This window comes from Acidobacteriota bacterium (assembly GCA_039030395.1).
In the GTDB taxonomy this organism is placed as follows: domain Bacteria; phylum Acidobacteriota; class Thermoanaerobaculia; order Multivoradales; family JBCCEF01; genus JBCCEF01.
Map to the genome: position 1 here is coordinate 1 of JBCCEF010000003.1, position 57,671 is coordinate 57,671.

A 57,671-nucleotide genomic window follows, 5' to 3' on the forward strand; every position below is an offset into this window, starting at 1 on the left:
AGTTTGCCTCGTGTTCGACAGGCGGCAGGTAGCCGATGGGTTCGAGAAGTCTCTTGTGGTTGTACCAGTGGACCCACTCGAGCGTTGCGTATTCGACGTCCTCGAGCCCCCGCCAGGGTCCGCGTTTCCGGATGAGTTCGGGTTTTATAGAGTCCGATGATGGACTCGGCCAGGGCGTTGTCGTAGGAGTCCCCTCGGCTTCCGACGGAGGGTTCGATGCTGGCCTCGGCAAGCCGATCGGTGTAGCGCATCGAGAGGTACTGGACGCCGCGATCACTGTGATGGATGAGGGGTTCCGAGGCGGCTTTGTCGCGGTCGTAGAGGGCTTGCTCGAGGGCAAAATCTACGGATTCAAACCCCCTACTGCCGATTCCGAAGAAGGAACCTGACGAAGGTATCCAAGTCTTTCGATGACGACATATCGCTCGTGGGTCGGGCGGTTCGCAGTGTCTCGCTCGATGAGCGCTTCTCGTGCCTGGATGACTTCGATTCTTTGGGACGGGTGAGCTAGGCTTTGGGGATGCGCCTCTCCGGTACGTCTTGGCTGGCTTTGGCTGGGGCTTTTTTGCTCTGCGTGGGTTGTTCTAATTTCTTACGTGGCTATGCGGGGGGCCGGGCCGGTGAATTGGAGCGGCTTGAGCTGGCCGGGCGGGAGGTCGGGGGGCTGCACCTTTTTCTGTTCGGCGATTTCGGTGGGCTGAGTACCGACACGATGGAGACTCATGCCGTGCCTTGGAAGGTGATGGTCGCGGCGTTGGCGTTGGGGGAGGATGAGGTTTCGCGGCAGGCAGCCTTCGCGCGGCTGGAGAGCTTCGGCTTTCTTCGGCCTCGAAGGATCGCGAACTGGCCGGGACCGCAGCCGGAACTGGATCGGCCGCTCGGAATTGTCGCCGGAGACGTCACGCGGAGCTTGCCGCCGCTGCGGGTCGAGACGGCGAATCTCGGCTGTGCCGCTTGTCATGCCGGAGTGACCTATGACGCCGAGGGCTTGCCGCGCCCGGAGGAGGTTTGGCTTGGGCTCCCGAACACCTCGATCGATCTCGAGGCCTACACCTGGACGGTGTACCGGTCGCTCCAACGTGCGATGGAGGATCCCGACCACCTTCTCGCCACCGTCGAGCGCCTGTTTCCGGACATTTCACTGCGCGAGCGCAAGACCCTCAGGCGTTTCGTATTGCCGCGTATTGCCGCCCGCCTCGCTGAACTCGAAGCCGGTCTCGATGCACCGACGGTGTTCAGCAATGGCTCACCGGGGCTGACCAACGGTGTTGCCGCGCTCAAACTGAAGTTGGGCCTGCTGTCGGAAGGTGTGCCGGCAGAGGAGTTCGGCTTCACTTCGATTCCCGATCTCGGGGACCGCCCGCTGCGGTCGGCGCTTCTGTGGGACAGTGCTTATGTCCGGCCGGGGGTTGATCGCGAGGCGGTGGGCGAGCGCGGCGAACCGGTCGCCGAGGGCCGGGCGGAGCAAGCCCATATCGTGGCGTTTTTCACCGTGCCGACCATGGGCATGGAGCCCGGCGCCGTCGTCGGTGCGGTGCCCGGGGTGGCCGCGGTTCTCGAGTCCCTGGCCGACTATCGGCCGCCCCCCTTTCCGGGACCGATCGAGGAGATGGCCGCGGTGCGGGGCGGGGAGGTCTACGCGGGGCACTGTGCGTCCTGCCACGGCGAATACACCGTAGAGGCGGGCCGGCCGGTCCTCGATCGCTTCCCGAACCGGTTGGTCGTCCAGGGGGAGATGGGGTCCGACCCGCTGCGCTGGCAGGCGATGGATGCCGAGTTGGTGGCGGCGATTCGCCGCTCGGGCTACGGGCGCGAGATCGATGCGGCCACCACCGGCGGCTATGTGGCGACTCCGCTGACCGGTTTGTGGGCTACGGCGCCGTACCTGCACAACGGTTCGGTGCCGACTCTCTGGCACCTGATGCATCCGGCCGAACGCCCGCGGCGATTCGCCGTGGGAGGGCATCGGCTCGATTTTGAGCGGGTGGGGATCGCCCTGCACGAGGCGGCGGACGGTGAGTGGGTTTACCCCGGCGGCTGGCAGCCGTTTTCGACGCCGCGGATCTACGACACCCGCGAGCCGGGCCGATCGAATACCGGCCATGAGCGCGAGTTCGAGGCGCTACCCGAGACGGACAAGGCGGCGCTGCTCGAGTTTCTCAAGCTGCTCTGAGCCACCGGCCGAGCGCGCCGGTGCTCACACCAGGAGGTCGGTCGTCGGTAGGCGGCGGCTCGCCGCGACCCGCTCCCCGTCCTTCAACGGCCCTACCCGCAGCAACTTGATCACCCTCGTTCCCGGTGGGTGGTGCGCTGCCAGGTATTCGACGCCCGGCGCGCATTCGAGGACGGAACTCATCGGACAGGCGAGAAAGCCGATTGCCGTGAGTTCGAGCCAGGCGCGGTAGAGGCGTCGGCCGTGGTCGAGGGGGTTGGCTTCGGCGTCACCGTGGAGGAGCACGAGGGCGGTGGCCGAGCGCACCTGGGACCTCTCGGCGGCGACCGCCGGCCCGAGACCCAGCCGCTTCACCCAACGGAAGCCTCTAGGTGAGAGCAGGAGCCTGACGAATCGCTGCTCGATGGGGGAGATCCCTAGACAGTCGACGCTCAGCCCGTCGCGATTCCAGGCAGGGTCTTTCGAGGAGTAGCGCATCCAGCGGTGAAGTTCGGCGTGGTAATCGGGCTGGCGCAGGAACTCCCAGGTGCAGTGGTCGTGCAGGCGGCCGATCTCGGCGATCGTCTGGGTGTCGAAGATGCCTGTGAGGTCTGGAGCGGCGTCGATCGCCGAGCGGAGTCGGGCCACTTCACCGGCTTCGGCACGGCGAAAGCGGCCCCGGTAGGTGCGCCGGTGGGGCACCCAGTGAGCCAGGGGATCGGTGGCGGCGCCCTTTGACAAGGTCGCTTCGGCGATGCGGGCGAGGTTCCGTCGGCCGGCGACTTCGCGTCCCTCGGCCGGCACCGGGCGCGGCGCCGAGAGGCCGAGGTCCGCTTCCGCGGCAGCGATCGCCAGTCCCTCGAAAGCGGTACCGAGACTCAGCCGGGCGTCCCAGCCCTCGGGATCTCCTACGATGAGTCGAGTGTCGAGGTCCTCGAACAAGGTCACTGCGCCGTCCGCCTCGAGTCGCCAGCGTGCCGGCTGGGCGTTGTGTGCCGAGGGCGCCCGAGCGGCTTCGTCCACCAGGTAGCGGCGCAGCTCCCGGTCGAGTTGCATCAGGTGAGCTCCTTTACGAAGAGATGCAGCCGGTGCAACCGCTCGGCGCCGAGCTTTTCCATCTGCCGCAGGCTGGCTGGATTACCGTCGGCGATCCAGGTGGTACCGAGGCGGGTGTAGCCGGCGGAGCGCAGTGCGCTCGTCACCCGGAAGAGCATGGCGCCGGCGAGGCCGCGGCCGTGCCAGGCGCGCGCCACGGAGTAGAAGAGGATGACGGCCCGCCTTCGTCGCAGCCGGTGGCGCAGGAAGTGCCAGGGGGTGGCGATGGACAGGCGCGAGCCGGTGGCGCGCAGGAAGGGGTTGAGGTCGGGTATGCAGACGACGACCCCGACCGGCTCGCTGCCGGCGTAGGCGAGGCAAGAGAGCCTCGAATCGACGATCCACATCAGCCCGCCGGCCTGGAAGGCGAACTCTTCGGAGGAGAGTGGCACGAACATCGGATTGTCGGCAAACCCGTCGTTGAGCACCTCGCGGACATCCTCCATCTGGTGCCCAAATCGCCGCCGGGTGAGCAGGGTCCAGCGCAATTCGTCACCGTCCATGAGCTGGCGCTGTGCCGGGCCGCGGAGAGTCTCCGGATCGAAGGTGGTGAGATCCGTTTCGAAGGTGGACATGGGGAACCGCGGTCGATAGCCGTGGTCCCTGAGCAGGCGCGGCAGGTGCTCCGGGTTGTGCTGCATGTCGATGTAGGGAGTGCGGTCGAAACCCTCGGTGAGAATGCCGATCTGCTGCATCGCCGTCAGATCGAAGCTGCCGATGATTTCATCGCAGCGGCGCGAGCGCGCCCAGTCCTCGGCGGCGGTCAGCAGGGCTTCCGCCGCTGTCGGGTCGTCGGCGCAGGCGAAGTAGCCGAAATAGGCACGGTGGATTCGGTAGTGCTCGTTCGAGGCGCGGTGGAGATGGGCGGTGATCCGCCCGCGCGGCACGCCTTGGTCGTACCAGGTGAAGTAAGCGAAGTCGTCGTCGCCCTCGAAGAGCGGGTTTTCACGGCTCAGGAGGCGCGCGAGGTCGGCGCGCATCGGTGAGACGTAGAGGGAACGCGGGCCGTAGGCGTGGGTGGGGGCGGAAAAGAATCCGTCGAGATCGCCGGCCACCAGGCCGTGGCGCTCAGCCATTCGCGGTCTCCGCAGGTAGCGACTCGGCGATTTTGCGCACGATCGCCAGGTCGCCCAGCCAGTCCTGCGCCGGTGCCACGTCCGGGAGGGCGACCAGGAACAGCACCGGCGGTTGTCGCGACAGGAGCGTGAGGTGGGACATGCCGTGCGATTCGAGCAGATCCACGAGCTGCTCGGCGGCCTCCGGCGAAGCGTGCTCCCGGCGCAGCTCGGCCAAGGTGCGGACCGGCGGTCCCGCGGCCAGGTTCCCGACCAGTCCGTCGACGGAGTAGTCCCGGAGGTCGGCTGCGCGCAATACCAGGTGATTCTCGGCCAGTTTCAGGCGTTCGAGGGAGTCGACGAGGGTGTCGAGGGAGCGGGTGTCGGCGGTGAGCAACCAGTGGCGGAACGAGTCGGTCTCCTCATCGCGCGCCATCGTTCTCAGTTTGTCGACCACGGCGAGCAGAAGCACCAGCGCCAGACAGACGAAGAACGCCGGCACTGCGAAGCTCACGCTCCAATCGCCCCACAGGACGATGACGGCGGCGGCGACGGTAGCGGCCTTGGCGAGGGTCCAGGCCGTGCCGACGACCGCTGAGCGCACCGTCGGCCGCCGTCGGCCCGCTGCCACCGATGCATAGACCACGAGGAGTCCACCGATCCCCCCCAGCCGCAGGTCGAGCCAGGAGGGGCGGAGGCGAAAGTCGGTCAAGGCCACCATGATGGCGACGGCGGTGGCGACGGTCATCGCGTCGACCAGGGCATTCTCGGCGGCCGCCAAATCGCCGCGATCCCGGCGCAGGAGCAGCCAGAACAGGAGCAGCAGGGTCAGTACGAGGTACCCCTGGAGGGATCGGAAAGCGAGCTGTGAACCCGGCTTCGAGACCACCGCGGTCACGACCATCACGACGCTGCCGATCGCTACGAGGAGCTTGAGCGCCAGCGGACCATGGCGGCGCAGTAGACCTTCGACGAAGAGCGTCGCGGCGAGCGGCAGGAGGGCCGCGGGCACCAGGGTGAGGGTGCGCAGGCGAGGGTCGCCGTCGAGCCAGAACCAACCGCGCACCCAGAGCAGCGCCGCCAGGCCATAGAGCAGGAGCATCATCCGCGACTCGAGGAAACTGCGGGTGCGTCGGCGGTGAATGTAGACGAGGCAGGCGGTCACGCCGGCGGCTCCCGCCCAGGTCACGATGACGTCCGGGTGCATCCTGGCCTCAATCCGCGTCGATGAGACGATCGAGGAAGCGCCGGACGACGAATCCCATCAACGCGGCGCCCAGCGGATGGCGGGGTCGCTCGACCCGCACCGTCCACGGATTGAAGAAGTAGCCTCGGCAGTCGGTCCCCGATGGCCGTTCGAGCAGTAGGTTCACCGCCTCGAAAGCCATCAGGCTGCCGGCGGTGATCACCATGGGGGCGAAGGACATCCGCGGTCGGTCGCCGCGCACCATTTCGGCGGCGACGTCGAGATCTACGTGGTGACGGGACGAGGAGTGGGTCATCACGTATTCGAGTTCGCGCCGCATGGATCCGGCGATGTCGTCCTCGTCGAGGGCTCGCCAGTCCTTTCCGTCCGACGGAAACCCCAGCCGCTCCTCGGGACGCGGATCGCCCGGCGCCACGACCGTCACCGAGGGTAGCGGCGAGGTATATGCGTCAATAACCGTCGCTCCGCCCGCCCGCGCTCGGCGGTACAGGTGGATACCGCACGGGATGTCGTCCATACCGTTGATCACCACCGGCGCGCGGCCGAGGATGCCGTCGAGGTGGTCCACCCAGTCACCGCCGTGGGTCTCGATCTCCATCTCCGGATTGATGAGGCGGAGTTGACGAACCGTGGCGTCGACCTTCGGCTGATCGACGGAGTCGAGGTCCGCGAAAAGCTGTCGGTTGAGGTTGGAGAGTTCGAAGGTGTCCAGGTCGGCGACGATCACCCGCCCGAGGCCGGCGCGCGCCAACGACATCAAGCACGCGCCGCCCATGCCGCCGACTCCGCAGACGAAGACGCTGCCGTCGCGCAGCCGCTCCTGTTCCTCGGCGGTGACGAAGCCGAGATTGCGACCGACCATCTCGGAGTATCGGAAACGTCGCTCCCCGATGGTCATCGGGACCCTTCCCGCCGCCCGGGGCGAGGTCGCAGCTCGCCCATCGGACGGCGCGGGCTGAGCCAGTGGATCAGCGGGAGCACGATCGTACCCAGGCCGGCGAATGCCAAGTGTCCCAGCAGCGCCGGCAGTGAGTCGCGCGGCACCGTTTTGAGTAGGTAGCGCCGAAGCATCTGCAAGTTGAACTGCCCGAGCTGCAAAAAGTCGTCGCCCCGCTCGTAGTCGAGTTCGCGTCGGCACATTTCGTTGTACACCGGGTCACGGTGCTTCTGGGCCTCTTCGAAGGTCTTCTTGAGGTCGTCGGAGCCGCCGGTGTAGGCGTTGGTGATGACGAATCGCTCGGTGTCGAATCCAGCCTCCTCGCCGACCCCGAAGGCCGACCGGTGGTGGCGTAGGATCTCCCGCCCCAAGACCAGATGATCGTGGCTGCGTCGCTCCCGGCCTGCGGCGGTGGGGAACACCCGCGCAAAGCTCTCGGCCACCATCCCGACGATGGCGGGTACCTGCGTGACGTTGCTGATCCACAGTGGCCGGAGCTGCCGGCGCAGGAAGAGCAGCACACAGGTGAGGCCATAAAGCACCCACGAGAGTCTCCGACCGCGATGCTCCGGATTCACCATCACCAAACCGAGATGGAGCACGTCCTCATCGCGTCCGCGCAGTCGGCAAGGGAGGATCGCCAGGGCGTTGAATGCGATGGGCTGGCCGCTATCGCGATCGTAAAGCACCGTCACCACGAGTCGGCTCAACCTCTCCGGATCGCCGGTCAGCACGCCATAGGTGAGTTCGCCGTCGCTGAGCACCGACCGTGCCACGGTGCGCAGGTCCGCCACTAGCCGGGCGCATTCCTTCGCTTCGAGGCTGCGGCTCGGCCGTTCGACGATCCGGGTACGAACCCCCGCTCCGGTGTTGAGCTGCACGTCGAGGTATTGGCCGACCAGGCTTCGCAGGCCGCTCACGATTCTCCTTTCGAGTCTGGTGCGGCTTTGGGACGAACCTTCCGCATGACGGCATCTTAGCCCGGAAAGAGTCGCTGGCCTTCTGCCGCGGGGCGGCGGACATCGAAGGACTAAACCCTCCGCCGATCAAGTCCTACCTCTTTGAGGATGGTGCTCTCGGTACCCGACGACGGTTGTCGTGGTCGGTGCTGGAGTCTGCCGCTATGACCCCCTCTCGGAGGATCCACCAGGATGCGACATCAAAGGGTTTGGTTTCTAGTTGTCTGTTTGGCACTGGCGGGAGCGTTTCCCGCTCTCGGACAGATTCAGTTTCGTGACGGCTCGACGGTGATTCCCGACGGGAGCGTGCACGATTTTGGTACGACTCTGGTCGGTGTCGACCTGACCCAGCGAATCACTTTGGTCAACGTGGGTTCGACCCCAATCACCGTCGGTCAGGCGGTGGTGTCCAGCAATGCCAATGATCCGGGGAGTTTCAGCACCTCGAATCTCGATCTCGGAACGTTGAATCCTGGCGATACCGGCGGTTTTGACGCCATCTATGGTTCGACCGGTCCGGGCACGGTGACGAATGAGATTGCGGTGACGGTCAACGGAGTCCGGGCCTATCGATTTGACGCGCGGGCGACCGCCACGGAACCCGTGGGCCCGGTGATCCAACTCAAGCAAGGCAGCGCCACGGTTCACCGCAACGATCTAGTGAATTTCGGTACTACGACGCAGGGCTTACCGGTGAACAAGATCTTTACGGTGACGAACGTAGGGGACCAGAGTCTCACCCTCGGGACGATCGGTTTCGGAGGGGGCGCGAGCAATCCGATTCTCTTCACTGCCCCTAGCAACAACGTGCAGAACCTGGCTCCGAACGCCAGCGCGACCTTTACTTTGCGTTTCACCGCCTCGCAGGTAGCGACGGTGACCAACCGCGTGCGTCTGTTCGTCAACGGCTCCTCGAATTTCGAATTCGACGTTCGCGGTACGGCGAATCCTCCGCCGGCTGCGGATCTGGTGGTGATGCGCAGTGGCGTGACGATTCAACCGGGCAGCAGCACCCACCTGGGGACGACGGATTTTGGCGAGGAGATCCTCGAAACCATTACCCTGCTCAACATGGGCAACGCGACGCTGACGGTCCAAAGCGTGACCTGGACCGGCACGGAGGTGAGCTTTGCGACCAGCGCACCGACGTCGGTGCCAGCCGGCCAGAACCGGACTTTTACATTGCGCTTCTCCGGCGCCACCGAAGGGCCCCGCTCGAGCGTGCTCTCGATCGCGACGAATGACCCCACCCCTGATCCCTACAGCTTCACCGCCAACTGGACAGTGACCGATGCCGTCGGAGCGATCATCGAGCTGCGCCACAACGGCGTGCTGGTGCCGCGCACCTCGACCTTTGATTTCGGTGACACGGGAGTGGGCCAGGAGATCGTCAGGACCTTTACGGCCACCAATACCGGAGATCAGCCCTTGACCATCGGGTCGATTTCGATCTCCAGCAACACCAACGATCCGGCGGCGTTCCACGCCCAGAACAACCAGGTGGTGGATGTAGCGCCGGGAGGCTCGGGGACCTTCCAGATCCGCTTCGATGCGGCTGCACTGGGCTCGGTGACCCGTGCAGTCCGACTGTTCGAGGGAGGTACCCCGCGACATACGTTCTTCGCCTTGGCGGAGACCAAAGCGCCGACCTACGCATTGGACGTGTCGCCGTCTTCACACTCGGTGCAGGTGGGCGAATCGGCGATCTACACGGTGTCGGTGAATGGTCAGTTCGGTTTCGACTCGAACGTAGCTTTGAGCCTTTCCGGCCTGCCTTCGAACACGACCCATTCCTTCACGCCGGTCACGGTGCCGGCCGGTGGCACAGCGGCGCTGCAGGTGAACACCACCGCCTCGACGCCGCTGGCAACCAGTACCTTGACCATTACCGGTAGCGGCGGTGGCTTGTCCAAGACCGCCACGGCACAGCTCCAAGTGTCGGACACAGAGGACTTCGTTCTTGATATCACGCCGTTCTCCCGGACGACCCAGCAGGGCGGCGCGGTCCACTACACGATCTCGGTGGATCCGGTGGATGGGTTCGACTCGGACGTCTCTCTCTCCTTGACCGGCTTGCCCGAGGGCACCACTCACACCTTCGATCCGGTGACGGTGACCCCCGGGGATACCTCGCTTCTGGTGCTGCGCACCACCAGTTCGACGCCCTTGGGCGACCACCGGATGGTGGTGCGGGGCGCCGGAGGCGGTATCACGCGGGCACATTCGGCGCGGCTGATCGTGAATGACGATCCCGCGGCGGGTCCGCCGGTGATCGACGACGTGGCTCCGAACACCATCGTTCACGGAGGGATTCGCACGATCACCCTGACCGGCGCCAACTTCCAGGGAGCGACCGTTTCGGTGCCCGATGAGGCACCGGATCCGGACGAGCCGATGACCCGCTGGTTCCCCACCGTGTCGGTGGAGAGCATCAACGCCGCCGGCACCCGGATGGTGGTGCGGGTCGATGCTCGGGATACGCGCATTCTCGACTTCTACAACCTCCTGGTCGATAACGGCCAGGGAGAAGAGGCGGCCTTCTTCCGGGTGCTGCCGGCGGGTCCACTAGTCGATACCTGGACCCCGGCGGAGCCGGAGCGCGACAAGACCTACGTGCTGTCGCTGGTAGGCCACAACCTGCGCAACGCAACGGTGTCCCCCAGCCGCTCCGGCCGGGTGCGCATCTTCGGGGTGGACAACGGTCGCGATGATCGCCTCAACGCCATCATGCAGGTGGAGCCGGGAGCACCTCTCGGTCCCCTCGATCTGGTGGTCCGGGACCCTTCGGGGCACTCCGTATCGCTGCCGATCACCATTCAGCCGGCCGGAGTCAGTCGCTTGCTGTCCCGCGACTTGGTGGCGCAACAGCAGGATCCGCAAGGTCCGCAAGGTGGTCTGACCGGCAGCGGAAGGCCGAGGGGCGGTCAGGGCGCGGGTGAGGCACCGCGGCCGGAGCTGTTCTTCCAGGACTTCGTGATGCGCCGGACCCAAGGGACGGTGATGGATCGAGAGGATGTCGTGGTGCAGCACCCGGCTCTGGTTCCGTCCGGCGAGGATCATGCTCGGGGGGCGCTGGCATCGGACGAGACGGCCGACATGATCAATTTCGACTTCTTCATCCGAGTCCGTGTCAATCTTGTGAACTTCCATTGGCAAGTCGGTTTGATCTTCGATCCGGAGACCGGCCAGGTGGGCGACGCGATCCTGCAGGGCTTGGATCTCGGGGATCGGATCAACATCGGCGCGTTCGTGCTGTCCTTCTATTTGAGAGTGGACATGAACGTGTACTTCCGGATCGGAAGCCAGGGTTGGAGCTTTCCGCTGTTCTGTTTGGAGATCACTACGGGCCTGGAGATCCCGGGCCTTGGCGGTCTTGCATACTTCTACGATTTCTGCCGCGGAGGAGGCTCGGGCAACGCCACCAACGGCAGTACCAACACCCTCGAGGTGACGGGAGGGCCGTGTGCCGAAGTGACCTCGACGGGACCTCCGTCCGAGGGTGTGGTCTACGCCGAGGTGGAGCAGGATGAGTGCTGCGAGCAACCGATCGGAGTTGCCGGTACGGGCTCGACCTTTACCGGATTACCCTTTGCGCGGCCCAATTGGAGCGTGAACAACCCCAATGCAGGAACGTCCACGCCGGGGGGGACTTGTGGGCAGCCAAGCTGCGCGGTGGAGATCACCGATCCGCCTGCGTGCATCTCTCAGTCCCGTCGGCGAACGTTCTCGGCGAGTGGCAATCCCAGTGGGGGAACCTATGAGTGGCGCATTGCCCAGGCTGCGTCGAAAGCTTCCATCCAAGGCGCTCCCAACCAGTCGGACGTTTCTGTGAGAGGCGACGTGACCAGCGATATGGCCGACGATGTGGAGTTGGAGGTCACCTATTCGGTGGGAGGTATTAGCTGTACCGAGTCGGTGGATCTTTCGGTGATCGAAGTCGATCTCACCTGGAGAGGGTCGGGCATGCAGGATCCCCGCAACGATCCGCCAGGGATTCGTGCGACGGCCGTTGGATTGCCGACCCTCGGGGCCGTGTCGCTGGGCAACCCTTCCGGGGCCCAGGGCTGGTTCAAGAATATGGAAATCAAGGGCAGGGTCACCCCATGCGACCCTACCCTGCGGTGCAAATTTGATTTCAAGAGGAATCGCGAAGGTACGGTGGGCTATCGCCAGGTGGTCAACGAGGTGCCGATTTTTTCACCTATTCCCAGTCACGACTGTCCTTTAGGAGGTTGCGACGACGATCGTACGAACGACGACGAAGATTTGATACTGGACCCTGGCCCGAGTTGTGGGATTTTCGCGCTCGATACGCCGGGTTTCTTCAATACTCGTTGCTCGTCTGCCCAAGCGTCCAGAGTGCTCATCAATTGTCTTTCCTTTGACGAGTGGCTCAATGTCGATGATGAGCGAGCTTCGGAAACTGTGAAGTGGTACGCCAGCACTCGACTTTTTTGTGACGGCAGCAGTTGGTCAGAGAGTGTTCTGGGCCAGGGCAATCGCCTCAGCACAGGAATCCTGGACTGCAGTCGCCAAGCAGCGTTGCCGCTCGGTCCTCCTCTTCCAAGCGTCGACGGGCCGATCCATAGCGTCGGTGCCATCTACAACGGCCTCACCTCGAGCGATGAGTCTCTGAGGATGGTTGCTGGGGTGAATGCTCTGGCCTGGGACGCCTCGGGGACCTTGGAGGGCCATTCTCGAGACGAGCTGATCGGAACACTCGTGCAGATCGCCGGTTGGCGAAGCGGCTTCGACGGCGACCATGTCGCGCTCTCGCCTCCTTTGCAGGCCATTCGCTTGCTCGGTGCCCTGCGGGCAACGGAGGGAATCTCGGTCCTCATCAGCCGAATTGAAGACGATTTTCCAAGGATCGATGTCGGGCCACTCGATGACGTCACTCCCGCGGTTGTCGCGCTGTCGAAGATCGGTCCGGCTGCGATCGATCCAATCCTCGACCGCGCTTCTGTCGCCTCTGAGTCGGAGTGGGTGAAGCTCACCGCTGCGTTGCGACGCATGGAAGATCCGGCGGATCTCGAGAAAGCCCTGGAGGGCCGCATGATGACCGCCTCGGGCCCCGAGATGAAACGTTTGGAGGAGCTGATGAGCGAGTAGTGTCGCTTCGTCGCCTCGGCGTTCCTTCGCCCCGGTTGGGATTGTCCGGCCGGGGCGTTTTTCGTGCTCAGCCGGTACGGATCTGCAGGAGGCCCGGCGTACGTCAGTGGACTTTTCCCATGTTCTGCGGGTGGAGGAGTGGAGGTCTCCGAAAGGAGGATCTCCCGGTTCTCTAAACCCCTCGTGGACGGCGAAGCACTCTCCTAACGGGCGACGGGGGTTCACTTGGGTTCTGAATCCTCAATGCGTGCAAGATTCTTATGAATGGTTCGCTGGCTTGCTGAACCGGCCTTCGAGTTGAGGCGTACCTATTCCTGAGACCTACTTGCTTGACTGGCGGCCCGTCGCGGGTGTCGCGGCTGCGGCCGTGCCTTTCTCCACGAACCCACTAGGAGGAGTTCACCAGGATGCGACATCACAGGGTTTGGTTGCTGGTCTTTTGCTTGGCTTGGGCGGGAGCCCTTCCCGCTTTGGGTCAGATTCAATTTCGCGATGGCTCGACGGTCATCCCGGACGGCAGTGTCTACGACTTCGGAACGACCCCGGTCGGGGTAGACCTCACCAAGCGCATCACTCTCGTCAACGTCGGTTCGACGACCATCACGATCGGTCACACCCGGGTGTCGAGCAACGCCTTCGATCCGGGGCGCTTCATCACCTCGAATCTCGATCTCGGGACGCTGAATCCGGGGGACACCGGCGGCTTCGACGCCACCTACACCTCGACCGACGCGGGAACGGTGACCAATGAGATCGGAATTCTCGTCAACGGTGTCGTGGCCTACCGCTTCAACGCCCGGGCGACCGCCACGGCGCCTCTGGGACCGGTCATCGAACTCCGGCAGGGCACGACGCCGATCCAGCGCAATGACCTGGTGAACTTCGGTACCACGACCCTGAATGTGCCCGTCACCAAGACCTTCACGGTGACCAACGTCGGTGACCAGAACCTGACCATTGGCACCATCGGCTTCGGCGGCGACGCCGGCAATCCCATCCTGTTCACGGCGCCGACGAACCATGTGCAAAATGTGGCGCCCAACGGCAGCGCCACGTTCACGCTGCGATTCACGGCGTCCCAAATCGGTACCGTGACGAACCGGGTGCGCCTGTTTTTGAACGGTTCCTCGAATTTCGAGTACGACGTCCGCGGTACCGCCAGCCCGCCACCGGCGCCCAATCTAATCGTCCAGCGCAACGGCACCACCATCGCCCACAACGGCAGCATCCACTTGGGCGCGACGGGTTTCGGGGACGAAATTCTCGAAGACTTCACGCTGCTCAACATCGGCAACGCCGCTCTGACGGTGAACAGCGTGACCTGGAGCGGCAGCGAGGTCAGCTTCGCCACCAGCGCGCCGGGGTCGGTGCCGGCGGGACAGAGCCGGACCTTCACCCTGCGTTTCGCCGGCGACAACGAGGGGCCGCGGTCGAGTCTGATCTCGGTCAATACCAATGATCCGACTCCCAATCCCTATCGCTTCACCGTGAATTGGACGGTTGACGACGCCATCGGGCCGATCATTCAACTGCGCCACAACGGCGCGACGGTGCCGCGCAACTCGACCTTCGATTTCGGCGATACGGGGGTGGGGCAACCGATTGTGCGCACCTTCACGGTGACCAACGCCGGCGATCAGCCGCTGACCGTGGCGCCGATCTCGATCTCCAGCACGGCAGGCGATCCGGCCCATTTCCATTCCCAGAACAACAACGTGGTGAACGTGCAGCCGGGCCAGTCGCGCACTTTCCAGCTTCGCTTCGACGCCGCCGGCCTGGGTCCGGTCACCAGCGAAATTCGGCTGTTCGAGGGCGGCTCATCGCGCTACAACTTCTTCGCCCATGCGGAGACCAAAGCGCCGACCTACACGCTGAACGTGTCGCCTTCGTCGCGCACCGTACAGCGTGGAGACTCGGCCTTCTACACGGTCACCGTCAACGGTCAGTTCGGGTTCAATTCGAACGTTACCCTGAGCCTGTCGGGGCAGCCGTCGAACACCACCCACTCCTTCAATCCGGTGAGCGTGTCGCCGGGCGGCAGCTCTACCCTGCGAGTGAACACCACCGCTTCCACGCCGTTGGTGTCGCGCACCCTCACCGTCACCGGCACCGGTGGTGGCCTGACCCGCACCGACACGGCGCAGCTCGTGGTGCAGGACAATCAGGATTTCACCCTCAACGTGTCGCCCTCGTCGCGCACCGTCGAGCAGGGCGGCGCGGCGACGTACACGGTCGCCGTCGATCCGGTGAACGGTTTCGACTCGGCCGTCGCGCTGTCGCTCTCTGGCCTGCCGGCAGGCAGCGGCCACACCTTCACACCGGTGAACGTGCAGCCGGGCAATACTTCGACGCTACGGGTGACCACCACCGGCTCGACGCCCCTGGGCGCACGCACCTTGACGGTGACCGGCACCGGCGGTGGCAAGACCCGCACGGACACGGCACAGCTGGTGGTGGACAACAATCCGCCGGCCGGGCCGCCGGTGATCGACGACGTCTCACCGGACACCTTCGTGCACGGGGCGATTCGTACCCTGACCCTGACCGGGGCCAACCTCCAAGGGGCGACGGTGTCGGTGCCGCAGGATCCGCCGGATCCCGGCCAGCCGATCACCCGCTGGTTCCCCACCGTGACGGTGGAGAGCATCAACGCGGCCGGCACCCAGATGGTGGTGCAGGTGGATGCTCGGGACACTCGCATCCTCGACTTCTACAACCTGCTCATCGACAACGGGCAGGGTGAGGAGGCGGCGTTCTTCCGGGTGTTGCCGGCGGGTCCGCTGGTGGACACCTGGACGCCCACCGAGCCGGAGCGCGGCAAGAGTTACGTGCTCTCCCTCGTCGGCCACAACCTGCGCAACGCCACGGTCTCTCCGAGCCACAGCGGCCGGGTGCGGATCTTCGGAGTGGACAACGGCCGGGACGATCGCCTGAACGCCATTCTGCAGGTGCTCCCCGGAGCTCCCCTCGGGCCGATCGATTTGGTGGTGCGCGATCCGTCCGGCCACAGCGTCACCCTGCCGATCACCATCCGCGCTGCCGGTACCAGCTCACTGCTGAGCCGCAATGTACTGGCCCAACAGCAGCCGACCGGCGGCCCCGCCGGGGGGGCTCAGGAGGGTCCGGAAGATGGCGGTCCGCGGGCCGAGCGTCAGCAGCCGAAGCTGTTCTTCCAGGAATTCGTGATGCGCGAGACGCAGGCGACGGTGATGAGCCAGGAGAACGCCATCGTGCTGCACCCGGCGATGGCGCCTGCCGGCGAATCCCGGGCGCGCGCCAGCCTGGCTCCGGAAGAGGAGAACATGATCGGATTCGAGTTCTACTTCCGGGTCCGTTTCAACCTGGTGAACTTCCACTGGCAGGTGGGGCTGACCTTCGACCCGGACACCGGCCAGATCGGCGATGCGATCCTCCAGGGGCTCAACGTCGGCGATCGGGTGAACATCGGCGCCTTCGTCCTGTCCTTCTACCTGAAGGTGGACTTGACGGTGTACTTCCGGTTCGGCAGTCAGGGCTGGAGCTTCCCGCTGTTCTGCCTGGAGATCACGTCCGGCCTGGAGATTCCCGGCCGGTCCGGTTTCGCCTACTCCCTCGACTTCTGCCGCGGCGGAGGTGGCGGCAACTTCACCTCCGGCAATACCAGTAGCTTGCAGGTGACCGGCGGCCCGTGCGCCGAGGTCACCCAGCAGGGACCGCCGGTGGAGGGGTTGGTCTTTGCCGAGGTCGAGCAGGATGACTGCTGCGAGCAGCCCATCGGAATGACCGGCAACGGTTCGACCTTCACCGGGTTCCCCTTCGGGTTACCCAACTGGAACGTCAACAACCCCAATGCCGCCACCTCGACACCGGGGCCCAACTGTTCGGCGCCGAACTGCAACGTCAGCATCAGCAATCCACCGGCGTGCATTTCAAAGACCCGCATGCGGACCTACACCGCCAGCGGTTCGCCGGGTGGCGGCAACTATCAGTGGCGGATCGCCCAGGGAGGTTCGAAGGCTTCCATCCAGGGGGCCGCAAACCAGTCCGACGTGTCCGTCAAGGGCAACGCCAACAGTAGCTCCGCGGACGATGTGGAACTGGAGGTGACCTACACCGTGAACGGCGCTAGCTGCACCGAATCGGTGGATCTATCGGTGATCGAGGTCGACCTCACCTGGCGAGGCTCCGGGAGCCTCGATCCGCTGTTCAACGCCCCGGCGGTGAACGACGGAAATTTCGGATTGCCGACCCTCGGGCCGGTCACGCCGAACAATCCTCCGGGCACCATCGGCTGGTTCAAGAACATGGAGATCAAGGGCCGCGTGACCCCGTGCGACCCCAACCTGAGGTGCGATTTCGACTTCAAGCGGGACCGCCAGGGAACCGTCGGCTTCTTGCAGATCCAGGCGCCGGGTGTGCCGGTGTTCCAGCCGGAACCGAGCCTCGACTGTCCACAGGGCGGTTGTGACGACGATCCCAACGAGCTGGACGAGGACCATGTGCTCGATCCGGCACCGGGATGCGGCGTCTTCGTGCTCGATGTTCCGGGAGCCGCGGCGGGTCCCTGCAACAGCCAAAACGCCAACCTCTTCATCATCAATTGCTTGACCTTCGATGAGTGGTTGAACGTCGATGGCGAACGCGGTTCGGAGATCCAGAAATGGTCGGCGGCAACGACCCTTCACTGCAACGGCCAGACCTGGTCGCAGGCCACCGGCGGCCAGGGCAACCGGCTCCTCTCCGGCGTCCTCGACTGCAGTCGCAACGCGGCGATTCCGGGCGGTGCGCCGCTCCAGGGAGGAGGGCTCGAGCCGAGTACCTCTGACGAGACCGGCTACAACGTGGCTCAGGTGCTGCGAAAGCTTCGGTCGGGCGAACGCATGGTGCGCATGCAGGGCGCCGCCGAGGTGACGGCGTGGCACGCCAGCGGCAAGCTGGTCGGTTCGGAGCGCGATGCGATTCTCGCCAAGCTGCGTGCCTTCGCGGCGCGCACCGGAGGCACCGGAGGGTACTTCTCAAAGCAGCTCCTGGGGATTCAGCTCCTCGGTACGCTGGGTGATGAGGAGTCCGTCGATCTCTTGATTTCGCGCGTCGAGACTCTGTTCCCGCTCACCAACTTCGGAGATCTCGAAGGGGTGTCGCCAGCGGCCATTGCGCTGGCCGAGATCGGTCCGGCCTGCATCGGCCCCATCCTGGATCGCGCGGCGGTGGCGTCCGAGGCCGAGTGGAAGCAGCTCACCGCGGCCCTCCGTCGAATGGAGGATCCGGCCGATGTCGAGGATGCCCTGGAAGGTCGCATGATGACCGCCTCGGGCATCGAGATGAAGCGGCTGGAGGAATTGATGGACGAGTAGGTCGTTCGTTCATCAGAAGCATGACGCCCCGGTCGGGTTCTCCCGGCCGGGGCGTTTGTCGTGCTCGGATCCGCCGGGCGCGAATCCCTCGGCGTTTTCGTCCTGTCCTTCCATCTCGACTTCGGATGAGCTGTCCGGGCTAAAGCCCTCCGGGGGTGGCGGGCATTTTCCGTATGCGGACCCGGGCTTTTGGCGGCTGGGTCGATGGAGCGGCTGGAGTAGCCCTTCTTTGACCTAGGTCGTTCCTAGTGAACTCGAGGCCTGCTCGCTTTGAGGGTCGTCCGCCGCGGCCGTCGCGGCGGGGGTGATACCCGCTCTTTACGAACCCAACACGAGGAGTTCTTCAGGATGCGACATCACAGGGTTTGGTTGTCGGTCGCCTGTCTCGCCTGGGTGAGGAGGCCGCTGTGCACCAGGCGGCGCGCCAGGGCAAGGCGGCCGCTGGGCTGAACCTTGGTTGGACCTTATACGTACAAGATTCTGGACACTCAATCAATGTGTAGGACCGGCCGCGGTTGTCGCGGTGGGAGGGGCATTCTTCATGAACCCAAATCGAGGAGTTCAACAGAATGCGACGTCAATGGGTTTGGTGGTTGGTTTTCTGTTTCGCCTGGCTGGGAGCCCTTCCCGTGTTCGGACAGATTCAGTTTCGCGATGGCTCGACGGTGATTCCAGACGGCAGTGTCTATGACTTTGGAACGACCCCGGTCGGGGTAGATCTGACGAAGCACATCACGTTGGTCAACGTCGGCTCGCAGCCGATCACCATCAGTCAGGCGCGGGTGGTGACCAACATTTTCGATCCGGGCCGTTTCAGCATTTCGAATCAAGATCTCGGCACGTTGAATCCTGGGGATTCAGGTGGTTTCGATGCCACCTACAGCTCGACCGATGCCGGCACCGTGACGAACGAGATCGGTCTGCTCGTCAACGGTGTCGTGGCCTATCGCTTCGATGCGCGGGCAACGGGCGAGGCGCCCGTCGGCCCGGTGATTCAGCTCAAGCTGGGCAACACGACGATTCACCGCGACGATCTGGTGCACTTCGGCACCACGGCTTTGAACGTGCCGGTGAACCGTACCTTCACGGTGACCAACGTCGGTGACCAGAACCTCACCATCGGCAGCATCAGTTTCGTCGGCGACGCCGGCAATCCGGTCCTCTTCACCGCGCCGACCAACAACGTTCAGAACGTGGCGCCCAACCACAGCGCGACCTTCTCATTGCGCTTCTCGGCGTCGCAGATCGGGACGGTGACCAACCGGGTGCGCCTTTTTGTCAACGGCTCGTCGAACTTCGAGTTCGATGTCCGCGGCACCGCCAACCCGCCGCCGGCGCCCAACCTGGAGGTACGGCGCAGCGGGGCGACCCTCGGTCACACCGGTAGCGTGAACCTCGGGACGACGGATTTCGGGGGCGAGATCCTCGAAGACTTCACCTTGGTCAACAACGGCAACGCCACCCTGACGGTGAACAGCGTGACCTGGAGCGGCGGCGAGGTGAGCTTCGCCACCAGCGCGCCGGGGTCGGTGCCGGCGGGCCAGAGCCGGAGCTTCACGCTGCGCTTTTCCGGCGACCACGAGGGACCGCGGTCGAGCTTGATCTCGGTCAACACTGACGATCCCTCGCCCAATCCCTACCACTTCACCGTCCACTGGACGGTGGACGACGCGGCCGGGCCGATCATCCAGGTGCGCCACAACGGCTCGACGGTGCCGCAGGCCTCGGCCTTCGATTTCGGCGATACGGGAGTGGGGCAGCAGATCGTGCGCACCTTCACGGTGACCAACGCCGGGGATCAGCCGCTAACCGTTTCGCATATCTCGATTTCCCGCACGATCAACGACCCGGCTCGCTTCCACGTCCAGAACAACACGGTAGCGAATGTGCAGCCGGGTCAATCGGGTACCTTCGAGCTTCGCTTCGATGCGGCGGCAGTGGGGCCGGTGACCAGCGAGATCCGGCTGCTCGAAGGCGGTGTTCCGCGCTACAGCTTCTTCGCCCATGGGGAGACCAAGGTGCCGACCTACACGCTCAACGTGTCGCCTTCGTCGCGCACCGTACAGCCCGGAGGCTCGGCCGTCTACACGGTCACCGTCAACGGCCAGTTCGGCTTCGATTCGAACGTGTCCTTGAGTCTCTCCGGACAGCCTTCGCATACGACTCACTCCTTCACCCCGGTGACCGTGTCGCCGGGCGGCAGCTCGACGCTGCGGGTGAACACCACCGCCTCGACGCCGTTGGTGTCTCGGACATTGACCATCACCGGCAACGGTGGCGGCCTGACCCGCACCGACACGGCGCAGCTGGTGGTGCAGGACGGCCAGGACTTCATGGTGAACGTGTCGCCCTCGTCGCGCACTGTCGAGCCGGGCGGTGCGGCGACGTACACGGTTTCGGTCTATCCGGTGAACGGCTTCGACTCGGCGGTGGCGCTGTCGCTCTCCGGCCTGCCGGCCGGCAGCAGTCACACCTTCACCCCGGTGAACGTGCAGCCGGGCCACACCTCGACGCTGCGGGTGACCACCTCCGGCTCGACGCCCCTGGGTGCCCGCACCCTGACGGTGACCGGCACCGGCGGCGGCAGGACCCGCACGGACACGGCGCAACTGGTGGTGGACGACGATCCGCCGGCCGGTGCGCCGGTGATCGACAGCGTGTCACCGGACACCTTTGTCCACGGGGCGATTCGCACCCTGACGCTGACCGGAGCCAACTTCCAAGGGGCGACGGTGACGGTGCCGCAGGATCCGCCGGATCCGGACCAGCCGATCAACCGCTGGTTCCCCACCGTGACGGTGGAGAGCATCAACGCCGCCGGCACCCAGATGGTGGTGCAGGTGGATGCCCGGGACACGCGCATTCTCGACTTCTACAACCTGCTGGTCGCCAACGGCCAGGGCGAAGAAGCGGCGTTCTTCCGGGTGCTGCCGGCGGGTCCGCTGGTGGACACCTGGACGCCTGCCGAGCCGGAGCGCGGAGAGTCCTACGTGCTGTCGCTGGTCGGTCACAACCTGCGCCATGCGACGGTGTCGCCGAGCCATAGCGGCCGGGTGCACATCTTCGGGGTGGACAACGGCCGGGACGACCGCCTGAACGCCATCCTGCAGGTGCTGCCGGGGGCTCCCTTGGGGCCCATCGACCTGGTGGTGCGCGATCCCTCGGGGCACAGCGTCACCCTGCCGATCACCATTCACGCCGCCGGTGGCAGCGCCTTGTTGAGGCGCGACGTGATCGCCGAGCAGGATCCCGACGTCCGCAGCGAAACGAGTGCCGGTCCGAAGCCGAAGCTGTTCTTCCAGGACTTCGTGATGCGCGAGACGCAGGCGACGGTGATGAGCCAGGAGAACGCGATCGTGCTGCACCCGGCGATGGCGCCCACCGGGGAGTCCCACGCGCGGACCCATCTGGCTCCGGAAGAAGAGAGCATGATCAACTTCGAGATCTACTTCCGGGTCCGTTTCAACCTGGTGAACTTCCACTGGCAGGTGGGGCTGACCTTCGACCCGGACACCGGCCAGATCGGTGACGCGGTTCTCCAGGGTCTCAATGTCGGCGACCGGGTCGACATCGGCGCTTTCGTTTTGTCCTTCTACCTGAAGGTGGACTTGACGGTGTACTTCCGGTTCGGCACCCAGGGCTGGAGCTTCCCGCTGTTCTGCCTGGAGATCACCACCGGCCTGGAGATTCCCGGACGGGCCGGCTTCGCCTACTCCATCGACTTCTGCCGCGGCGGAAGTGGCGGCAACTTCACCTCCGGCAACACCGGCTCTCTCGAGGTGACCGGCGGGCCGTGTGCCGAGGTCACCCAGCAGGGACCGCCGGCGGAGGGATTGGTCTTCGCCGAGGTCGAACAGGACGACTGCTGCGACCAGCCCATCGGGTTGAGCGGCAGCGGTTCGACCTTCACCGGATTCCCCTTCGGGTTACCCAACTGGAACGTCGAAAACCCCAATGCCGCCTCCACCACGGCGGGGCCCGTTTGCTCACCGCCGATCTGCAACGTGAGTATCAGCAACCCGCCGGCGTGCATCTCGAAGAACCGCATGCGGACCTACACCGCCAGCGGTGCGCCGGGCGGCGGCAGTTATCGATGGCGCATCACCCAAGGGGGGTCGAAGGCCTCCATTGAGGGGGCCACTAACCAGAACAATGTATCGGTCAAGGGCAACGCCAACAGCAGCGCCGCGGACGACGTGGAACTGGAGGTCACCTACACGGTCAACGGCGCAAGCTGCACCAAGTCGGTGGACCTGTCGGTGATCGAGGTGAATCAAGTCTGGCGGGGCTCGGGCATGCTCGATCCGATGTTCAATGTACCCGGCGACGCAACGCAGTTCGGTTTGCCTACCCTGGGGCCGGTCACGCCGAACAACCCTCCGGGCACCAACGGCTGGTATAAGAACATGCAGATCAAGGGCACAGTCACACCGTGCGACCCGAATCTACGCTGTGATTTCAACTTCAAACGGAACCGCGTAGGGACCGTTGGAACGCGCCGAATGGTGAACGGCGTGCCAATCTTCCAACCGCTGAGCGTCGATTGCCCTCAAGGCGGTTGCGACGACGATGCGCACGACACGGACGAAGATCTGGTGCTCGACGGACCTCGTGGCTGCGGTCTGTTCGTTCTCGACGTGCCGGGCGTACAGCGTCCTACTTGCTCGCCCGCCCGAAACACCCTCGAAGTCATCCACTGCTTGAGTTTCGATGAGTGGCTGAATGTCGATGGCGAGCGAGGCTCGGACATCCAGTTGTGGTACGCCAGCACCCGAATCCGCTGCGACGGCACGAGTTGGTCGCTGAACAGTCAGGGTCAAGGCAACCGGCTGTCCACGGGAGTCCTCGACTGTAGCCGCGAGGCAGCGCTGCCGATCATTCCTTCGCCGGTCCTCGTCGGGGAGGAGGGCGTGTTCAGCGTAGATGAAGTGATCGCCGGCTTGAAGTCCAGAGCCGAAGGCGACCGGATGGCTGCCGCCGCCGATGCCGTCGCCTGGGAGGCTTCCGGCACGTTGACCGGTGGTGATCGCGACAAGCTGATCCGCAAGCTCTATCGGATGGCGAACAGGGAGGCCGAAAACGGCGTTGAGTTCTCATCGCCCCTGCAGGCGATCCGACTGCTCGGTGCCTTGAAAGCGACGCGGGCGATCGTGATCCATCGGCTGATCAGCCGAGTCGAGGACGAGTTCCCGCGGCCGATGGTGGATTCGCTGAGCGACATCACTCCCGCGGCGACGGCTTTGGGACAGATCGGCGCACCTACGGTCGGCCCGATTCTGGACCGCGCCGCGGTGGCGTCGGAGTCCGAGTGGAGACAGCTCACCGCCGCTTTGCGTTTGATGGAGGATCCAGCGGATCTCGAAGACGCCCTCCAAGGTCGCATGATGACCGCCGAGGGACTCGAGATGAAGCGGTTGGAGGAGTTGATGAGCGAGTAGCTTCCTCGCTCGCCAGAGGTACCGCGCCCCGGTCGGGTTTTTCCGGCCGGGGCGTTTTTCTTGCTTCAGCCGGTGTGGATTTGAAGCAGGCCGCTGCGCACCAGACGGCGCGCTAGGGCGAGGCGGCCGGTGTCTGAGAGGCCGGGCAGGTCGCCGACCCGGAAGGACGAGTTGGCGCGCACAAACTCGAACACCGGCACCAGGACCGCCGGACCCTGTACCCGGCTCGCTCCCTGGCGGATCGTCGCCTTGGCGCCGTTTTCTTCGACGATGTAGTCGCCGCCGGTGGTGTGGTTCAGAGAGTCGTCGTCGGACAGGTCACCGAGGCGAGCGACCTGGGTGAACTGGCCGCCGACCTCGGTGCGCAGATCGCGGTTCAGGCTGCGGGATGCTCCGCGCAGGGCCGAGTCGAAGGATGCCTCGGAGACCTTGGCGAGACACTCGGCGAAGATCGCTTCCATCTCGCTTCGAATCTCCGGACGGTTGAGAAAGCCGGGGGGTAGAGAGCGCTGCATGGGAAGGTGCTCGACGGCGACGCTTTCTACCGCCGCCTTGACGAAGTCCGTCCAGTAGAGCGGGTGAAAACTGACCGTCAGATGGAGGGAGGTCTCCTCGATGGCGGCCGCGTAGTGCGGCATGCCGCGGGGCACGTAGAGCATGTCGCCCTGCTTCAGGTAGACCTCCGCCAGCGGCTCGGTGCCCCGGGCGGTGCCTTCCTTGAAGGCCTTGAACGGTCCGTATTCGAGGCCCGCCATCGGCAGGTACGGCGTTTCGAACAGGTACCAGTGCTTGCTGCCGTAGACCTGAAAGATGAAGAAGTCGTGGTAATCGATGTGGCGGTCGAAGCCCTTCGAGCCGGGGGGCGAAAGGTAGCTGTTGACCTTGGTCTCGGCGCTCAGCGCCTGATCGAGCTTGGCCGCCACCGTTTGCAGCGGCGGCCACGACTCTTGCACCGCTTGAAGAATCAGGGTGTTGCCTTCGGCGACGTCGGCACAGATCACCGCCGGATTGAACTTTCCCGGCGCCGACCTGCGCACCACCTGGGAGTCTGAAGTACGCACGATCAACCGCTCGCGCCCTTCGGCCGGCGCCGCGGCGATCCAGCGGTCGACATCGTCGAGGGAGAAGATCTCGCGGTAGAACTCCGGATCGTCGCGTTCGAGATGGAAGAAATCCTTCTCCCAATAGCGGTCGAAGAACTCTTCGCGGGTGATCGGGGCGAGCAACTCGTCGAGGCCGGGCAGGCCCTCGGAATTTGAAGATATGGTCATCGGCTCATCATAACCGACTCTTCAGGAAGCAGATGCTGCGGTTGCAACGACTACCGGGCTTCCTGGGGCGGAAGGTGAACCCTGATCCAGGCGGCGAAGTCCGCTTCGGTGGTCTGGCTCGCGGCCAGGTCGAGGAAGGCCCGGTACTTCTCCTCTTGAGTGGTGATCAGGTCGCTGCCGTTGAGCTTCAGGAAGGTGCGACAAACGACGAGGGCGGTTCGCTTGTTGCCGTCGATGAAGGGGTGGTTTCGCGCGATGCCGTAGCCGTAGGCAGCGGCGAGGGCAGCCAGATCCGGTGGCGGTTCGGTGCAGGCCAGGAGATGCTTGGGTTTGGCCAGGGTGGAGGCCAGGAGTCCTTCGTCGCGAATTCTCTGGGTGCCACCATGCTCCGTGAGCTGACGCTGGTGGATGGCGAGTACGACGTCCGTTCGCACCCAAACCGGCTCGTCCACGCTCGCTACTTGCTGAGCAGGCGCAGGACGTCGCGGTCTTCGCGCATGACCTCTTCGGCGGCCTCCATCTGAGCGGCGAAATCTGGGTCGTAGGCCGTGAGTTCGATGCCGTCGGGAGTCTCTATGACCGAAAGAACGTCGCCGCGCTCGACCCGCAGGCGGTCCAGCAGCTCCCGCGGTAGCACCACACCGGTGGAGTTTCCGATTTGAGTGAGCTTCAAGGTCTTGGTCGCCATGTTCGGATTTCTCCCCTAGCCCGACCTTCGGCAATGCTTCGGTCGGGCTACTTTCGGGAATTATAACCCGTGTTCGAACGCCCCCGAAGCTGACGAGGCGGCGCCGCAGGCGCCAGAATGGGGTGAGCCCGAAAACACGGGTGTTTTCGGGTGAGGGGCGGACCGCGTGCGGGCGCCTAGCCCCCTGGCAAGGAAAGCTAGTAGGGCAGCTGAAATCATAGGCCGAAGGCCTTTTCAGCAACCTGCTAGTCGTTCTTCAAGGTTTCGAGCAGCGGGATCTTGAGGCTCCCCCAGGCCGCCGCCAGGCCGGCGAGGGTGCCGACGGCGAAGACCGTGGCGAGGAGTGCCAGGAGGGAGAACCAGGGTGCCTGGCCGCGGCCGGCCAATAGGTGCGGCGCGACGGCGGCGAGGCCGGCGACGGCACCCAAGGCGATGCCGACGACCAGCAGGAAGGCGTTCTCGAGCACCACCAGGCGGGCCAGCTTGCCACGCCGGAAGCCGAAGGCGCGCAGCGCCGCCAGTTCGCCGCGCCGCTCGACCACGTTCTTCACCATCACCACCCCCAGGCCGAGGGTGCCGAGGAGGAGACCCAGGCCGCCGAGGGCCTGGAAGGTGGTCAGGTACATGTTCTCGACCGCCAGGTAGGCGGCGATCTTCTCAGCCGTTCCCTGTCCGTCGAAGCCGTAGTCCTCGAAGCCCTCTTCGAGAGCCTCGATCACCTCCGGCGCACCTTCCTCGACCAGGAAGTAGCCGTAGCCGTCGTGGCTCGCGAAGTGTTCGAGGAAGCGATCTTCGGCCACGATCAGCTCGCTTTGGAACAGGCTGCCTTCAAGCAGGCCGACGATGCGCAGGCGCACCGGCTCGCCGGAGTCGCTGGTCAGTTCCAGCTCGCCTCCTAGGCCGAGATGCAGGATCCAGCGCACCGAGGCGTAGTCGCCGATCGCCGGGATAACGCCGGGGCCGAGGTCCCGTTCGAGCAGGCTCCACGGGTTGTCGACCTCCGAGGATGCGGCGCGAAAGTGGAAGCCGCCGCGCTCGATGAACTCCGCCGGCGCGCCCAGCACCCGCGGTTCTTCCGGCTGGTAGAGATTGAGGCAGCTCGCATCTTCGCCGGGCAGCAGGCGGAAGGGAACCACTCCCGCCGCCGCCACCCGCGCGGCTTTCGGGGCTTCGAAGCCCATCTCCTCCAGACTCTCGAAGCGGGCGGGATCGCGCCGCACGGGCACGTCCGTTTCCCCCACCAGGGCGTAGCCGCCGGTGCCGCTCGCGCGATCGGCGGCATCCTGTGGCCCGGTCTTGCGGTTGGCGGTGACGCTGACCAGCACAAAGCAGGCGCAGGCGACCAGGATGACCGACAGCAGGCTGCGGCCCGGCTGGCTGGTGCTGTTGCGGGCGGCGAGGGCCGCGGCGCTGCCGCGGATCGGCACCTCGGCGGTGCGGCCGCGGGCTCCGGCGGCGCGGCACCAGGCGGCGAAGGCGGCGAAGCCGGTGGCGCAGAGGGTGGCGCCGAGGGCGAAGAACAGCCCCGGCGCGGCCTCGCCGCCCCCGGTACTGAGAAGTAGCGAAGCGGCCAGTAGGAGGGCGGCCGTAGCGCCCAGGATCCAGGCGGCGCGGCGGGCCTTTCCTCCGGCCACGCGGCTTCCGTCCGCACCGCTCGCGGACCAGGTGCCGGCGAGCAGTCCAAGGGTCGTCTGGCGGCCCAGGCGGCGGACCGCCAGGACGAGAACCCCAGCGACCAGCGCCACCGCCGCGACGGCGCCGATCAGCAGGGTGGTCGGTTCGACCGCCAGTTCGAGAAAGGGCGCATCGATCAGCGGCGACCACCAAACTGCCAGGGCGCGCAGCAGGAGGCGGCCGTAGAGCACCGCCAGGGCGGTGCCGGCGAGGGCGCCGGCGGCGGCGAGCACGAGCCCTTCGGTCAGTACTTGCCGGCGCACCGCCGCCAGCGGGAAGCCCATCGCCAGGCGCAGGCCCCACTCCGGCGCTCGCCGTTCAACGGCGAGGCGGAAGAGAAGCGCCACCAGTAGCGCCGCCGAGGCGATCAGGAACATGCTGAAGCCGAGGAACAGGCCGGTGAAGTCTGTCGCTCCGGAGGCCCCTTCGAGGCCCCGCTCCTTGACCGCGAGGAAGGTCAGGCCGGTGGCGTCAAGGGGTAGCCGCCCCGGTAGCTCTGAGCGCAGGGATGGCTCCAGCGCAGCGAGACCGTCGCTCCCTTCGAAGTCAGCGGCGGGGGCCAGGCGAAGCGATGTCAGTTCGCCGAAGCGGTTGCTCCACAGGCGGGCCCCGGCAGCCGGCGCAACAAAGCCTTTGGGGGCTGCCCGGTAGCGGTCCCAGTAGTCCTCGTCGCGCTCCGTCACGGCGTCCAGATCCACCGGGAAGGGCGGATCCCAGGAGGAGATATCGCCCGCCTCGGCGATGCCGGGAAACTCCGGGGTCAACCGGGGATCGACGGCCAGGCCGTCCAGGGCGACGATGCCGGCGACGCGGAAATCCGCCCGGCGGGTGATCAGTTCATCCCGCGGGCCGACGGCGTAGTACGTCAAGGTCAGGGCATCGCCGGAGGAGGCCTCCAGATCCTCGGCGGTCCAGGTGTCGAGCAGGATGTCGCCGTCGGCGAGGGGCGGCGCCGGTGTGCCGTCGATCAGGGTCAACTCGCCGAAGGCCTCCGGCACCGGTGTTTCGAAAGCGGCGATGGTGGCATAGGCCGTCGACCGGTCGCCGACCGCCATCTCGTTGGCCAGGTAGGAGAGCACCGGCTGGACGGTGGCGCCGGCCTCCGTCGCCACCGCGGTGATCGCCTCGGCCACCGGCGGGCGCAGCACGAAGTCGCGACTCTCGACGATCAAACGGCCGTCCGCCCGATGCAGGTCGAGACCGAGATCGGCGAGCGGAAAGGCCTGGCGCACAGCCGCATCGAGATCGACCGGCGACTCGCCGTCGCTCACCAATAGGGCGTTGATCCAGCGCCGCCGGTCGTCTCGCGGGTTGCGGTTGGCGGCTCGCTGAATATCGCGCAGCGGCACGTAGAGGGTGCGCGGCAGCTCCTGGGAGGGGGCCAGGCCGAAGCGCCCGGGACCGGTGTCGGGGATGACCGCCGCCACCGTTGCCCGCAGGGCCTCGATGGTTTCCTGGGAATCGGCGCCGCCGGCGAGGGTGGCGCGGGGAATCTCGTCCTGCCCTTCGAAGGAGAGGAGAAGTCCATCCCCGGGGGCGACGCCGAGGTCCGCCGCCAGGGCCTGGTTCAACACCGCCGGCGGAAAGATCTGGCCGCTCTGGCGGGTGAGACCTTCGGCGAGCGGGGTACCATCCTCGAACAGGTCGGCGAAGCTTTCCTCGATGCCGTAGATGCCCACCCGGGTGGCCCGCCGGCGGCTGTCCGCGGCGACGGCGCTGCCCCGAAGGACGATCGCCGGCACCACTCGCGAACCACCTTGGGAGGGATCGCCGAGTTGCTCTTGCAGCCGCTCGGCGGATTCCCGGGCGATCTGGCTGGGCACCACCAGGGCGTGGTCGATCTCCCCCAGCCGGTCGAGGGTCAGGCCGCGCAGGCTGGCGCGCATCGAGTCCCCCACCAGCAGCGCGCCGGTCAGCACCGCCGTGGCGACGGCGGCGCCGGCCGCCACCGCCAGATTGGGGCGCCAGTGGTGGATCAGTCCGCGGAGCATCTTCCTTCCGACAGCCGACAGCGGCGCGCGAAGCGGCTGGCGAGGTCTTCGCTGTGGGTGACGACGATCATCACCTGGGAGCCCTCGCCGGAGCGCGAGCCTTGTTCGTGCAGCTCGAACAGCAGATCCGCGACGGCGCGCGAGGTGGCGGCGTCGAGGCTGCCGGTGGGTTCGTCGCACAGCAGGAGTTGCGGCTGGCGGATCAAGGCCCGGGCCACCGCCACCCGCTGCCGCTCACCGCCGGAAAGTTCCGCCGGCCGGTGGTTGCGCCGGTGGCCGAGGCCGACCCGCTCGATCAAGTCCTGGGCGCGCCGGCGGTCGGCGGCGCGGTCCGAAGGAAAAGCGAAGGTGGGGAGCAGGACGTTTTCGATCACCGAAAATTGCGGCAGCAGGCGATGCTCCTGGAAGACAAAGCCGATGTGCTCGTTGCGGAAGCGGGCCAGCTCCGGCTCCGACAAGGCGGCTGGATCCCGGCCGTCGAGGCGGTAGGAGCCGGAAGTCGGGTGGTCGAGGGTGCCGAGGAGGTGCAGCAGGGTGCTCTTGCCGGAACCGGAGGGTCCGGTGACGGCCATCGCCTCCCCCGCCGCCAGGCAAAAGGTGATGTCGCGCAGTACCTCGACCTCGGTGTCGCCGAGGGTGAAGTTCTTCTGGAGCTTCGAGACTTCGAGCATCAGGCCTTCCTTTGCACCGGGCTCAGGCCATCGTCGGCTGCAGATCCTCGGCCGCCCGCCGCGCCTCCTCCGCCCCTTCCTGGTCGCCCGAGAGCTCGCGATGGCGGGCGATAAGGCGCAGGTCCGTCGCCTTGAAATGGCCCTTGCGGGCGCCGTAGATCAGCCCGAGGAGCTGGTCCGCGCGTGCGAGGTTCGGAGGCTCTTGGTCCAGGTAGAGGCGGGCCAGGGCGCGGGTGGACGGTAGGTGGAGGGGCGGCTTGGAGCAGTTGCCGGAAGCACAGCTCGGCGCGATGGCCGTCTCCAGACACGCGACCGCCTGGTCCTTGAGTTCCAGCGCTTCGAGGGCGCGGGCCAGCAAATAGGGAAAGGCCGGTGTGCGCGGATACTGCTGGGCCGCCGCAGCGAGGAAGTCGCGCGCCTCGTCGAGGCGCTCGAGGTTCAACAGGGCGACGCCGAAGAGTTCCGCCAGTTCCGGGCCGCTGTTGGCGGGGTTCTCCAGCAGCGGGTCCGCCAACCGTTCCACCACCGCCTCGGAGTCGCCCGCCTCGAGGGCGGCCTCGGTCCACAGGCGGGGTACCGAGAGGTCACCGGCGCGGTCCAGTGGGGTGTCACCGAAGGTTTCCCAGGCGATATCGAAGTCCTCCCGGGCGCCGGCCGCCTCGCCCGTTGCCAGGCGGCAGCGTCCGCGCTCCAGGCGCAGCACCGGATCGCCCGGGTCGGCGGCGACCAGATCTTCGAAGCCCGCCGAGGCCTCGGCGAATCGGCCCTCGTTGAGGTGGACCAAAGCCCTCCGGAAGGGCCGCGGCCGGTCGTCGTATCGGCCGGCGACGGCCGGGCTGAGCATGTCGATGAAGGTGGCGTAAAGGGTCTCGTCGTCGGCCGAGCCATCGAATTCTCCGCCCTCGAACACTTCGGCGTGGTCTTCGGGATCGAAGGACCGGGGTTTGGGCGTCCTCCCGCCGGATCCGCCGAAGGGGTCCGAGCCGCCGCTGCCGCGGGCGGCGCTAGACGCGTAGGCCTCATGGGTATTGGCCGAGGCTTGCCGCCGGGCGATGGAGGCCAGCCGCTGCCGGACCTCCTCCTCGCGCGCCGAACCGACGGCGTGTTCGAGGGCAGAGCGCAGCCAGTCGCCGGCTTCCACCAGGTCGCCGTTCTTTTCGGCTTCCGCCGCCCGGTCGAGAGTTCCCTCGAGCATTGCCATGCGCGCCCGCCGCGCCAGATCCGTCGCCCGCTCGCGCAGGTAGGGGTCCGATCCGGCTTGAATGCCCTCTGCGATCTGCCGGGCGCGCAGCAGATTCCCTCGGCTGAGCAGTTCTTCGGCGTTAGCCAGGGCGGCGGCTGGGTCTTTGCGGAACAGGCGGTTTAGGAATCCCATCGGGGTGGCCTCCTGGGGTTCGCGGTCGGGATCAGACCTGGCGGTTTTTCCAGCGCCCGCGCCGGAACACGAGCACTCCGGTGACTGTCAACACGATTTCGGCGACGAGTATTGCCAGAAACACGCCCCGTTCTTCAAGGCCCGCCATTTGCGCCAGGCCGTAGGCGAGGGGAATCTGCAGCAACCAGTAGCAGAAGAAGTTGATCACCGTCGGGGTGTTGGTGTCGCCGGCGCCATTGAAGGCCTGCACGATCACCATGCCGATGGCGTAGAAAGCGTAGCCGTAGGCCATCACCCGCAGGCAGTCGGCGGCGATCGGCAGCACCGCCGGATCGTGGGTGAAGATGCCCACGACCGCTTCGGCGAAGAAGATGAAGACGATGCCGACCATGCCGAGGAAGGCCATGTTGTACCAGCTCGTCAACCACACCGAGCGTTCCGCCCGGTCCGCCTTGCCGGCGCCGAGGTTCTGGCCCACCAGGGTCGCCGCGGCGTTGCCCATGCCCCAGGAGGGCAGCAGCGCGAAGATCGCGATGCGGATGGCGATGGTGTAGCCGGCCAGGGCCGAACTGCCGAAGATCGCCAGGATACGCACCAGGCCGATCCAGCTCGATGTGGCGATCAAGAACTGCATGATGCCGCCGGCGGAAACCTTGAGCAGCCGTAAGGTGACGGAGGGGTTGAAGCGCAGGTGCCGGCCGGCGATGGTGATGCGGCCGTGGCCCTTGAACATGCAGTAGAACTGGTAGAGCACGCCGATGCCCCGGCCGGTGTTGGTGGCGACGGCCGCCCCGAGCAGGCCCAACTCCGGGAACGGTCCGAGGCCGAAGATCAGGCAGGGATCGAGAACGATGTTGATGCCGTTCGCTAGCCAGAGGGAGCGCATGGCGACACTCGCATCGCCGGCGCCGCGGAAGATCGCGTTGTTCAAGAACAGCAGAACGATGGTCACACTGCCGCCGGTCATCAGCGTGGTGTAGGGCGTACCGACGGCGATGACCTCTGGGGTGGCGCCCATCAGGGCGAGGATCTTCGGCGCCGCCCAAACGCCGGTGACGCCGATGGCGGCGCTCACCGCCAGGCCGAGGAGAATCGCCTGCACCGCCGTGACGGAGGCCTGTTCGCGGTTCTTTTCGCCTATGCGCCGGGCGACCACCGCGGTGGTCGCCATCGACAGGCCGATGGCGATGGCGAAGACCAGCGTCAAGACCGATTCCGTCAGACCGACGGTGGCGACGGCGTCGGCGCCGAGGCGGGCGACGAAGAAAACGTCGACCACCGCGAAGATCGACTCCATCGACATTTCGAGCACCATCGGAATGGCCAGCAAACCGATCGCCCGCCCGAGGCTGCCCTGGGTAAAGTCCTCCTCGGTTCCGGCCAGGGCCTGGCGGAGGAATCGCCAGCTTCGGCGGACGGCGCCGGCGGGCGGTTGGGGAGAGATTGTGGGTTCGGGCATGGGAGAAGTACCTGGATCGAAAACTGAGACGGGGCCGCCAGCATAGACGATCTGCCGCAACGACGTGAGGGCCGAGGAATCGTTGGCGTCTTTCGAGAGGAGGTTCGGCTCGCTTTCGGCCCCTTGACGGCACTCTAGGAGTGGCTTGCAAATAGATGGGTGTCGATAAGATGGGTTTTGTATCAGAAGATCTCAGGAGAAGACTTGATGAGTTTGAAGACCGACCGAACGCAGGTGCGCCGTGTCCGGGAACGAGGAGTCTACGATCGGCAGGAGATCCACTCCATCCTCGACGAAGGTCTGGTGTGCCACGTCGGCTTCGTTCACCGGCATCAGCCCTACGTGATCCCCACCGCCTACGCCCGCCGCGGCGACGAAGTGTTGATCCACGGTTCGGTGCTGAGCCGCATGATGAAGACCTTGGGCGAGGGCATGCCGGCGTGCCTGACGGTGACCCTGCTCGACGGCCTGGTGCTGGCGCGGTCGACCTTTCATCACTCGATGAATTATCGCTCGGTGGTGGTGCTGGGGAAGCTGCGTCCGATCGAGGGCGACGAAGCTCGCCTCGCTGCCCTCGATGCGCTGGTGGAGCACTTGGTTCCGGGCCGCTCCCGCGACGCGCGCCTGCCGTCGGACAAAGAGCTGGCCGCCACCGAGGTGCTCTCCATGGCGATCGACGAGGCCTCCGCCAAGGTCCGCAAGGGCGACCCGGGCGATGCCAAGGCGGACCTCGACCTCGACTATTGGTCGGGGGTGGTGCCCCTGATCCGTCAATTCGGCGAGCCGGAGCCCGCCCCGAATTTGAAGGAAGGCATTGCTCTGCCGGAGTACCTCAAGCCCTACCGCCGGCCGACCGGCTGAATGCGCAAACGAAGAAGCCGGCGCACCCTGGAGGGCCACGCCGGCCTTGAACTACAGCCGGGTACTAGGCTCAACCCGCGACCGAGCCCGAGAGGGCTGGGCGCCCCCGCCGAGGACGGGGCGGCCCGCGTAGGGGTGAGGCCAGGAACTGGCCGAGGGGGGCGCCTTTAGCCCCCCTCAGAACCCATTAGAAGGCCTGCTGAAAAATGCGCGAAGCGCATCTTCAGCAGAGACTTCTAATAAAGATCGCGGATGGCGGCCTCATCGTCCGACGCGGTGGTGCGCGGCGAGTCGTTGCAGGGGCCGGTGGAGGCGAACATCGTCGCGTTGCCCACCGGCGAGTGGCCGAGGCCGAGGAGATGACCGACCTCGTGCACCATCACCGCTTCCACGTAGAACTCCTGACCGGCGCAGGTCTCGCCGCGGGAGCCCCAGTTGAAGCGGGTGTTGGTGACGATGTCCGCGTCGAAGATCCGGTAGGTGCCGTTCGACCGCCGGGTGTAGTACCCGGTGAAGGTGGCCGCCAAGCAGCCTCCCGTGCAGACCCCGATCGGGTCGCGGAAGTTGAGCATCGGCCGGCCGTCTCCGAGCCGGAAGGAGCCGACAGAGCCGATGTTCGCCCACACCACCCGGCCGGCGCCGGAACCGTTCCAGCCGGCGTTCGAGCGGATGGCGTTGCGGGTGCGGGTACGGCCGCCGTCACCGTCGATGACGCTCGACAAGCCGCGGTTGTCGACGATGATCGTCGGGGCGCTGTTCCAGGTGCGGCGCGGACTGAGCAGCACGTAGGCGGACAGGCTGCCGGCGAACAGCAAGGTGAGAAGGGCGAAGGTGACGAGGGTTGCGAAACGGTGCTTGTTCATCAGAAATCGTCTCCTATTCGCCTAGCGGTGGATCAGGCCGGCATCCGCCGCGTCGTCGAGGATCGAGGTCTTGAGCTCGTCCAGGTTCTGAGCCGCCGGCAGCGACGCCTTCAGCCCGTCGAGGGTCACGAGGTTGGTTTCCAGCTCAACGGCAGGAATCGCCATTGCAACGCCTGCGTCGTTCTCGACGACGCGGTAGAGGCCTTGCTGGTAGCCGGTGACTTTGTGGGTGCCGTGGTCGTCCGGCTGGAGGAACATCAGCACCTTCTGATCCGGCTCGAAGGTGGGAAAGCCGTGAGCTTCCACCCGGAAGCCATCGACCTCGCCGCCATAGGTGCGCACGGTGACGATGGAGTCGGCCTTGCCGAGAATTTCATCGTCGATCTGCACCTGAGCTTCGGTGACAATGATCTGGTTGGTTTCGTTCCAAAAGGAGTCCACCGTCAAGACGGTGCCTTCGACGACGGCGGTGGATTCGCGGAGCAGGTCGTCCTGCGACTGCGCCACGAAGGTGGACGCCGAAGCGGATAGGGCGAGGGCGACGGCGAGTACCAATCCAAGCGAGAGAAACCTTTTCATGCAACCTCCTTGTTGCAAAAAAGATTGGAAAATGTGCGGGCGCCCGGACGTTTCCGGGGCTCCGCACCTTCACGCGCTCGGGAGGCCTCCTAAGCTGTCGCGGAGAATATTCTATTAACCGAATAATTGCAAATTCTGATTATTGGAGTAGCGGCATCGAAACTCGCAGGCTCCGGAGTGCCGAGAATCCCGGGAGCCCGGGTGGGCGTAAGGGCGGCCCGCCGGCTTGATCTACTCCGAGCCGCCGGCGGGCCGAAGGTCGCCTCAGGCAACAACGTGGTGAACCGTGGCGTCGCCCTGGCGGTAGAAAGCCAGGGCGCCCTCTTCCAGTTCGATCTCCACCACGTCACCGGCGGCGAGCTGCCGCGAAGCGATCAGCCGGGACAGCGGATCCACCAGCAGCCGCTCCACCGCCCGCCGGAGGGGGCGAGCGCCGAAGCGCGGATCGGTTCCCGTCGCCAGGATGTGTTCCCGGCTCTCGGCACTCAAACGAAGCAGCAGGGGAACGTCCGCCTGCTTGACGGCGCGGTCGTGGAGTTCCGCTAGGAACTTGTCGAGGATGGTTTCGAGATCCGTCCGGTCGAGGGCCGAGTAGACGATCACCTCGTCGAAGCGATTGATCAGCTCCAGCGGGAAGGTGTCTTGCGCCGCCTGGACGGCGGCTCCGGCGAGATCCAGTTCCGCCTCGCCATCGGCGGGCGCGAAGCCCAGCGGTGGCTTTTCCAATAGATGCGCCATCTCCCGCCCGCCGACGTTCGAGGTGACAAAGATCACCGAACTCTGGAAGCTGCTGGTGGTGTTGTCGCCGAGGGTGAGGATGCCGTCTTCCAGCACCCCGAGGAGGGTGGTCCAGAGCACCGGGTCGGCCTTCTCGATCTCGTCGAACAGGATCACCGACACGCGGTCATCCTTACCGCCACTCATGCGTTCGACGAGCGGCGGTACGTCGCCGTTGTCGAGCAGGCTCAGGTGCCCAGCGTCGAGGCGCCCCTGGCTCAGGAGCGGCTCCACGTTCTGGCCGACATAGCCCGGCGGTGAGCCGAGAAGCTTGGCCACTTCGTGGCTGTGGGCAAAGGATTCGCAGTTCACCCGCACCAAGTGCGCCTCGTTGCCGAGCAAGCCTTCGGCTACCGCCTTGGCGGTTTCGGTCTTGCCGATGCCGGTGGGGCCTAGGAGCAGAGCACTGAGGTGAGGTCGGTGCGGATCCTTGAGTCCCGAGAGTGGGCGCGCCAGGGCGCTCAGCAGGGCCGCCAGTGCGGGATTCTGGCCCTTGACCCGGCGTTCGAGAATCTCTTCGAGGGGGCGAAGTTCGTCGGTACTGCGGTTCGGATCCAGGCGGCGACAGGCTGGGGGCAGGGCCGCCTGGGTGGTCAGTCGGGGAAAAGTCGCGACGGATGGAGCAGCGAGGTTCGGTGATGCCATGGGAAACCTCCTTACCGGTCGTGATCCCGACGGCGTTGCGGTTCCACTGCTCCCGGCGGGAGCACCCCCGGTGGCCGCTGGTTCCGTGGGCTCTGTGTGGTCTCTCTTCCTAGGTGTCGTCTCCTCGTCGATCCCGGGACGCATCTGCGCGGCGGCGGTGCCACCGGCCGGAGCGTCCTTGTGTAGGTAGGTACGCAGACCGGTGGGAAAACGTTCTGTCCCCAACTCCGGTATAGGGTACGCGAATGGTTCCCGAACTCTCGGCGGTGGTGATTCATTGGCGGGACGAGGACCATCTAGAGCGCTTGGTGCGTGCCTGGCCGGAAGATCCGCGATTCGAGTTGGTGGTGGTCGACAACGGCTCCGACGGTTCCCTCGACGAAATCCTGAGGGGCCGCGCCACGGCGGTGATCCGCCAAGGCAATCTCGGTTTCGCCGGAGGTGTCAACGCCGGCGTCGAGCGGGCTTGTTCCGAGCGGCTGCTGATCCTCAATCCGGACCTCGCTCCAGCGGAGGAGACGGCGGATCTGACCGACGCCCTGGAAGCGTTGCTGACGGGTTTTGAGACCTACCCGGATGCCGCCGGCCTGGTGCCGCGTCTGGTCGACCTTGCGGGCGAGCCGCAGACCCCCTGGCAGCTCCGTCGTCTGCCGAGCCTTGGGGACCTCATGCTCCAGGCGTGCTTCTTCGCTGGCGGCGCCGGGCCCGATCGGGAACCTTCCGCCGGAAGTCCGGTCGAGCAACCGGCGGCGGCCGCCCTGGCCCTTCGCCGACGGGCCTTTGAGGAAGTTGGCGGATTCGATCCGGAATTCTTCCCGGCATGGTTCGAAGACGTGGATTTCGCCCAGCGCCTGCAAGCCGCCGGGCACGTCCTCGTCTATCATCCGGCCGCAACCTTTCGGCACGCTCTCGGCGCGACCGTATCGAGCCTCGGCTACGGCTCGTTCCTGTGGATCTACTACCGCAACCTCATGCGCTACACGACCAAGCATTTCGGAGAAGCGGCCGCGGCGTTCCTTCGCATCGTCCTGCCCGTGACCGCCCTTCTGCGCTGCATCGCGCTGCCCTTGCGCCGGCCGCGCCGGGCGGTGAGCCGTTGGCAGGCGGCGGAGGGTCTGAGAACTTTGGCCCTGGGGGTCGTCAGCCGCTGGCGCCGGCCTGAGTCTCTCCGCCGCCGGTACGGGGTCCGGTCTTGAGCCCGCCGCCGCCAGCGCCCTCCTCGGGGAGCCCGCCCCCGGCCGTTACCGTCGCCATCGTTACCCACAACGATGCGGACGATTTCGCCGATTGCTTCGCCGCCGTGGCGCGGCTGGACCACCGGCCACTGCGGGTGGTGGTGGTGGATTGCGCCAGCGGGGACGGGTCGCCGGAATCGGCGCGCCGGGAGTCGGCGCGCTTGATCGCCGCCGGACTCGCCTTCGAGCTGGAAGCGCTGCCGGACAATCGCGGCTTCGCCGGCGGCATGAACCGCATTCTCAGCCTGTCGGATGATCCCTGGGTGTTGAGTTTGAACGCCGATGCCCGGCCGCGCGCCGGCTACCTCACCCGCTTGCTGGCCCGGGCGCTGCGCCATCCGGAATGGCCGGTGGGCGCCGTCACCGGTCGGCTGGTGCGCCCGGTGGGCGCGCGGCCCGCCGAACAATGCCTGGATGCTTGCGGTATGCGCCTGACCAAGACCTGGCGCCACCTCGACCGCGGTTCCGGCGCTGTCGACCGCGGTCAGTGGCGGCAGGCGGATCGGGTGTTCGGGGCCACCGGGGCGGCCAGCCTGTGGCGGCGCGAGGCCCTGGACGACGTGGCGATCGACGGCGAGGTGTTCGATCGCCGGTTCCACTCCTTTCGGGAGGACGCCGAGCTCTGTTTCCGCCTGCGGGAGCGCCGCTGGGAGGTGCTCTACGAGCCCGAGGCGGAGGCCGAGCACCGTCGGTGGAACCTGCCGGAACGCCGCCGTCAGATGCCGCCGGTGGTCAATCTCCACTCGGTGAAGAACCGCTACCTGCTGCGCTGCTACCACCAGACCCGGCGCAATTTCTGGCGCACCCTGCCGGCGGCTCTGGCGCGGGACATCGGGGCCTTTGGCTGGATCTTGCTGCGCGAGCGCACCTCCCTCGGGGCTTATGGCTGGCTGTGGCGCCATCGCCGGGAGATCCTCGCCCGCCGCCGGGTGATCCAGGAGCGCCGCACCCTGCCGGCGGCGGAACTCGACCGCTGGTTCGGGGTGCCGGGGCTCCCGCTGGCCGAGGTCGACTCCGGAGACGCACCGTGAGCGATGTGCCGCGGACCGGCCCGCGGGTGGCGCTGATCGGCAGTCGCGGAATTCCGAATCGCTATGGCGGCTACGAAACGCTCATGGAGGAACTCTCCCGGCGGCTGGCGGAGCGGGGTTTTCGGGTCACCGTCTACTGCCGTTCCCACGTCACTCCCAATGGGCTCCGCCGCCTCGGCGACGTCGAACTGGCGGTGTTGCCTACGATGCGCGGAAAGTACTTTGATACCCCCGTGCACACCCTGCTGTCGGTGATCCACGCGGCCTTCCGGCGCTATGACGCGGCCTTGGTGGTGAACTCCGCCAACGCGATGTTCGTTCCGGGGCTCCGCTGGACGGGCATCCCCACCGCCCTTCACGTCGACGGTATCGAAAAGCGCCGCCGCAAGTGGGGGGCCGTCGGGCGGGCCGTCTACGCCCTGTCGGAGCGGTTGGCCTGCGTTGTGCCCAACGCCCTGGTCACCGATGCGGAGGTCATTCGCCAACATTACGAAGAGCGCTACGGGGCCGAATCGACGCCGATCACCTATGGCGTGGATCCGGTGGTGCCGGGCGGCACCGCTACCCTCGATCGCTTGGGGCTGCTGCGGCGGCGGTATTTCTTGTACGTCAGTCGCTTCGAGCCGGAGAACAACCCGGATCGGGTGGCTGAGGCCTATCGCGCCGTCGGCAGCGACCTGCCGTTGGTGATGGTCGGCGGGGCTCCCTATGCCGCTGGCTATATCGCGAGCTTCACCCAGGGCGCCGACCCGCGTATTATCTTCCCGGGGCCGATCTACGGTGAGGGCTACCGGGAGCTGCTTTCCCATGCCCTCGCCTATGTCCACGCGACGGAGGTCGGTGGTACCCATCCGGCACTGGTGGAGGCCATGGGATACGGCAACTGCCTGCTGGTGAACGACACGCCGGAGAACGTGGAAGTGGCCGGCGAGGCCGCTCTCTACTTCCGCGCCGAGCAGCCGCGCGAGCTGGCAGCGGCGATGGAAGCCGTGCGGCAGGATCCCGAGATGGCGCGGCGCCGAGGGCGCGCCGCGGCCCGGCAGGCGGAGGAACGGTTCTCCTGGGACGCCGTAACGGATCTCTACGAGGCGCTGCTCCGGAGGTTGGCGAAAGGCTGAAGACCCTCGCCATACGGGGGCTTCTTGGACGGATTCGCGGCGCGATGCGTTAGAATATGTGTCAGTGACATAGATCGAGCCTAGATGATGGACACCCAGAGGGTGAGTTTCACCGAACGGTCGCCGCGATGCTAAAAGAACGAGCCCGCATTCTCTCCGTCACCACCTTTGCGCTGGATCTGGCATTGGTGGCGGTGGCGTTCTTCCTCGCCTACTGGCTGCGCGATTCTTTGCTGCCGGCGTGGATGCCGGACGCCTTCCAGGGGCGTCTCTATCCCCTGTCGGCGTATCTGCCGCTGTTGCCGCTGGTGATTCCTCTGTGGGCGATTCTGTTGCTCACTTCCGGTCAGTATCGCGACTCGCATCGCACGGTGCCGCTCCTTGAGGAAGCGGCCTCGGTGTTTCGGATCTGTGCCTCGGGCATCGTCATCTTCACCTTGACGATCTTCGCCATGCGCCTCGGCGAGAAGCTCCTGGACGACCAGATCAGCCGCTCCTGGCTGTTCCTCTTCTCGTTATTGACTTTCGTCTTGCTGCTGGCCGAAAAGCTTGCGGTGCGGTTGACGGCGCGCTACGTGCGCCAGCGAGGCCTCAATTACCGGACGGTGATGATCGTCGGCACCAACCCGACGGCGATTCGGATCGCCCACTCGATCGAGGATCACCGTTTTTGGGGTTTCAAGATCATCGGCTTTGTGACCACCGGAGCGCTGCGGCAAGGCTTCTCGGCGCGCCGCTATCCGATCCTCGGCAGCGCTGACGAGATTCCCGAGATCATCGAGCGTCATGTGGTGGACGATGTGATCTTTGCCGTTTCCCGCAAAGAGCTGGACCACCTGGAAGAACTGTTCGTGGTGCTGCAGGAGCAGGGTATTCGCACCCGCTTCGCCCTGAACTTCTTCCCCCGCACACCGGCCGAGGTGCAGTTCGAAGAGCTCGACGGCATGCCGATGCTGACCTTCTCCACCACCCCGACCAGCCTCACCCAGCTACTCGCTAAACGGGTGCTCGACGTGGCCTTGTCGGCGATGGTTCTGCTGCTGGCGATGCCGGTGATCTTTTGTATCGCCATGGCGATCAAGGTCACCGGCGGGGGCTCGGTACTCTTCCGGCAGACCCGCTGCGGTCTGAACGGCCGCTCCTTCACTCTTTACAAGTTCCGCACGATGGTGGAGGGGGCGGAGCACCAGCGCGGCGATCTACAGCACCTCAACGAGATGGACGGGCCGGTGTTCAAAGTCTCCAAGGATCCCCGAGTCACCGCCCTGGGGCGCTTCCTGCGCAAATTCAGTCTGGACGAGCTGCCGCAGCTCTGGAACGTGTTGCGCGGCGACATGAGCCTGGTGGGTCCGCGGCCGCCGATCCCCGAAGAGGTCGCTCAGTACCAGCGCTGGCAGCGCCGCCGCCTCTCCATGAAGCCGGGTCTCACCTGCCTGTGGCAGATCAGCGGCCGCAACGAACTGGACTTTGAGCGCTGGATGGAGTTGGACCTCGAGTACATCGACTCCTGGTCCCCCTGGCTCGACTTGAAGATCCTGTTCAAGACCATCCCGGTGGTTCTGTCCGGCCGCGGCGCTTCCTGAGAGTTACGAGTCTTCAAATCCCTGCCGCGATCGTCGCGGCAGCTTTCCAGCGATCAGTTCCAGCGTCGTTTCCACCACCCGGATCAGCGGGTGTGCGTCCGCCTGGCCGGTGCCGGCCAGGTCGAAGGCGGTGCCGTGGTCGACGGAGGTGCGCAGGTAGGGCAGGCCCAGGGTCCAGTTGGTGGCGAGGCCGAAGGCGAGGGTCTTGACGGCGATCAGGCCCTGATCGTGGTAGAGGGCGAGTACCCAGTCGAACTCGCCGGAACGGGCTCGGGCGAAGAGAGAATCGGCGGAGAACGGGCCGTTCGCGTCGATCCCTCGGCGGCGGGCGGCGGCGACCGCCGGTTGGAGGATGTCGTCGTCCTCCTCGCCCAGGAGGCCGCCTTCTCCGGCGTGCGGATTGAGGCCGGCGACGGCGATGCGGCCGCCGGCGTGGCGGTGCAGGCAGGTGAGGGCTTCTTCGAGGGCGTCGCCGGTGATGCCCTCGATCGCCCGGCGCAAGGACAGGTGGGTGGAGAGCAACGCCACCTGGAGGTCCGGGGCGAGGAAGGCCATCAAATAATCCTGTCCGTAGCGTTGCAGCCCGCTCTTCTGGGCCAGGTAGTCGGTGTGGCCGACGAAACCGGGCAGCACCCAGCGATCGATGGTCTCCTTGCTCAAGGGAGCTGTCACCAGGGCGTCGACGATTCCCTCCTCGGCCAACCGAGCGCCGAGGTCGAGGGCCGCCAGGGCGCCGGCGGCGTCGGCGCTCTGTGGCGATCCGGGAACGACGGCCCGCTTTTCCCCCACCGGGTCCACCACCGCGACGACCTCTTCCGCCAGGCCATCGAGTTCTCGCGCCGACGGCGGCTGGTCGAAGTAGCAGAGGCGATCCGGTTCGAGAATCCCAGGGTAGGCGGCGAGGGCCGCTCGCTCGGCGAGCAGCAAGGGACGCCAGGCGCGGGGTGGCGCCGGCTGAGCGACGAGGGTGAGGAGGATCTCCGGGCCGATGCCGGCGGGATCACCCTGGGTGAGGGCGAGGGTGGGAACCGTCACGGACGGGGGGTCACGGGCCGGCGCACGTCATTTGCCGGCGGTGGTAGCGCGTCGGCGGCCGCGCTTTTTGAGTTCTTCTTCCTTGAACAGGTAGCGGATGTTGTGCTTCGGCACCAGCAGATTGGGTTCCGCCTGGCGGTTGAGCTTGATCGCGCCCTTGTCGTACCACTCGATCCAGCCGCGCAGCTCCTCGCCATCCGTCAACACCACCACCATCGGGGTTTTTGCCGCCATCTGCTTGAGGTAGTAGAACTCCTCGGCGTGGGTCTGCTCCGGAGGCGTTTGCTTGCGTCGGACGCCGCGCGATGCGGCCCCCTTGGAGTCCTGGAGGTCGGGCCGGATCAGCTTGCGATTCGCCATATCCATGAGTCGGTCCTTAGCAAAAGGCTAGGCCCGCGCAGCCTTGCCGCGGGCGCCTTTCCTGTAGCTGTGATCCTCATAGGCGAGGCAGCAGAGAAGTCGCCCGCACTGCCCCGAAATCTTCGATGGATTGAGACTCAAGTTCTGGCGCTTCGCCATCTGAATGGAGATGGGACGAAAGTCCTTCAACCAGGTGGAACAACAGAGGGTTCGGCCGCAAATGCCCACGCCACCGAGCAGCGCCGCCTCGTCCCGGGCGCCCACCTGAACCATCTTCACCCGCACCGAGAAGCGCCGCGACAGGTTGCGCACCAACTGGCGAAAATCCACCCGTCCGTTGGCGGTGAAGTAGAAGGTCGCCCGTTTGCCGTTCAGGGAAAAGTCAACGCGCGAGATCTTCATCTCCAGTTTGAGCTGGCGCGCCTGCTCCTGGCAGTAGAGCTTGGCCGCGTGCTGGTTCGCCATCTGGCGGTCGTGGGCGGCAGCGTCGGAATCTCCGGCGGCTCGCAGAATGGCGCGGGCGCTCGATTTCTGGCACGGCTTGAACACCGGCATGGGGGACTTCTCCACCTTGCCGTAGGCGGGACCGGCGTCCAGGTCCACCACCACCGGATCGCCCTGGGCGAACAGCCGGCCGCCGGTGGCACAAAGGGTCAAATTGGTCTCTTCACCGAAGCGCACGCCGACGAAGGTGTCTTCGACCGCCGTCGACATGCCCTTGAAGGAACAACCGGAGCACCCACCCATACGATTCGGTCCCTGAGGTGAAGTTGAAATCAAATTTCCGCCGGGCGGTCCCCAACCTTCCCAGGGGACCCAGGCCCTTGGAAATCTGGATCGCCCGAAACGGAAAAGCGGTTGGCCGAGTTCCACGAACCGTGCTCGATTCGTGTACTTGCGGTCTTTCCGAAAAAGCAATACTGCGGTCAGTATGCCAGTCGTTCCGGGCGGTGTCAACGCGCGTTGAGGCCTGAAAACTAAACGGTTTTCAGGCGCCCGCCGAACTGCTCTGAGCGTCGAGGATGCGGCGCCCGATGTCCCGCCGCAGCACCTTGCTCGGCCAGTGGATTTCCTGGGTGGCGGCGTAGGTATGCCGGAGAGCGTCGAGTAGATCGGAGCCGCGGGCGCACACGTTGAGCACCCGGCCGCCGGTGGCGACCACCCCCTGGTCGGTGCGGCCGGTGCCGGCATGGAAGACCTCCACCCCGGCCAGCTCCTCCGCCGCCGCGAGTCCTTCGATGACCTCGCCTCTGGCCGGAGTGCCGGGATAGCCGCGACTGGCGAGCACCACGCAGGCGGCGGCCTCCTTTTTGAAGGCGAGGCGGCGAGGCTCGAACTGTCCCGCGGCGCCGCTCGAGAGAACCGGAAGAAGATCTTCGTCCAGCCGCATCAGGAGCGGTTGCGCTTCCGGGTCGCCGAGGCGGGCGTTGTATTCGAGCACCTTGGGGCCGTCCTCCGTCAGGATCAGGCCGGCGTAGAGAAAGCCGATGAAGCGACGACCCTCGGCGGCCATGCCGGCGACCGTCGGCCGCAGGATCTTCTCCAGGATCTCCGCCGCGGCGCCGGACGGCAGCACACCCGCCGGACTGTGGCAGCCCATGCCGCCGGTATTCGGTCCGGTGTCGCCCTCACCGATCCGTTTGTAGTCCTTGCTGGTTGCCATCGGCAGCAGGCGCTCGCCATCGGACAGGGCGATGAAAGAGACCTCTTCGCCCTCCAGAAACTCCTCCACCAGCACCCGGTCGGCGCTGGTCCCGAAGCGCCGCGCCTCGAACAGGTCGTCGAGGGCGCGGTCGAACTCCTCTTCGTTCTCCGGGATCAGCACGCCCTTGCCGGCGGCGAGTCCGTCGGCCTTCAGCACCACCGGAAAGCCGAAGCGTTGCTGCGCTTCGCGCGCCTCGGCGGCATCGTGAACCACCGCAAAGTCGCCCGTCGGAATACCGTGGCGGCGCATGAACTTCTTGGCGAAGACTTTGCTGCCCTCGATCTGGGCGGCTTCCCGGGAGGGACCCCAGGCGGCCAGCCCGCGGCGCTCCAACTCATCCGCCAGGCCCAAGGTGAGGGGCAGTTCCGGACCGATCACCGTCAGGTCGATCTTCATGTCGGTGGCGAAATCCGCCAGCTTCTGGATTTCGTCCGGCGCGATATTGACGCAATCTGCAAGGGCGGCAATGCCGGGGTTGCCGGGGGCACAGAAGAGCTCCGTCAAGGCCGGGCTCTGGCGCAGTTTCCAGCACAGGGCATGCTCCCGACCCCCGCTTCCGATGACTAGAACTTTCATGGTGAACTCTCCTGTCCTGCTGGGGATTGCTGTGCTTCGGCACCGAGGGCGGCGACCGCCATCACGTCTACGATATCCCGCGCTTCACAACCGCGGGACAGGTCGTGGATCGGGCCGGCGAGGCCCTGCAGCAGAGGGCCGACGGCGCGTGCTCCGGCGAGCCGCTCGGTGAGTTTGTAGGCGATATTGCCGGCGTTGAGGTCTGGAAATACCAGCACATTGGCGCGACCCGCCACGGCACTGCCGGGGGCCTTGCGGCGGGCGATGGCGGGTACCAGGGCGGCGTCGCCCTGGAGTTCGCCGTCAAAGGCGAAGCGGACCTCCCGCTGGCGCAGGATGGCCACCGCTCGGTGGATCTTCTCCACCGAAGAGTGCTCGGCGCTGCCTTTGGTGGAAAACGACAGCAGCGCCACTCGCGGCTCCTCCGCCAGCAGCCTTCGACAACTCTCGGCGGCTGCTTCGGCGATATCCGCGAGTTGGCGCGGGCCGGGTTCCGGCACGACGCCGCAGTCGCTGTAGATCAGTCCGCGGCCGTCCCGGAGCACCATCAAGAAACAGGACGACACCACCGACAACCCCGGGCGGGTGCCGAACACCCGCAGGGCGGCGCGCAGGGTGTCGGCGGTAGTGGCGACGGCGCCCATCACGGCTCCCTCCGCACGGCCGACGGCCACCAGGAGCGCCGCGTAGTAGAGCGGATCGCGGGCCAGTTCTTCGACCGCCGGACGCGGTGCCTCCATGCGCCGCACCAGGCGATCGACCAGAGCGTCAAATCCGTCGTCGTCGGCCGGCTGGATCACCGGGATGTCCGCTCCCAGTTCCCGCTGGAGGGACTCCGGGCCGACGACGATCGGCCGGCACAGGCCGCTGTCCCGGGCGATGCGGGCCGCTTCGAGCACCCGCGGATCACTGCCTTCGGGAAGCACGATCCGGGCGCCGACGGCGCGGGCGCGATGGTGTAGGGATTCCAGTACGGGGGACACGGAAGGCTTCAACCCAGGGGCTTGCGACACGACAACACGCGACCCGGAAATGGGGCGACGGCGAATACGAGACCTACATCAACGGCAACTTCGGCGGGGAACGACCCGACCGCCGATCAGCTTACCAGTCCCAGCGCGGGTAGAGGGTGGAGATCAGTCGCCGCCGGCGGCGAGAAAGGTGAGGGAGGCCCAGAGGCTCCGCCACTCGTGGTCCGGCGCGGCCTCCGCCCGCTCCATGTGCACGGCGGTGACGATCCACGGACCGGCGGATGGGAGTTCGAAGAGGACGCGCCCCGTGGAGTCCGCCGTCCGGAAGGTCGCACTCGCGGGTTCACCGAGGGGGCGTGCTCTGACCCGCAGTCCGGAGAGGGGTTCGCCCCGCAGGAGGAGGCGCAGGGAAAGCTCTCGTCCCGCGGCCGGTATCTGCTCGGCGACGATCTCTAGTTCCAGGCCGAGAGGGGCCAGTGCCGGATGTTCGGAAGCCGGCGGCCCGGCGGCGAACGCTACCGGCGACGCTCCGGCCGTCATCAGGGTCTTGGCGCAACGGGCGAAAAGCTCCCGGCCGGGTTGGTCGGTTTCACCGAGTTCGCTCCGGCGGGCGATCACCGAGTCGAGACCCTCTTCCCGCAGGTAGCTCTCGAAGCTCGCCGGAGAGAGGGTGACGGAGCGGGCGGCGCTGCCGTAGGCGACCGCGTAGAGGCCGGCTTCGCCGAGCCGGGCATTGCCGGCCGGTCGCGCGCCGGGGCGGCCGAGCACCGGCCGCTGTCCGTCCCCTCCCACCAGTGAGAAGGTCTCGGCGTGGGTGGGGTCGAACGGAAGGGATTCCCCCGGCGCCTCGTCGCCGACCCGCAAGTCGAGCTGCACGAGGCTGCCGGGTTCCACCGTGAAGGATTGCGGCTCGATCCAGTAGTCGTGGGCGGCAGCGGGTGTCGCCACCATCGCCACCAGCCCGACGGCCAGCAAGGGCCTGAGAACTAAAACAGGAAAAAGCCGCATCTTCTTGGGTGCCTGGCGTTCGCTGGCGGCCAGGGTCAGTTCGGTGAACCGGCCAGCGGCGTGACCAGGTACGGGAACGAGTTGTCGAAGAAGGACGAGTCGATGTACGCCCCGTCGGTGTAGGGCAAGGTACCGTCCGGCGCGTCGGCCGGTTCGCAGAAGGCGCCCGGCAGGGCGTGGCACAGCACGCCCATCGCCACCCGCAGGGCGGAGTCGACCACGTCGTCGCCCGGCCGACGGCCGTTCGGGAAGCCAGCGTTGTCACCGCCGAGCACACCGAGGTTGTTCTGCTCCGCAGCCGGCGTCACGGGAATCGAGGTGTTCAGCCGCTGCATCTCACCGAAACCGAGTTCGTTGACGCCCGGCAGGCCGGTCACGAAGGCTGCCACCAGGTCCGTGCGAGGCAGATTGGTGGGCGCCCGCACGCCGAACAGGACCTCCAACAGCGCCGGCAGGGTGGGATTGGTGACGTAGGTGGCGAGAGCCGCGTCGCCATCCGGGCGGGCGGCGTTGAACAGGTTTTTGTCCGGCAGGCCGATGACGACCTCGTTGACCAGCGGCATGCCGAGTCGGGAAACCTGCACCATGTCGCCGGACTCGAAGGCCGGCATCATGAAGGTCGGATCGTTGCGCAACTGGCGGAAGCGCGGCAGGCTGGCGGTGGTCCAGCCGCCGATGACGTCGCCGCGGCCCTGGGTCAAGCAGTCGATCGGTACTTCGAGGGCGAGGGCGGTGACGTTCGCGAAGGCCAGGTCATCGCTTTGCGAGTCCGGAGCTCCCACCGGGTTGTAGTTGACCAGGTCGAAGGTCTCTCCCAGGTTTACCACGAAGGGATCCTTCCGCTGGCCGACGAACACCCGGCCGTCGCCGCAGCCGGGGATCGACATGTCGTGGACATAGAGCGACGCGTAGTTCGCGTAGTTCGGGAAGGTCTTGGCGCCGATGTTGTCGAGGGGCTTGCCGAAGCGGGTGCCGCTGGTCGCCAGGTTGACGGCGGTATCGACCCCCGTCGGATTGGTGCGGTCGCCGCGCACCAGGTTGAGGCCGAAGGTCTCGATGCGGTTGATCACCGCCGAGGTGGTCACCGGACCCGCCTGGATGAGCGGGATGGGCACCGTCGCATCGCCGATCGGCAGGGCGATGCCCTGGATGAAGGTGCGGGTCTGAAAGACGAAGGAGAGATTCTCGATGCCGTCGCCGTCGTTGTCGATGTGAATGGCGTAGTGGGCGTTCGGGTCGAGGGTGAAGTAGTTGGGACCACCGTAGGCATCCTGCAGCGGCAGGTAGTTGGCGATCAGCGTGACGAAGCCCTCACGACCGGGCTCATAGCTGCGAAACATGTAAAAGTCCGTGCCGTCGACCTTGGGATTCTCGGTCAGGAACGGCGCCTCCCGGTGGCTCGATGCGAGCAGGGGTGCCGTGATCAGTAGAGCCAACAGGACGAGAGAAATTCGAAGGGCCATCGACTTCATGCAGAAACTCCTTTTCTTCGAGGTAGTAAGTCGCAGGTCGCGTGCGTAGCGGCACTCGGGAGAGAACCGCTCGCCTCTTTCACCACTTCGACGAAAAGAATAAGTTGGATGCGGAGATGGCCGATTTGGCCGATTTCGAGGGAGAGTTAGGGACCTTACGGGCGCTGCACCATCTTCAACCGCAGGTCCGCCAAGCTGCGGGCGATGCGGATTTCGACCGGCATGGCCGCCTCGTCGTCCGTGAACCACAGTTCGAGGCGGCCCTTCCAGGGGCGTCCCGGTGTGGTGCGGTCGCCGCGAATGGTGTACTTGCGGGCTCGCAGGAGGCGGTCGCCCAGGGTGTAGTTGGTCGTGCCTTCTGGCTCGATCAGCACCGGGTAGAGCTTGCCGTCGGACCAGATGGTCAGCTTGAGTTGCTCGGTGGGTCGGTCCCTGCGCAGCATCCAGATTCCCGACACCACATCGAGAACCCCATCCTCCTCCACTTCGTTTCCCCTCTCCTTTTCTTCGCCCCGCCAGCGGTAGGACGACCAGGCGCGCAGGGCCTGCTCGTTGTCGGTGTCGATCAAAGAACCGTAGCGCCAGAATTCGCCGTCGTCGCCCTCTTCGGAGGTGATGAGGAGATCACTCTCCAGGCGTCCGCCGGGTAGGTTCTCGAAGGTCAGCACGCCATCGCCCTTGCTCGGCAGAAACATCCCCGCCAGCCGCCCGGCGAATCCGCCCAGCCGCCAGCGGTAGTGAAATTCCTCCGTTGTTTCCGCGGTGAGGGACGCGGGGTCGGAAGGGGATGGTTCGGCGCCGAGGGGAGTCACGACAAAGAAACAGGCCGAGAGGACGGCGGCGATGAGAAGTCGTGGGAGTGGAGAAAGCATGGCCGGTTCGCGGGAAGAGTTCACCCTACCAATCGAAGCAAGATACGAACCAGAGTGCCTGAACAAGAGAATCTACCTGCCAGCGCTCCGAGCTTGAAAGGCGAGGCGGCGGCGAAGCCGCCGTGGACGGGGTGAAACCGAAAGGCTGGCCTTTCGGTTGAGGGGGCGCCCAGCCCCCTCGAAAGTAACAGCTAGCAGCGCTGCTGAAATCATGCGCGAAGCGCTTTTTCAGCAGTCTGCTAGCAAGCGGTGGAAGTGATGGACGCCCTGCTCCCGGGCGGGCGAATAGCGGCCGCGGTCGTAGAGTCGGGAGCGGGTACCCTGGTGAACGCTTTCGACGATCACCTCGTCCTCCCGCTCCACCCGATCGAGAGCGGCGCCGGCACCGTCCTCGAGGCGGGACGGATCCAGCACCCAGGAGAGGAAGGAGACGCGGGTGCGATCGACCGCCAGGGGCTTGACCACGTTCAAGGAAATGCCCCAGGGATAGACGTTGATCATCAGGTTCGGGAACATCCAGAAGTAATAGGCGGCGATTCGTTCACCGGCATCCGGCGACTCCGCCGGAAGGTCGAAGGCGGCCTCGCCGTCGGCGGCAACTCCGACCTGGAGGCTCGAGTGTTCGAAAAGCTCCGTCCTGTAGCTGCCGTAGTCCAGGTTCTCGGCTAGGCCGGGATGAACATAGGGAATGTGAAAACCTTCCAGGTAATTGTCGCAGTAGAGCGCCCAGTTGGCTCGCACCAGGTAGTCCTTCGAGCGGGTGGCGTCGAACTGTAGTTCGTCGAGGGGCAGCCAGGCGATGCGTTCCGCCACCGGGGCGATCCACTCGCCGAAGGGCACCGCCGGATCGAGGGCGGCGAAGAGCATCTTGCCGAAGGCGCCGAAGGGCACCCTCGGCAGATTGTCCCGCTCGGAGGGGAAGTCCTCCACCTCCTCGAACTCCGGCATCGAGGCAAGACGCCCGTCCAGGCGAAAGCGTCGCCCGTGATAGCGGCAGCGCAGCACCGAGCACATCGCCTCGTTCTCCACCACCCGGGCCGCCCGGTGGGTGCAGACGTTCGACAGGCAGTGCAGCCGGTCGTCCCGGTCGCGGGTCAGCACCAGCGGCTCGTCCAGCACTCCCTCGCCCAGCGTAAAGGGCATCACCGTTCCCGGCGCCCGCAAGCGGTCCAGATCCCCGGCGAAGTGCCAAGAGCGGGCGAACACTCGCTCCTTCTGCGCCTCGAACACCGCTGGATCCGAATACACCACCGCCGGCAGCGTCGAAGCGCGCCGGATGTCCGGGTGGACCTCAAGGGAGAGAGAAGTTCGGCGATCCATGCCTGCATTCTCCCCCATCGGGGCGAAATGTTTGGTGAGGGCGACCGAAGTTCGCAGCGAGAGGGTCGAACGACACCGCAGATGCCGGTGCATCGGCCCTCGTAGCAGAACTTCCTACATCATCCCTAGCTGCAATCTGGCGGCCTCGGACATCATGCTCGGGTTCCACACCGGATCCCACACCACCTCGACCTCCGCGTCCTTCACTCCCTCGACATGCAGGATCTTGTCGCGCACTTCGCCGGGCAGGGAGCCGGCCACCGGGCAGGCTGGGGAGGTGAGGGTCATCTTGACGTGAATCTGCCGGTCGTCGGCGATGGCGATGTCGTAGATCAGGCCCAACTCGTAGATATTGACCGGGATTTCCGGGTCGAACACTTCCTGGACGGCGGCGACGATGCGGGCTTCGAGGTTGTCGGTATCCGGAATAGTGGCTTCCGGTGCCGGCGTGGTGGTGGTTTCTTCGCTCATGGGGGTGAATTCTCCGTCGAAACGGTGGGTGTTGATTCGGTCGAGGCGACCTTCGCTTCCAGGGCGCTCTGCAGCGTGTGCCAGGCGAGGGTGGCGCATTTGACCCGCATGGGAAACTCGCGCACGCCGGCCAGGGCTTCGAGCTTGCCGAGCTCCGTTTCCGCCCCTTCGCCTTTGCCGGTCATCAGGTGGTGAAAACCGGCGAACAGGCCCCTCACTTCGCTGAGGGAGTGGCCTCGCACTGCCTCCGTCATCAGCGAGGCCGAGGCGGTGGAGATGGCGCATCCGCTGCCCTCAAAGGTGGCGTCCACTACCTTGCCGTCGGCGATTCGCAGGAAGATCTCGACTTCGTCGCCGCACAGCGGGTTGTAGCCGCGGGCGCGGTGGCTCGGCTCCGCCAAGGCGCCGAAGTGGCGAGGCCGGCGGTTGTGGTCCAGGATGATCTCCTGGTAGAGCTCGGTGAGTTCGCTCATCGGGACGGCCTCAGGGGGCGAACAGTTGGCGCACTGTTCGCAGGCCCTCGGCGAGGGCGTCGACGTCCTGGCGACAGTTGTACAGGGCGAAGGAGGCGCGAGTGGTGGCCGGTACGCCGAGGCGCCGCATCAAGGGCTGGGCGCAGTGATGGCCGGCGCGCACCGCCACCCCGCGGCTCGCCAGCACGGTGCCGACGTCATGGGCGTGGGCACCCTCCATGACGAACGAGAGCACCGCTTGCTGTTCGCTTCCGGCCGGGATCAGCTCTAATCCGGGGACCTCGCGCAGCCGCTCCTCGGCGTAGGTCAAGAGATCCTTCTCGTGAGCGGCGAGGGCGCGCCAGTCCAGGGAGCCTAGGTAGTCGACGGCTGCTCCCAGGCCGACGGCGCCGGCAATGTTCGGGGTGCCGGCTTCGAAGCGGCTCGGCGGATCTTCGAATTCCGCCTTGTCGAAGGTGACGTACTGAATCATGCCGCCACCGGATTGGTAGGGCTCCATCGCCGCCAGCCGTTCGTAGCGCCCCCACAACACACCAATGCCGGTAGGGCCAAACATTTTGTGGCCGGAGAAGACGTAAAAGTCGCAGCCCAGCTCTTGGATGTTCACCGGGCCGTGGGGCACCGCCTGGGCGCCGTCCACCAGCACCGGCACGCCGTGATGCCGGGCGAGGGCCGTCACCTTCGAGATGGGCACCACCGTGCCGATGGCATTTGAAAGGTGGGTGATGGCGATCAGTCGAGTGCGGCTACCGATCAGCCCTTCGAGGGCGTCGAGGTCGAGGGCACCGTCATCGCCGATCGGCGCCACCTTCAAGGAAGCTCCGGCGCGCCGGCAGACCTGCTGCCAGGGCACCAGATTCGAGTGGTGCTCCAGCTCGCTGACGATCACCTCGTCGTCCACCGCCAGGCGCGGCGCGAGGAAACTCTGGGCGACCAGATTGATGCCCTCGGTGGTGCCGCGCACGAAGACCACCTCTTCCGTCCGCTCGGCGCCGATGAACGCCCGCACTTTTTCCCGGGCGCCGTCATAAGCCGCGTCGGCGCGGGCGGCGAGGTCGTAGAGGCCGCGATGGATGTTGGCGTAGCTGCCTTCGTAGAAGGCGGTCATCGCGTCGAGTACCGGACGGGGTTTCTGAGCGCTGGCGGCGCTGTCCAGAAATACCGGCGGCGCGCCGGCCGGGTCGCGACCTTCGGTCAAGAACGGGAAGTCGCGGCGCACCGCCTCCGCGTCGAAGGGCGGAATCTTCGACGGTGAGAGGCCGGATGTCGAGAGGGTGGTCGCCGTCATGGTGCTCCTAGTGGGTGCGCCGCTACACCGCCTGGCGCACGACCTCGCCGCGGGGCAGGCGGGTGAACAGGAACTCTTCGAGGTCCCGGCGAACATCGGGGACCTTGATGCGCTGCACGATGTCGCTGGCGAAGGCGTAGGTCAGCAGGCTGCTGGCCGCCTCGGCGCCAATGCCGCGGGAGCGCAGGTAAAAGACCGCCTCTTCATCGAGCTGGCCGACCGTCGAGCCGTGGGTGCAGCGCACGTCGTCGGCGAAGATCTCGAGCTGCGGCTGCGAGTTGGCGATCGCCCCCTCGGACAGCAGCAAATTGCGGTTGGACTGTTTGGCGTCGGTCTTCTGGGCGTTCGGGTGGACGTAGATGCGGCCGTTGAAGACCGCCCGCGACCTGCCGTCGAGAATGCCCTTGTATAGCTCGTAGCTGTTGCAGTGGGGCTTGGCGTGGTCCATCCGCATGTGGTTGTCCACATGCTGCTCGCCGGTGACCATGTACAGGCCGTTCAGGGTGCACTCGATGCCCTCGGCGTCGAGCACGGCGTTGACGTCGTTGCGGGTCAGGGCGCCGCCGGTGGAGACCGAGTGCGAGAAGAAGTTGCTGCTGCGCTCCTGGTAGATCTGGAGCGTCGCCAGGTGAAAGGCCTCGTGGCTCTCGTGCTGCACTTTGTAGTGATCCACCACCGCGTTGGGGGCCGCCACCACCTCCGTGACGGAGCAGGAAAAATAGCGCCCCGGTCCGAGCCCGGCGTAGGTCTCGACCACCGTCGCCTGGCTGTTCTCGCCGGCCACGATGAGATTCCGCGGATAGGAGACGATCGCTTCCGAGTCGGTTGCAGCGTCGCTGGACATGTAGAGCAGGTGGATGGGGGCCTCGATCACCGCGTTGGCCGGCAGGGAGATCAGGGCACCGTCCCGCAGGAAGGCGGTGTTCAGGGCGACAAAGGGGTTGTCGGCGGTGCGGGCGCGGCGGCCGAGGTGTTCGAGGGCGCGATCCGGATGCTCCGTCAGCGCCTCCGCCAGGCTACCGACGTAGGCGCCTTCCGGCAGGGCTATGAGGTTCGACAACTCCGCCGAGTAGAAGCCGTCTACGAACACCAGACGCAGCGCCCCATCGAAGACGAAGGGCTCGAGGGCCCGAGAAGTCACTGGCACCGCGCCGGTGGCGCGCCGGAAGGATCCCTGCGCGACGGCGGAGACGTCCGTGAAGCGCCAGTCCTCTTGCTTCAGGGTGGGGAATCCTTGGCTGGAGAACCGCTCGAGGCCCTCCTTGCGCAGCATGCGCAGGGCTTCCGGCTCACCGCGGCCGAGACTGGCGGTGAAGGCCTCCCAGTCCGTCAGGTACGGGGTGACGGCGGCCGACGTCGTGGGCTTCTCGAGGGTGGTCGTGCTCATCGTTCTATGCCGCCGGGCTGCGCTCGAAGGCGGCATAGCCGTGCTCTTCGAGTTCCAGGGCCAGTTCCTTGCCGCCGGTGCGCACGATCCGCCCGTCCACCATCACATGGACGACGTCCGGCACGATGTAGCGCAGCAGGCGCTGGTAGTGGGTGATCACCAGGAAGGAGCGATCTTCGCCGCGCATGGCGTTGACGCCGTTGGCGACGAACTTCAAGGCGTCGATGTCGAGGCCCGAGTCGGTCTCGTCCAAAACCGCCAGGGTGGGCTCCAGCACCGACATGTGGAAGATCTCGTTGCGCTTCTTCTCGCCGCCGGAGAAACCCTCGTTGACCGGCCGGTTGAGGAGCGCTTCATCCATCTCCACCAGTTTCATCTTCTCGCGCACCAGCTTGAGGAAGTCAACGGCGTCGATCTCGTCCAGGCCGCGGTGCTTGCGAATGGCGTTCAGGGCCGCTTTCAAGAAGTAGGTGTTGCTCACTCCGGGGATCTCTACCGGGTACTGGAAGGCGAGGAAAACCCCCTCCCGAGCGCGCTCTTCGGGATCGAGATCGAGCAGGTCTTCGCTCTTGAAGGTCACCGAGCCGTCGGTCACCTCGAATTCCTCGCGGCCGGCCAGCACCTGCGCCAGGGTGCTCTTTCCGGAGCCGTTCGGCCCCATGATGGCGTGCACCTCACCGGCGCCGATCCTCAAATCGATGCCCTTCAGGATCTCCGTATCATCGACCCCCGCGTGGAGGTTCTGGATGTCGAGAATGGTCATGGTGTCTTCTATCTCCCAAGCCTTGCGGGCAAGGCTGAATTCAATCGAATCGGTTCAAACTCTTCGGATTTGCAAGCCCGGCGAATCCATGGATGGGGTTCTGGGGGGCGGTCAGCCCCCCAGAAAACAGAAGTAGCTGGGCGCTGAAGATATGTTCTCGACATCTTCAGTGCCCAGCTATCCGACGCTGCCTTCCAAGCTGATCTCGAGCAGCTTCCGGGCCTCGACGGCGAACTCCATTGGCAGCTCCTGGAACACCTGTTTGCAGAAGCCGTTGACGATCATCGACACGGCGTCCTCGGTGTCGATGCCGCGCGAGTTGCAGTAGAAGATCTGATCCTCACCGATCTTCGAGGTGCTGGCCTCGTGCTCCATCTTGGCGGTGGGGTTCTGTACGTCGATGTACGGGAAGGTGTGGGCCCCGCACTGGTCGCCGATCAGCATCGAGTCGCACTGCGAGAAATTGTGGGCGCCCTCGGCTCCCTTGAGAATCCGCACCGCGCCGCGATAGGTGTTCTGGCCATGGCCGGCGGAGATCCCCTTGGAAATGATGATGCTCTTCGAGTTCTTGCCGAGGTGGATCATCTTGGTGCCGGTGTCGGCCTGCTGGCGGCCCTTGGAGACCGCCACCGAGTAGAACTCGCCCACCGTGTCGTCGCCCTGCAGGATCACGCTCGGGTACTTCCAGGTGATCGACGAACCGGTCTCCACCTGGGTCCAGGAGATCTTCGAACGGGGGCCGGCGCACTTGCCGCGTTTGGTGACGAAGTTGTAGATGCCGCCCTGGCCGGTGACCGGGTCGCCCGGGTACCAGTTCTGCACCGTCGAGTACTTGATCTGCGCATCGCCCAGGGCAACCAGCTCGACCACCGCCGCGTGCAGTTGGTTCTCGTCGCGCATCGGTGCCGTGCAGCCTTCGAGGTAGCTCACGTAGGAACCCTCGTCGGCAACGATCAAGGTGCGCTCGAATTGGCCGGTGTTCATGGCGTTGATCCGGAAGTAGGTCGAGAGCTCCATCGGGCAGCGCACTCCCGGCGGCACGTAGACAAAGGAACCGTCCGAGAACACCGCCGAGTTGAGGGTGGCGAAGAAGTTGTCGGTGTACGGCACCACCGTGCCGAGGTACTTCTTGACCAGCTCCGGATGATCTTTGACCGCTTCCGAGAAGGAGCAAAAGACGATCCCGAGATCCGCCAGCTTGTCCTTGAAGGTGGTGGCCACGGAGACACTGTCGAACACCGCGTCCACCGCCACTCCGGCGAGCATCTCCTGTTCCTTCAGGGGAATGCCGAGCTTCTCGTAGGTCGCGAGCAGCTCCGGATCCACCTCGTCCAGGCTCTTCGGGCCGTCGCTTTTATCCTTCAGCGCCGCATAGTAGGAGATCGCCTGATAGTCCACCGGATCGTAGGTGATGTTGGCCCAATTCGGCTCGCGCATGGTCAGCCAGTGGCGGTAGGCCCGCAGGCGCCACTCGGTGAGCCATTCGGGCTCTTCCTTCTTGGCGGAGATCAACCGCACTACGTCCTCGTTGAGGCCGGGCGGAATCGTCTCCTGATCGATGTCGGTGACGAAGCCGAATTCGTACTCGCGATTCGCGAACTCTTCGAGCATTGCGGTGGAGGAGTCGGGTGTCGTCATGGTGTTCCTATTCCGTCATGGGCCACCGGCGCGTGAGCGGCCGGTGGAGCCCTCAGTGGCTAGGTGTGAAGGCCCTCGCCGGCTAGGTGTGAAGGGTCTCGCCGCCGCCGAGAGGCACGAGGCGTTCGGTCACCAGCGGGCGGGTCATCTCCGCCAGGCTGATGCCGTCCAGCGCCTGCTTGATCGCGCCGTTGATGATCTGCCAGTTGCTCCGCATCGGGCAGATGGCCTCCTGCGAGCACAGGCCGGGACTGTCGTCGACGCACTCGGTGATGGCGATGGGCCCTTCGAGGGCCGCAATCACCTCCGAGATTTGGATCTCCTGCGGCGTCCGGGCCAAGGCGTAGCCGCCGTGTACGCCGCGGTGCGAGTCGAGCAATTCCTCCCGGGCGAGAAGCTTCAGGATCTTGCTGACCATCGGCGTCGGCAGATGGGTTTCCTCGGCGATCTCAGCGGTGCTGAAGCGGCGTTCGGGATCCGTCGCCATGTGCGAGGCGATGACGATGCCGTAGTCCGTTTGCTTGGTGATTCGAATCATGAGCGGTAGATACAGTTTATCGGCATAGCATTAGCGAGCCGTTTTTGTCGGTTTCCCTTCGCCTGGACTTCTGGCACCGACCTAAATCCTTACCCATCGTATTGCGAAAAACGGTGAATCGAAGACTGCGTGCGCCCGAAGGGCAATCCAGAAACAGTACCGGAAAGGTACCGATTGAGGATACGCATCGGGGGCGTTCCTGTCAAGGCGTGGTTGCCGATAGGCGGTGTCCCCCCGCCGGTCCGCTGGGGCTTTTGAAAAAGTATATACGCTTGTGAGCCAAGGCGTTCTTGGTTTTCCGGCGTATGTCCTCTTCGGGAAATTACCCGTACGGACTCCATCTTTGCCGTTTTCAGGCATAAAAAACTCCGCCGTGGGCGACGGGTAGACTCTTGGCGATTTTCACCTTTTTACCTCCTTCTGCAGAGCGGTGGAGCGTGAAGCGACGGGATTTGGGCAATTCTTGCAATCTTGTCCCCCTGCGGCTAGTTTGCTTTCACCTTGGGGGTGTGAGGCGGACGGCGGCGGTCGCTTCGAGCGCTGCAAGGAGCCGCCGGAAAGGGAACACATCTATGTTGTGTCACCGGATTCCAAAACGCACCTTTTGGTTTCTTGCGAGCGCCGTAGTATTGCTCGCAATGATGCTGGCGCCGGCTTCCTATGGAGTTGACGACAGCCGTCAGGA

At 65.7% G+C, this 57,671-nt stretch carries 41 protein-coding genes and 1 pseudogene (1 of these 42 running past the window's edge); 10 read left to right on the plus strand and 32 right to left on the minus strand.

The annotated features are described in order from the left end of the window. Positions 1–338 (minus strand): annotated as a pseudogene (locus AAF481_04360) (integrase core domain-containing protein). 389 nt (positions 339–727) lie between these two features. Here AAF481_04360 and AAF481_04365 point away from each other — a divergent pair. After that, positions 728–2,173, plus strand: coding sequence for a cytochrome c (locus tag AAF481_04365; protein ID MEM7480384.1), 1,446 nt, complete (start codon positions 728–730; stop codon positions 2,171–2,173). A 24-nt stretch (positions 2,174–2,197) separates the two neighbouring features. Here AAF481_04365 and AAF481_04370 read toward each other — a convergent pair whose 3' ends face one another. From AAF481_04370 to AAF481_04390, 5 genes are read right to left on the minus strand one after another with little or no spacing between them, the layout of a single operon-like run. Further along, a complete protein-coding gene (locus AAF481_04370; protein MEM7480385.1) occupies positions 2,198–3,208 on the minus strand; it encodes a hypothetical protein in 1,011 nt (336 codons plus the stop codon). Next, positions 3,208–4,323 carry a GNAT family protein gene (locus tag AAF481_04375; GenBank protein MEM7480386.1) on the minus strand — a complete coding sequence of 372 codons (1,116 nt, stop codon included), beginning with the start codon at positions 4,321–4,323 and terminating at the stop codon, positions 3,208–3,210. Before AAF481_04375 ends, AAF481_04370 begins: the two co-directional genes overlap by 1 nt. Then, the gene (locus AAF481_04380) at positions 4,316–5,509 is read right to left on the minus strand and encodes a hypothetical protein (protein MEM7480387.1); all 1,194 of its coding nucleotides are present in this window, start codon (positions 5,507–5,509) and stop codon (positions 4,316–4,318) included. Before AAF481_04380 ends, AAF481_04375 begins: the two co-directional genes overlap by 8 nt. Before the next feature lie 7 nt (positions 5,510–5,516). Next, entirely contained in the window at positions 5,517–6,407 is an 891-nt protein-coding gene (locus AAF481_04385; GenBank protein MEM7480388.1) for a ThiF family adenylyltransferase, read from the minus strand. Beyond that, positions 6,404–7,366 (minus strand): hypothetical protein, encoded by a 963-nt coding sequence (locus AAF481_04390; GenBank protein ID MEM7480389.1) that lies wholly within the window; start codon positions 7,364–7,366, stop codon positions 6,404–6,406. The genes AAF481_04385 and AAF481_04390 overlap by 4 nt, the downstream gene beginning before the upstream one ends. 231 nt (positions 7,367–7,597) lie before the next feature. Between AAF481_04390 and AAF481_04395 the strand changes: the two genes are divergently transcribed. From AAF481_04395 to AAF481_04405, 3 genes are all read left to right on the plus strand, one after another. Further along, on the plus strand, positions 7,598–12,517 hold the full coding sequence (locus AAF481_04395) for a choice-of-anchor D domain-containing protein (protein MEM7480390.1): 4,920 nt from the start codon (positions 7,598–7,600) through the stop codon (positions 12,515–12,517). 470 nt (positions 12,518–12,987) lie between these two features. Further along, positions 12,988–17,850: a choice-of-anchor D domain-containing protein gene (locus AAF481_04400; GenBank protein MEM7480391.1), complete on the plus strand. Its 4,863-nt coding sequence runs from the start codon at positions 12,988–12,990 to the stop codon at positions 17,848–17,850. Between the two features lie 569 nt (positions 17,851–18,419). Beyond that, the gene (locus AAF481_04405; protein MEM7480392.1) at positions 18,420–23,288 is read left to right on the plus strand and encodes a choice-of-anchor D domain-containing protein; all 4,869 of its coding nucleotides are present in this window, start codon (positions 18,420–18,422) and stop codon (positions 23,286–23,288) included. Between the two features lie 65 nt (positions 23,289–23,353). On the opposite strand, the gene AAF481_04410 is transcribed toward AAF481_04405, so the two are convergent. The 7 genes from AAF481_04410 to AAF481_04440 all read right to left on the minus strand — a co-directional run bounded on the left by AAF481_04410 (position 23,354) and on the right by AAF481_04440 (position 32,417). Then, positions 23,354–24,559 (minus strand): cupin domain-containing protein, encoded by a 1,206-nt coding sequence (locus tag AAF481_04410; GenBank protein MEM7480393.1) that lies wholly within the window; start codon positions 24,557–24,559, stop codon positions 23,354–23,356. A gap of 50 nt (positions 24,560–24,609) precedes the next feature. Beyond that, on the minus strand, positions 24,610–25,011 hold the full coding sequence (locus AAF481_04415; GenBank protein ID MEM7480394.1) for a type II toxin-antitoxin system death-on-curing family toxin: 402 nt from the start codon (positions 25,009–25,011) through the stop codon (positions 24,610–24,612). 5 nt (positions 25,012–25,016) lie between these two features. Then, on the minus strand, positions 25,017–25,247 hold the full coding sequence (locus AAF481_04420) for an AbrB/MazE/SpoVT family DNA-binding domain-containing protein (protein ID MEM7480395.1): 231 nt from the start codon (positions 25,245–25,247) through the stop codon (positions 25,017–25,019). 245 nt (positions 25,248–25,492) lie between these two features. Further along, the gene (locus AAF481_04425; protein ID MEM7480396.1) at positions 25,493–28,912 is read right to left on the minus strand and encodes an ABC transporter permease; all 3,420 of its coding nucleotides are present in this window, start codon (positions 28,910–28,912) and stop codon (positions 25,493–25,495) included. Further along, the gene (locus AAF481_04430) at positions 28,897–29,583 is read right to left on the minus strand and encodes an ABC transporter ATP-binding protein (GenBank protein MEM7480397.1); all 687 of its coding nucleotides are present in this window, start codon (positions 29,581–29,583) and stop codon (positions 28,897–28,899) included. Before AAF481_04430 ends, AAF481_04425 begins: the two co-directional genes overlap by 16 nt. 22 nt (positions 29,584–29,605) lie before the next feature. Further along, a complete protein-coding gene (locus tag AAF481_04435) occupies positions 29,606–30,958 on the minus strand; it encodes a hypothetical protein (GenBank protein ID MEM7480398.1) in 1,353 nt (450 codons plus the stop codon). A gap of 31 nt (positions 30,959–30,989) precedes the next feature. Then, positions 30,990–32,417: an MATE family efflux transporter gene (locus AAF481_04440; GenBank protein MEM7480399.1), complete on the minus strand. Its 1,428-nt coding sequence runs from the start codon at positions 32,415–32,417 to the stop codon at positions 30,990–30,992. Positions 32,418–32,624: 207 nt separating this feature from the next. Between AAF481_04440 and AAF481_04445 the strand changes: the two genes are divergently transcribed. Beyond that, entirely contained in the window at positions 32,625–33,278 is a 654-nt protein-coding gene (locus AAF481_04445; GenBank protein MEM7480400.1) for a pyridoxamine 5'-phosphate oxidase family protein, read from the plus strand. Between the two features lie 236 nt (positions 33,279–33,514). Here the strand turns inward: AAF481_04445 and AAF481_04450 are convergent, their stop codons facing one another. The 3 genes from AAF481_04450 to AAF481_04460 all read right to left on the minus strand — a co-directional run bounded on the left by AAF481_04450 (position 33,515) and on the right by AAF481_04460 (position 36,142). After that, a complete protein-coding gene (locus tag AAF481_04450) occupies positions 33,515–34,141 on the minus strand; it encodes a matrixin family metalloprotease (protein MEM7480401.1) in 627 nt (208 codons plus the stop codon). Positions 34,142–34,162: 21 nt separating this feature from the next. Continuing rightward, positions 34,163–34,720, minus strand: coding sequence for a hypothetical protein (locus AAF481_04455; GenBank protein MEM7480402.1), 558 nt, complete (start codon positions 34,718–34,720; stop codon positions 34,163–34,165). A gap of 264 nt (positions 34,721–34,984) precedes the next feature. Further along, on the minus strand, positions 34,985–36,142 hold the full coding sequence (locus tag AAF481_04460) for an AAA family ATPase (protein MEM7480403.1): 1,158 nt from the start codon (positions 36,140–36,142) through the stop codon (positions 34,985–34,987). A gap of 245 nt (positions 36,143–36,387) precedes the next feature. Between AAF481_04460 and AAF481_04465 the strand changes: the two genes are divergently transcribed. From AAF481_04465 to AAF481_04480, 4 genes are all read left to right on the plus strand, one after another. Beyond that, positions 36,388–37,338, plus strand: coding sequence for a glycosyltransferase family 2 protein (locus AAF481_04465; protein ID MEM7480404.1), 951 nt, complete (start codon positions 36,388–36,390; stop codon positions 37,336–37,338). Continuing rightward, a complete protein-coding gene (locus tag AAF481_04470; GenBank protein ID MEM7480405.1) occupies positions 37,335–38,408 on the plus strand; it encodes a glycosyltransferase in 1,074 nt (357 codons plus the stop codon). Before AAF481_04465 ends, AAF481_04470 begins: the two co-directional genes overlap by 4 nt. Further along, positions 38,405–39,526 carry a glycosyltransferase gene (locus tag AAF481_04475; protein ID MEM7480406.1) on the plus strand — a complete coding sequence of 374 codons (1,122 nt, stop codon included), beginning with the start codon at positions 38,405–38,407 and terminating at the stop codon, positions 39,524–39,526. Before AAF481_04470 ends, AAF481_04475 begins: the two co-directional genes overlap by 4 nt. Before the next feature lie 128 nt (positions 39,527–39,654). Next, complete coding sequence (locus AAF481_04480; GenBank protein MEM7480407.1) at positions 39,655–41,109, plus strand: sugar transferase; 1,455 nt, start codon at positions 39,655–39,657, stop codon at positions 41,107–41,109. A gap of 3 nt (positions 41,110–41,112) precedes the next feature. Here the strand turns inward: AAF481_04480 and pdxA are convergent, their stop codons facing one another. The 16 genes from pdxA to AAF481_04560 form a co-directional block, all read right to left on the minus strand. Further along, positions 41,113–42,144, minus strand: a complete 1,032-nt coding sequence (gene pdxA / locus AAF481_04485; protein ID MEM7480408.1) for a 4-hydroxythreonine-4-phosphate dehydrogenase PdxA — start codon at positions 42,142–42,144, stop codon at positions 41,113–41,115. 27 nt (positions 42,145–42,171) lie between these two features. After that, on the minus strand, positions 42,172–42,510 hold the full coding sequence (locus AAF481_04490) for a hypothetical protein (protein ID MEM7480409.1): 339 nt from the start codon (positions 42,508–42,510) through the stop codon (positions 42,172–42,174). 21 nt (positions 42,511–42,531) lie between these two features. Next, positions 42,532–43,251 (minus strand): regulatory iron-sulfur-containing complex subunit RicT, encoded by a 720-nt coding sequence (gene ricT, locus AAF481_04495; protein ID MEM7480410.1) that lies wholly within the window; start codon positions 43,249–43,251, stop codon positions 42,532–42,534. 241 nt (positions 43,252–43,492) lie between these two features. Continuing rightward, complete coding sequence (purD, locus tag AAF481_04500) at positions 43,493–44,785, minus strand: phosphoribosylamine--glycine ligase (protein MEM7480411.1); 1,293 nt, start codon at positions 44,783–44,785, stop codon at positions 43,493–43,495. Next, positions 44,782–45,768 (minus strand): phosphate acetyltransferase, encoded by a 987-nt coding sequence (gene pta / locus AAF481_04505; GenBank protein MEM7480412.1) that lies wholly within the window; start codon positions 45,766–45,768, stop codon positions 44,782–44,784. The genes purD and pta overlap by 4 nt, the downstream gene beginning before the upstream one ends. 153 nt (positions 45,769–45,921) lie before the next feature. Then, positions 45,922–46,764 (minus strand): DUF4198 domain-containing protein, encoded by an 843-nt coding sequence (locus tag AAF481_04510; GenBank protein ID MEM7480413.1) that lies wholly within the window; start codon positions 46,762–46,764, stop codon positions 45,922–45,924. Positions 46,765–46,799: 35 nt separating this feature from the next. Further along, positions 46,800–48,236, minus strand: coding sequence for a DUF4331 domain-containing protein (locus AAF481_04515; protein MEM7480414.1), 1,437 nt, complete (start codon positions 48,234–48,236; stop codon positions 46,800–46,802). A gap of 155 nt (positions 48,237–48,391) precedes the next feature. Further along, positions 48,392–49,108 (minus strand): DUF3108 domain-containing protein, encoded by a 717-nt coding sequence (locus AAF481_04520; GenBank protein MEM7480415.1) that lies wholly within the window; start codon positions 49,106–49,108, stop codon positions 48,392–48,394. Between the two features lie 228 nt (positions 49,109–49,336). Continuing rightward, positions 49,337–50,428, minus strand: coding sequence for an aromatic ring-hydroxylating dioxygenase subunit alpha (locus AAF481_04525; protein ID MEM7480416.1), 1,092 nt, complete (start codon positions 50,426–50,428; stop codon positions 49,337–49,339). Between the two features lie 114 nt (positions 50,429–50,542). Then, complete coding sequence (locus AAF481_04530) at positions 50,543–50,899, minus strand: SUF system Fe-S cluster assembly protein (GenBank protein ID MEM7480417.1); 357 nt, start codon at positions 50,897–50,899, stop codon at positions 50,543–50,545. Continuing rightward, positions 50,896–51,372: a Fe-S cluster assembly sulfur transfer protein SufU gene (gene sufU, locus AAF481_04535; protein ID MEM7480418.1), complete on the minus strand. Its 477-nt coding sequence runs from the start codon at positions 51,370–51,372 to the stop codon at positions 50,896–50,898. The genes AAF481_04530 and sufU overlap by 4 nt, the downstream gene beginning before the upstream one ends. Before the next feature lie 10 nt (positions 51,373–51,382). After that, positions 51,383–52,660 carry a cysteine desulfurase gene (locus tag AAF481_04540; protein MEM7480419.1) on the minus strand — a complete coding sequence of 426 codons (1,278 nt, stop codon included), beginning with the start codon at positions 52,658–52,660 and terminating at the stop codon, positions 51,383–51,385. 22 nt (positions 52,661–52,682) lie between these two features. Beyond that, positions 52,683–54,047 (minus strand): Fe-S cluster assembly protein SufD, encoded by a 1,365-nt coding sequence (sufD, locus tag AAF481_04545; protein MEM7480420.1) that lies wholly within the window; start codon positions 54,045–54,047, stop codon positions 52,683–52,685. 4 nt (positions 54,048–54,051) lie between these two features. Further along, a complete protein-coding gene (gene sufC, locus AAF481_04550) occupies positions 54,052–54,810 on the minus strand; it encodes a Fe-S cluster assembly ATPase SufC (protein MEM7480421.1) in 759 nt (252 codons plus the stop codon). Between the two features lie 177 nt (positions 54,811–54,987). Next, positions 54,988–56,448: a Fe-S cluster assembly protein SufB gene (gene sufB / locus AAF481_04555; GenBank protein MEM7480422.1), complete on the minus strand. Its 1,461-nt coding sequence runs from the start codon at positions 56,446–56,448 to the stop codon at positions 54,988–54,990. 82 nt (positions 56,449–56,530) lie between these two features. Continuing rightward, positions 56,531–56,986 (minus strand): SUF system Fe-S cluster assembly regulator, encoded by a 456-nt coding sequence (locus tag AAF481_04560; protein ID MEM7480423.1) that lies wholly within the window; start codon positions 56,984–56,986, stop codon positions 56,531–56,533. A 638-nt stretch (positions 56,987–57,624) separates the two neighbouring features. On the opposite strand from AAF481_04560, the gene AAF481_04565 reads away from it, so the two are divergent. After that, positions 57,625–57,671, plus strand: partial view of a hypothetical protein gene (locus tag AAF481_04565; GenBank protein MEM7480424.1) — the beginning only. The gene runs 214 nt beyond the window's last position; 47 of the gene's 261 nt are visible here — the first part of the coding sequence; its start codon is at positions 57,625–57,627; the stop codon falls past the right edge of the window.

Bases quoted from the DNA above. Each gene is read 5' to 3' on its own strand.
- AAF481_04560 (MEM7480423.1), bottom strand. From the start codon at position 56,986: ATGATTCGAATCACCAAGCAAACGGACTACGGCATCGTCATCGCCTCG.
- AAF481_04525 (MEM7480416.1), bottom strand. From the start codon at position 50,428: ATGGATCGCCGAACTTCTCTCTCCCTTGAGGTCCACCCGGACATCCGG.
- AAF481_04420 (MEM7480395.1), bottom strand. From the start codon at position 25,247: ATGGCGACCAAGACCTTGAAGCTCACTCAAATCGGAAACTCCACCGGT.
- AAF481_04460 (MEM7480403.1), bottom strand. From the start codon at position 36,142: ATGGCATCACCGAACCTCGCTGCTCCATCCGTCGCGACTTTTCCCCGA.
- AAF481_04480 (MEM7480407.1), top strand. From the start codon at position 39,655: ATGCTAAAAGAACGAGCCCGCATTCTCTCCGTCACCACCTTTGCGCTG.
- sufD (MEM7480420.1), bottom strand. From the start codon at position 54,047: ATGAGCACGACCACCCTCGAGAAGCCCACGACGTCGGCCGCCGTCACC.
- AAF481_04530 (MEM7480417.1), bottom strand. From the start codon at position 50,899: ATGAGCGAAGAAACCACCACCACGCCGGCACCGGAAGCCACTATTCCG.
- AAF481_04375 (MEM7480386.1), bottom strand. From the start codon at position 4,323: ATGGCTGAGCGCCACGGCCTGGTGGCCGGCGATCTCGACGGATTCTTT.
- purD (MEM7480411.1), bottom strand. From the start codon at position 44,785: ATGAAAGTTCTAGTCATCGGAAGCGGGGGTCGGGAGCATGCCCTGTGC.
- AAF481_04445 (MEM7480400.1), top strand. From the start codon at position 32,625: ATGAGTTTGAAGACCGACCGAACGCAGGTGCGCCGTGTCCGGGAACGA.
- AAF481_04435 (MEM7480398.1), bottom strand. From the start codon at position 30,958: ATGGGATTCCTAAACCGCCTGTTCCGCAAAGACCCAGCCGCCGCCCTG.
- AAF481_04520 (MEM7480415.1), bottom strand. From the start codon at position 49,108: ATGCTTTCTCCACTCCCACGACTTCTCATCGCCGCCGTCCTCTCGGCC.
- AAF481_04450 (MEM7480401.1), bottom strand. From the start codon at position 34,141: ATGAACAAGCACCGTTTCGCAACCCTCGTCACCTTCGCCCTTCTCACC.
- AAF481_04515 (MEM7480414.1), bottom strand. From the start codon at position 48,236: ATGAAGTCGATGGCCCTTCGAATTTCTCTCGTCCTGTTGGCTCTACTG.
- AAF481_04380 (MEM7480387.1), bottom strand. From the start codon at position 5,509: ATGCACCCGGACGTCATCGTGACCTGGGCGGGAGCCGCCGGCGTGACC.
- AAF481_04455 (MEM7480402.1), bottom strand. From the start codon at position 34,720: ATGAAAAGGTTTCTCTCGCTTGGATTGGTACTCGCCGTCGCCCTCGCC.
- AAF481_04425 (MEM7480396.1), bottom strand. From the start codon at position 28,912: ATGCTCCGCGGACTGATCCACCACTGGCGCCCCAATCTGGCGGTGGCG.
- AAF481_04410 (MEM7480393.1), bottom strand. From the start codon at position 24,559: ATGACCATATCTTCAAATTCCGAGGGCCTGCCCGGCCTCGACGAGTTG.
- AAF481_04385 (MEM7480388.1), bottom strand. From the start codon at position 6,407: ATGACCATCGGGGAGCGACGTTTCCGATACTCCGAGATGGTCGGTCGC.
- sufB (MEM7480422.1), bottom strand. From the start codon at position 56,448: ATGACGACACCCGACTCCTCCACCGCAATGCTCGAAGAGTTCGCGAAT.
- AAF481_04490 (MEM7480409.1), bottom strand. From the start codon at position 42,510: ATGGATATGGCGAATCGCAAGCTGATCCGGCCCGACCTCCAGGACTCC.
- AAF481_04465 (MEM7480404.1), top strand. From the start codon at position 36,388: ATGGTTCCCGAACTCTCGGCGGTGGTGATTCATTGGCGGGACGAGGAC.
- sufC (MEM7480421.1), bottom strand. From the start codon at position 54,810: ATGACCATTCTCGACATCCAGAACCTCCACGCGGGGGTCGATGATACG.
- AAF481_04370 (MEM7480385.1), bottom strand. From the start codon at position 3,208: ATGCAACTCGACCGGGAGCTGCGCCGCTACCTGGTGGACGAAGCCGCT.
- AAF481_04395 (MEM7480390.1), top strand. From the start codon at position 7,598: ATGCGACATCAAAGGGTTTGGTTTCTAGTTGTCTGTTTGGCACTGGCG.
- ricT (MEM7480410.1), bottom strand. From the start codon at position 43,251: ATGGGTGGGTGCTCCGGTTGTTCCTTCAAGGGCATGTCGACGGCGGTC.
- sufU (MEM7480418.1), bottom strand. From the start codon at position 51,372: ATGAGCGAACTCACCGAGCTCTACCAGGAGATCATCCTGGACCACAAC.
- AAF481_04405 (MEM7480392.1), top strand. From the start codon at position 18,420: ATGCGACGTCAATGGGTTTGGTGGTTGGTTTTCTGTTTCGCCTGGCTG.
- AAF481_04540 (MEM7480419.1), bottom strand. From the start codon at position 52,660: ATGACGGCGACCACCCTCTCGACATCCGGCCTCTCACCGTCGAAGATT.
- AAF481_04510 (MEM7480413.1), bottom strand. From the start codon at position 46,764: ATGCGGCTTTTTCCTGTTTTAGTTCTCAGGCCCTTGCTGGCCGTCGGG.
- AAF481_04430 (MEM7480397.1), bottom strand. From the start codon at position 29,583: ATGCTCGAAGTCTCGAAGCTCCAGAAGAACTTCACCCTCGGCGACACC.
- AAF481_04440 (MEM7480399.1), bottom strand. From the start codon at position 32,417: ATGCCCGAACCCACAATCTCTCCCCAACCGCCCGCCGGCGCCGTCCGC.